Genomic DNA, 51,624 nt, shown 5'->3' with positions numbered 1-51,624 from the left:
TCCTCGTCCTCGTCCAAGGAAGGCTCGAGCTGCGCCACCGGCACCTGCGCCGCTGCCGCCGACTGAACAACCCCAGACCTTAGCGCCGCAAGCGCTGGCTTGCGGCTATTTGCTGCTTTTGCAGGAGGCGCCCCGTCCACCATACTGGTAACGTAAGGTGAAAGGGGTGAGGTGAGTATGTTTTTACTTTTGGGCATCGTGGTGGCCATCCTGGGAATCTTCTTGCTGACGCAAGTTGGCGGGCGACGGGCCTTGGGGGTGCCGCTTTTGCTGCTGGGCCTGGCCATGGCGGCCATCTCGCAAAGCTTTGTGGTGGTGCCGGCAGGTCATGTGGGGGTGGTGTTCAACGTGTTTGGGGGGGTTCAGCCCACGCCGCTTGGCGAAGGCTTTCGCATCGTCATTCCGGGCATTCAGAGCGTGATTCTCTACGACGCCCGCCTGAAAGAGGTCACCCTGGCCAAGGGGCCCGCCCCTTCCGGGGCAACCACCCCCGGCGAGGACGCCATCAACGCCCGCAGCAAGGAGGGGCTGGACATCGGGGTAGACGTGACGGTGCAGTACCGCATCAAACGCGAGGAGGCCGCCCAGCTTCACCGCAACCTGGGGCCGGGCTACCTCGAGACCCTCATCGTCCCGCAAATCCGCAGCAAGGTGCGCGATGCGGTGGGCCTGTTCAACGCCGCCGAGCTGATCAGCACCCAGCGAACCCAGCTCGAGGCCGCCGTGACCAAGGAACTGCGCGAAGACCTGGGCAGCCAGCACGTCGAGCTGGTCTCGGTGCTCCTGCGCCGGATTGACATCCCAGCCTCGGTGGCCAAGGTCATCGAGGAAAAGCAAACCGCCGAGCAACAGGTGCAGGTCGAGGTCAACCGCCGCCAGCAGGCCGAGATTGCCGCTCAGCGGGCGGTGGTCCAGGCCAAAGGCGAGCGCGATGCTGCCATTTTGCGGGCCGAGGGCGAGGCCCAGGCCATCCGACTGCGCGGCGAGGCCCTGCGGCAAAGCCCCCAGGTGGTTCAGCTCACGGTGGCCGAAAAGCTGGCCCCCAACATCAACACCATCCTGGTACCCACCACCGGCAACTTCCTGCTCGATTTGCGAAGCCTGCAAAGCCCTGCCCAGCCCGCACGCTAGCACACTGTGCAAGGCGTGCTTCGTCTAACCTCGAGCAGGCATTATTCCGGACACCACTCTGGCCGCCTGGGCGTGGGCGGCCAGGTCTGTTGAGCGCGCGATAGGGCCCGGCCATCTGGTAGCCTGTGCGCTATGGAATGGGTGTACGCGGCCCTGGCGGGCTATCTGTTCGGCTCGCTGCCCTTTGCTTACTGGTTTGGCGTGCTGCAAAACAAAAACCTGCTGGCCGAGGGCTCGGGCAACGTGGGCGGCACCAACGCCTGGCGGGTGCTGGGCGCGGTTCCAGGGCTGATGGTCATGGCCCTGGACGTGGCCAAGGGCCTGATGGCGGTCGCACTGGGCGAATTTCTGGCGCGTGACCCCGGAGGCGGGTTGCTGGCCGGCGCTCTGGCCGTGCTGGGCCATTGCTACTCGATATGGCTGCTGGGGCGCGGCGGCAAAGGAATTGCCCCTGCCCTGGGGGCCCTGTTCGCCATCAACCCCTGGCTCCTGGCCATGGCCGGTGGCGCTTTTGGACTGGCCTACCTGCTAACCCGCAACCCCTACCGGAGCGTGGTGCTGGCGGCGCTGACCTTCCCGCTGGCCTCGAGCGCCGTGGGCGGCAGCCTCGGTTATCTGTGGTTTGGCTTTGGCCTGGCGCTGCCCATCCTGCTCAAGCACCTGGCCGAGTGGAACCGCACCCCCGGAGAGCTGCCCAAACCGCCAGGGGGTGGCTAGAGCGCTCTTCACATGTTAGGAGCCACTCGAGTTCGAGAAAGCCTGGTTCTGAACCGAACAGTGGCCGACGAAAACATGCGTCTCGGCCCAGTCGAATTCTCGTTTTCCTGGGCGGCCACGTCTGTGAAGAGCGCGATAAGTCATGCCTGGCGAAAGGAGGCCCGCCCCCTATTCGCCCCGTCCCAAGCCCACAGCATCGTACAGCGCACCAATTTCCTCGCTCAGCAGTTTGCGGGCGGCTCCTGGGGGCAAATCGCCGGGCAGGGCCAGCGGCCCAAAAGCGATGCGCTTGAGGTAGGTCACCTGGTTGCCCCGGGCGGCAAACATCCGCTTGACCTGGTGAAAGCGGCCTTCTCGAATCACCAGCTCGACCTGGCGGGGGTTGGAGCCCAGGTGCAGCTCGGCAGGCTGGAGCCGCTCGCCCTCGAGCTCGAGCGTACCCGCAGCAAACACCGCCACATCTTCGGGGGTGGCCGGGGCTGCCAGTTCAACGTAGTAGCGCTTGGCCACCTTCCAGCGCGGGTGGGTCAGGCGGTGCAGCAGTTCGCCGTCGGTGGTCAGGAGCAAAAGCCCCTCGGTGTCTTTGTCCAGGCGGCCCACCGGCATCCAGTCGCTGCGCTGCCATTCCTCGGGCAACAGGGCCGTGACGGGGATGCCGTGGGGGTCTTTGGTAGAGGTGACATAGCCTGCCGGTTTGTTGAGCATCAAATAAAAGAAAGGTTGATAGACCAGGGATTCCCCGGCCACTTCGATGCGCGACAGGCTGGGGTCGAACTTGAACGCCGCATCGGTCACGACCACGCCATCAACGGCAATCAGGCCGGCTCGAGCCAGCTTGTGAATCTCCTTGCGGGTGCCCACCCCCAGGTGTCCCAGCACTCGGTCCAGGCGTTCTTTGGCCATGCTAAATAAAAAAACCCCCGCGTTCGGGGTTGATAGAAGTAATATACAGCCTTATACGCTATGCGTCAAGGTTATGCGGCCCAGCCCGCAGCTTCCGCGATTGGGCTGCTGCTTCGGCTGCAACCTGGCTTCGGCCAGCCAAAATACGGGCCTGCCCTTTGCACCCGGCAGTTTGTGATATAAGAAGGCTCGAATGATACGCGGACGCTTTGCCTTGGTGGTGGCCCTGCCCAAAGGGCGCAACTTTGCCGATGGTTACAATGCCCTGGCCGGGGCAGGCCTGGCCCTGCCGGCCCTCGAAAACGAGCGGGCCTTGTTGCACGGCCAGGAGGGGGGGGTGGCTATTCTGGAGCTCCGCAACCACGATGTGCCCACCTACGTAGACCTGGGCATCGCCGATGTGGGCGTCGTGGGCAACGACGTGCTCCTGGAGTCGGGGCGCGACGTCTACGAGCCGGTGGATCTGGGCACCGGGGCCTGCCGCCTCTCGCTGATTCGCCACCCGGCTGCCACCGGCCCCATCCGTCGGGTGGCCACCAAGTACCCGCGCTTCACCGCCCAGGCGCTGCGCGAGCGCGGAATGGTCGCCGACATCATCGAGCTGGCCGGCAACGTCGAGCTAGCCGCCCTGACCGGGCTGGCCGATGCGGTGGTGGATGTGGTGCAGACCGGGGCCACCCTGCGGGCGGCGGGTCTGGTGGAGCTCGAGGTGCTGGCCCACTCCACCGCCCGGTTCATCGTCAACCGCCAGTCGCTCAAGCTCAAGCGCGACCTGCTGCGCCCGCTCATCGAACGCCTGCGGGCCAATGCCCATACCCTGCCCGCCTCCACCTGACAAGCATTCCTGGGCGCCTGGGGCCCGCACGCATAACAGACTTGCGCGTATCAGATTCGAGAAGCCATATGGCCAGGCCCGCTTTTCAGAAGCTTACCGAAAGCAGCTCTGCATTGGGCACGTTTTGATGGCAGCCTGACCTTGAACAGCGCAGGGGGAGGGCTGCGTTGGGCAGACCCAGCGCGTCGGTTCTCGGCCTTGCTCGATACCCCCTCCGACCTTCCCTGCACCGTAGGAAGGAGGTTTGTGGACCCTCGAGGCCTGCACGAACCAGGGTAGCCCGATGCCATGTGCCCTTCGGCTCGCCGTTGCGAGTCTATGAGCCAACACGCTTTACAAGGAACATGGCCAGCGTAGAATCAGGCCCTATGAGCTACCGCCGACTTGGAAAATCCGGCCTGTTTGTTCACCCCATCGCCCTCGGCACCATGCAGTTTGGCTGGACCGCCGACGAGCCCACGGCTTTTGCCATCATGGATGCCTTTGTGGAAGCTGGGGGCAACCTGATTGATACCGCCGATATCTACACCACCTGGGCCGCCGGCAACCCCGGTGGGGTTTCGGAGGAAATTATTGGCCGCTGGCTCAAGAGCCGGGGGCTGCGCGACCGGGTGATTGTGGCCACCAAGGTGCGCGGCGCTATGGGGCCTGGCGGCTCGGAAGGGCGCAACCATCCCCTGCAACGCGAGGGGCTGTCGCGGGCCTGGATTATGCGGGCCGTGGAGGATAGCCTGCGCCGCTTGCAGGTTGACTACATAGACCTCTACCAGGTGCACTGGGTAGACAACCAGGTGCCCATCGAAGAAACCCTCTCGGCCCTGACCGACCTGGTGCGCAAAGGCTACGTGCGCTACATCGGCTGCTCCAACTTTTCGGCCTGGCGGCTGATGCAGGCCTTGTGGGCCTCGGACAAGCACGGCCTGGAAAGCTTTGTTTCCATCCAGCCCGAGTACAGCCTGGCCATGCCCACCCGCATGAACTTCGAGCGGGAACTCGCCAGGGTATGCGAAACCTATGGCCTGGGGGTGATTCCCTACAGCCCCCTGGCCGGTGGCTTCCTGACCGGGAAGTACCGCCGCGACCAGCCCCTGCCCGAGAGCGTGCGGGCCCAGGGCATCGCCAGTGGGCGCTTTAGCGAGCAGAACTGGAACATCCTGGACAAAATTCTGGAAATCGCCCGTCAGCACGGGGTGCATCCCGCACAGGTCGCGCTGGCCTGGCTCCTCTCGCGCCCTTTCTTGACCGCGCCCATCATCGGGGCCAACAGCGTGCAACAACTGCAAGACCTGATGCCGGCGGTTCGCCTGCAACTGAGCCCGGAGGAGATCGCGGCACTGGCCGAGGTGTCGAGCTGGCCCCTCTCTCGCACCGAGCGAGAGGTTTAGGGATACAAGAGAATTTTCCCCACGCTCTGGCGGCTTTCCATCAGGACGTGGGCCCTGGGGGCCTCTTCCAGCTTGAACCGGGCCCCAATCTCCAGCCTGATTTTTCCGGTTCGTAGCAGTGCAAACACCGCTTCCACCGTGGGCCGCAGCAACTCGGGCCGGCTGCGCCGGTAGTGCCCGCTGCTGTAGCCAACGACTGCCTTGGTCTGGCGGTGCAGGGGCCGGGTGTCAAAGGTTCCAGTCTGTCCGCTGGCGTGCCCATACACCACCATCCGGCCAAAGGGGGCCAGGCACTGCATCCCCTGGTTGAAGACCTCGCCCGCTACCGAGTCCAGGATCAGGTCGGCGCCCTGTTGCTGGGTGAGGCCCATCACCTGCTCGGCAAAGCCCGTGTAGCCCCACACTTCGTCGGCCCCCAGGTTGCGTACAAAATCGGCCTTGGCAAGGCTGCCCACGGTGCCGATGACCCGCCCGGCGCCCAGGGCTTTTGCCATCTGCACGGCCAGACTGCCCACCCCCCCGGCAGCGGCATGAACCAGCACGGTCTCGCCTTGTTGCAGCCGTCCGGCCCAGGTCAGGATGTTGTAGGCCGTGACCAGCGCAGTGAGGCCCGACACGGCCTCGTCCGGAAGCTCGGGGGGCACCGGGTAGGTGAGCACCGCTTTAGCCACCACCTTTTCGGCGTAGGAGCCCCCGGCGGCAAACACCGCGACCCGCTGCCCCACCTGCAGGCCCTCCACCCCTTCCCCCAGGGCTTCCACCACGCCCACTGCATCCAGCCCAGGGATGAAGGGCGGGGGCGAGCCCGCCTCGTAGCCGCCCCGGCGGGCCTGCACATCGGCGTAGTTGAGGCTTGTGAGGGTGGTGCGCACCCGCACCTCGCCGGCTTTGGGGCTGGGGTCGGGCACCTCCTGGTAGCGCAGGTGCTCGGGGGGGCCGTTTTGTTCAACCACGATGGCTTTCATACCGCTATTTTGGCACGATACAATAGGCCCTTGTGACGCCGGAACGCCTCGCCAGAATGCGTGCAGTGCTGGACAAACGCCAGCCCGACCTGACGGTGCTGATGGAACGGGTGCACAAGCCCCACAACTTCTCGGCCATCCTGCGCTCCTGCGATGCGGTGGGGGTGCTGGAAGCCCATGCAATTCCGGCCAAGCACGGCCTTCCCGACCTCGAGGCCGCCGAGGGCCTGAGCCTGCAAGGCAAAACCTACAACGAGACCTCCGGCTCGGCGGCCAAGTGGGTGGGGCTACAGCTTCACGAAGACACCGCCTCAGCCCTGGCCCACTTGAAGGCCCAGGGGTTTCAGGTCTTGGCCGCGCATTTTTCCGAGCGGGCGCTGGACTACCGCGAGGCCGACTACACCCGTCCGACCTGCATCCTGCTGGGCACCGAGAAGTGGGGGGTCTCGCCGGAGGCCGCCGAGCTTTCGGACGGGCATATCCAGATTCCCATGATGGGCATGGTGCAGAGCCTGAACGTGTCGGTGGCGGCGGCGGTGATCCTGTTCGAGGCCCAGCGGCAGCGCTTGCAGGCGGGATTTTACAACCAGCCCCGTCTGTCCCCTGAGCGCTATGCCGAGGTGCTGGAGCACTGGACGATGCGGCAGGCTCGAGGCCTGTAATAATGTGAGGCTGGGTGCGAGCACCAATCTACCTCCATAGCTCTGCTTTCCGCCTCGCCAGGGCTTGCAAAGGTTTCAAGCAAAGATAATCCGAGGTGCGGGCTTTTGTTCACGACATGGGACTTGCGACCTGCAACCCCCAGACGCGACCTTCAATGGTTCACGGTGGCTGACTTCTAAGATGAAAAGGGCATTAAGCATTGCGCCGGCCAAATGACACGCCTTTTACACAGAATTGGTTTAGATTAAGTACATGAGGACAGCCGCCCTCGTTGTTTTTTTATGGATTTCTGCTGCCCTGGCCGGGGCAGATGGCATTTACTACGCCCTCGAGAACCGCATTGAGAAGGGCCAGATTGTCACGGTGGGCACCCCCCAGCGCATCAAGATTGCCGGGGTGGGCCAGCTCGAGGCCCTGCTGGCCAGGGCCAGCCGGCCCGCGCGGGAAGCCCGCTGGATTTTCGACGAAACCCTCAAAGACTGGGTGCTGGTGGACCAGATGGGCCATAGCTTTGCCTTAGCCGAGGCCAAGAAGCGCTACCTCGAGGCCGTCAAAAACAAGCAGGACGAGTTCTTGTTGCCGGTCGCGCACACCCTCTCGAGCCGGGGTGCACCCTACTACTACAACCTGGGCATCCGCCAGCTCTTGGCCGAGGCCACCACCTCCTTCGGGGGTTCTTCTTACGAGCGGCGCTTCAACATCGCCCTGGGGGCCAGCCGCCTGAACGGGGTGCAGATTGCTCCTGGCGAGACCTTCTCCTTTGCCCGGGCCATGGGCGAGGTCTCCGAGCGCACCGGCTTCAAAAAAGCCTTCGTGATCTCCGGCGAACAGACCGTGGAGGGCGTGGGCGGGGGCATGTGCCAGGTCTCCACCACCCTTTTCCGCTCGGCCTACTTCGCGGGGCTGCCCATCGTGCAGCGCCGCCCGCACAGCTACCAGGTGCGCTACTACCAGCCGACCGGCCTGGACGCGGCGGTGTTTCTGCCCTACCTCGACCTCAAGTTCAAAAACGACACCCCCGGCCACCTGCTCATCCAGAGCAGCGTGAGCGGCAGCCGCCTCACCTTCCGCGTGTTCGGCACCAAGGACCGTACGGTCAGCTGGAGCAACCCGGTGACCCTGAGCCGCACCCCGGCCCCGCCCACCCGCTTTATCGTGAGCCCGGAGCTGCCCGCCCAGCGCTTTGTGCAGGTGGACTGGGCCGCCGAGGGGGCCACGGTGAACGTCTACCGCACCATCCGCTTTACGAACGGCAAGGTGACCAAGGACACCCTCTCCAGCACCTACCGCCCCTGGGGCGCGGTCTGGCTGGTGGGCGAGGGCACCCGCCTGCGCTCGGGCCGGGTGATTACCGCCGCCACCGACGACGCGCCCGGCCACCACGGCTACCGCCTGCCCACCCAGAACGCCCTGCGCCCGGCCCGCAACCGCTAGAGCGTGTCTGAATAGGTTATCAAGGGAAAAAGGGGTAGTTTAGTGTTTGCAATGACCAACTACCCCAGCGATCTTAGCACAAAGGAATACGAGGTGTTGAAGCCCCTGCTGCCCGAACTGAAGCCTCATCCCAGACGCAAGTGGGATTGGCACCTGGTCTTGAACGCTATTTTCTACGTGCTCAGAGGAGGCTGTGCCTGGCGGTTGATGCCCGCCGACCACATGCCCTGGCAGACCGCCTACCACTACTTCAGGGTGTGGAGTCTGGATGGAACTTGGGAACGGATCAACGGGAGCCTCCGGGTGCAGGTAAGGGTGGCCTCCAGGAAACACCCCGAGCCCACCGCTGGGATCGTAGATAGCCAGAGTGCCAAGACCGGTCGTCAGGGTGGGCAATGCGGGTTTGATGGACACAAGAGGGTCAAGGGACGCAAACGTTTCATCCTCACCGACACCCTGGGGCTGGTGCTCAAAGCTAAAGTACTCAAAGCCGATACGCACGAGGGGGCTGGGGGAATCCAGCTGCTCCAAGAGGCCTTTTTGGACTTCCCCACCCTGCTCAAACTCTGGGTAGATCAGGGCTTCAGGGGTAGCTTCATTGACTGGGTAGCTGCAAACCTCCCCCTCGAGGTCGAGGTCTCCCAAGGTCTGGGCAAACCTGGGGAACCCGGCTTTGTGCCCGCTCCACGGCGCTGGGTGATTGAGCGCACCTTTGCATGGCTGACTGGCTTCCGCCGGCTCACCCGTGATTTCGAACGCTTTGCCCGCACCACTGAGGCCATCATCTACGCCTGCATGACCCGCATCATGCTCGCTCGCCTGGCTAAATTCGTGTGAGGCGGCTATTCAGACACACTCTAGCGCCGCTTGCGGCGTTTTTTCCTGGTTTTGGGCTTGTCCGGGCTTTCGTCTTTGGCGGGCTCGGCCCCCCAGGCGCCAAAGTAGATTTTCTGCACCTTCACCTTGACCGGCTTGCTGAAGCCCTTGCGTTCGTTGGGCGGGCCGACCACCCGCCTCGAGCGAGCTTTGGTGTGCGGGGCCGGGCTTTTGGGCTCGGTCGCCACCACCTTGCGCGAGCCGCTCTTGGAGGCCCCTGTGGCTGGCTTTTTGCTTGAAGCCCCTGGCCTTTTGGAACGCTTTGGGCTGGGTGGGCTCGAGGCAGGCTTGGATTCATCGTAAAACTTCTCGGTTGGCACAAGGTCAATCTGTCGGGCCGAAGGGTTGGCCCCCGCGATTTTCACTTCCATCTCGTCTCCAATGCGTATGCGGCGCTTGCTGCGAAGCCCTTCTAAGGCCAGCAGGTCTTCGTGGTAGTGGTAGTGGTCGTCCTCCAAAGCGCCCAGCCGAATCATACCCTCTACCCCGTTGCTCAGGCTCACAAACACCCCAAAGCCGGTCACGCCGGAAACCGTGCCCTGGTAAACCTCGCCCCGGTGTCGCTCAGCCCACAGGCACTGGTAGTACTTGGTCAGCTCTCGCTCGGCATTTTCGGCGGCCCGCTCTCGTTCGGAGGTGTGCTCGGCAATTTTGGGAAACCGCCTGGCCCAGTCTTCCCGCTGGGCGGGCCCCGCCTTTCGGTGCAACAGCGCCCGCAAGACCCGGTGCACCACCAGGTCGGGGTAGCGGCGGATGGGGCTGGTAAAGTGCAGGTAGTGCTCCGCCGCCAGGCCGAAATGGCCCAGGTTCTCGGCTGCGTAGCGGGCCAGGCGCAACGAGCGCAGCAAGAGGGTCGAAACCACCGGGGCCTCGGGCCGGCCCTCGGCTTTCCTGAGGATGCTTTGCAGGGCTTTGGGACTCAGCTCGCCCCCCGGCAGGCTGTAGCCCAGCTTGCCCAGCGCCGCTACCAGCTTGTTGTAGGCCTCTTCGCTGGGGTCTTCGTGGACGCGAAACAGCGCGGGAATCTGCCGTTCGGCGAGGTGCCGGGCTACCGTGCGGTTGGCCAGGAGCATCAGCTCTTCAATCAAGCTGCGGGCCCTGGGCTCTTGCTGGGGGATCAGATGCAGGCTGCCGTCCTCGCCCACCTCGACCTTGACCTCGGTGAAGTGAAAATCAAGTGCACCCTGTTCCAGGCGGCGTTCTTTGAGGGTGTGGGTCAGCTTGAGCAGGTGGGCCAGGTCAGCTTTGAGGGCCTCGCTCCAGTCGGGTGGAGTGGGGCTTGGGGTGCTTTTGGGGTCTTCCAGCGAGGCCGCGAAAGCCTCCACCTCGGGGTAGGTCAGGCGGGCCACGCTCCGGATGACGCCCTCGGCAAAGCGGTAGTCTTTGACCTTGCCTTTGGGGGTCAGTTCCAAAAGTACCGAGAGCACCAGCCGGTCTTCGTAGGGTTTGAGTGAACAGATGCCGTTGGAAAGTGGCTCAGGCAGCATGGGCAACACCCGGCCCGGCAGGTAGACGCTGGTCGCCCGGGCGTAGGCCTCGTGGTCGAGGGGGGAAAACTCCCGCACATAGTGGGAGACATCGGCAATGTGGATGCCGACCCGGTAGTGGCCGTTGGGCAGAAGTTCTAGGTGAATGGCGTCGTCGAAATCCTTGGCGTCGGGGCCGTCTATGGTAAAAACCCTGAGCGAGCGAAAGTCCTCGCGCCGGGCCAGCTCCCGCTCGTCCAGATGCGCCACCCGCTCGGCTTCGGCCAGGGCTTCGGGCGAGAATACGCTGGGTAGCTCGTATTTGGCGATGATGGCCTCGGTCTCGACCTCGGGGCTATCGCCCTGGCCCAGATAAGCCGAGACCTCGCCAAAAGGCTCCGCGCCCTTGCCCTCGGGAAAAACCACCTTTGCGGCCAGCCTGGCCCCCCCCTCGAGGCCCTCTAGCCCCTCGGGGCGCAGCTTGAGGGCGGGCAGCCGGGCATCGTCGGGCTTGAGCCAGGCAAAGCCCTGTTTGAAATAAAGCCGGCCTACCACCTGGCGGTTGGCCCGCTCGAGCACCTCCACCACCACCCCCCAGGGCTTGCCATCCCGGCCCGGCGGACGCGGCTCGGCCCGCACCCGGTCGCCATGCCAGGCTCCCTGCAGGTGGCCCTTGGGAATGTACAGGTCGGGCAGGTCCGGACTGCTAGGAACGACAAACGCGAAGCCCGCCGGGTGGGCTTGCAGCCGACCTTCCAGACCCTTGCGGGCCTGGGCCTCGGGCAGCGCATAGAGCTTGCGGCGGGGCTCGAGCACCTTGCCCTCGGCCACCAGCAAGTCCAGGGCTGCTTTGGCCTGGTCCTTGTCGAGGCCTAGGCCCCGCACCACCTCACGCAGGCTGAAACGCTTTTTGGGGTGTTTTTTGAAGTAGGCGTAAATCTGCTCTTCAAGCATAGATGGGGAAACCCCAGGCTCTACAATACCCCCTCGAAGGCCAGCTGGGTGGCTTTCAACGCTCCATCCAGTGCCTCGATGCACTGGTCTATGTGGGCTTTCTCCACAATCAGCGGGGGTTCCAAGCGAACCACCTTGGGATTGTTCAGGCCAAAAGCGGTCAGCACCCCCCGCGAAGCCAGTTCGGCCACCACCACCGCGCCGATATCGGCATCGCTGAACTCGAGGCCCACCAGCAGGCCCCGCCCCCGCACCTCCTGGATGAACTCGGGGTAGGCCTTTTGCAGCCCGGCCAGCTGGCCCAGCAGATAATCGCCCATCTGGGCCGCCCTCGAGGGGATGTCCTCGGACAGCGTGACCTCGATGGCCGCCAGGGCCGCCGCCGCAGCCAGCGGGTTGCCCCCAAAGGTGGTGGAGTGAATCAGGGGCTCGGTCTTATAAATGCCGAGAATCTCCGGGCGGCAGATGGTCGCCGAGATGGGCATCACCCCACCCCCCAGGGCCTTGGCGCTCACTAGAATGTCCGGCTCGACCTCTTCCCAGTCCACCGCCCAGAGCCGCCCGGTGCGTCCTAAGCCGGTCTGCACCTCGTCAGCAATCATCACCACGCCTTTTTCGCGGGTGATGCGCCGCACCTCGCGCAGGTACCCATCGGGTGGTACCCGGATGCCCCCTTCGCCCTGGATGGGCTCCACAATCACCGCCGCGGTGTCGGGGCCAATGGCCTCCTCGATGGCCTGGGCGTCGCCAAAGGGCACCACCGTCACCCCAGGCACCAGAGGCCTGGCCGGCAGCTGGTAGTGCTCGCGCGGCGTCACCGAAAGGGCCCCCAAGGTCTTGCCGTGGTAGCCCCCCTGGGTGGTGATGAAGCCCGGTTTGCGGGTGTAGAAGCGGGCAAATTTGAGCGCCGCCTCCACCCCTTCGGTGCCGGAGTTGCCGAAATAGACCATGGACAGCTCACCGGGGGTAATCTCGGCCAGGCGGGCCGCCAGCCGGGTGGTCGGCTCGGAAATTAGTACCCGCACCGACATGGGCATCCGCTCGAGCTGAGCCTTGACCGCTTCAATCACCCTGGGGTGCCGGTGCCCCAGCGAAAGGGTGCCATAAAGCCCCAGAAAGTCCAGGTAGCGCTTGCCTTCGGTATCCCAAACGTATACCCCCTCGGCGTGGGACTCCACTTTATCCAAACCGGTAAAGCGCAGAAGCCCTGCCAGACCGGGATTGATGTGCCGCTCGAACTGCTCAAAGATGGTCATGGTCGGCCTCGAGTTTATCATGCTGCAAGCGCCCGGGCCTTTTCTGCTTGCGCCTTGCGGGCTTCTATCGCGCTCTTCACCGACGTGGCCGCCCGCGAAAACGAGAAGGGACAAAGAGACGTGCCTCACCGAGGTGAGGCGCGCTTGTCGGCGTTCTGTCTGGGCCGAGACGCATGTGTTCGAGTTTCCAGGCGGCCACGGTTCTGTTCAGAACCGGGCTTTCTTGAACTCGAATGGCTCACAATATGTGAAGGGCGCTCTAACTGTGCGGCCAAGTTTTGCCCAGCGCGGGTAGCGCGGGGACTCCCCAAAAACCAGACCCGAGGCCAAACCCAAAACCGGGGTCAAGAGCGCCTATCCGAGCGCAACCCTCTACGCGTGTTTGAAACCATTCGACCTCGAGAGGGCTTTGTTCTGGAAAAAACCATCGCGGCCCCAAGCGCAACAAAGCCGCAAGGCCAGGTCTTGCGCCCAAGAGCGACATTCCTGGCCCGGTTTGTTCAGCTCGTCCCCACCCCGCACCGCCTGTCCCTGGGCCGGGTCATCGCCGCTGTTTTTTGGGGGCCCTAGCCGATTTCGTTTTCTTTTCGGGCTGGCTCTCTTTTTCCTCATCCAGCAAAACCACCGAACCCCCCGGCAGCCGGCCTTCGCGCAAAATGGCCTCATAGACCAGACGTTCGTCATCGGTGAGCACCGGATCGGTGCCCCGCTCCTGGATAACCAGCCGCATAGGGATGATATTCCAGGGGCCGCCGATGCGATCAGGCAAACGCCCATGCTCCTTCAAATAGGGCACCACCCCCAAGCGGGCATACACCGCCGCCGTCAGCCGCAGCTCCCGGTCGCTGATGAATCTGGACTGTTCCCTGGTCTTTCCCATACATCACCAGGGTACGGCCCGGACATTTTCAGTTCGACGGAAGCAGGTGCTGTAGCAGGTGGTCTGCAATGCCGGGGGGGATTCGCACCGCTCGACCTCGCGCATCCTGGCACAGATGCCGGGTGAAACCCTCGGCCAGCAAAGTTTCGCCGCGCCAGACCCGGTACTCGTAGCGCAAGGTGCGAGAAGAAGCCTGAGAAAGCCAGGTTTCGACCTCGACCCGCTCCCCGAAGCGGGCGGGGTTGCGATAGATTAGACCAAGCTCAATGACCGCAAAGGCCAGGCCCTGGGCTTCAATCTGGGGGTAGGGCAGGCCAATCCGCTCGAGCCATTCCACCCGCGCGGCCTCGAGCCAGACCACATAGCTGCTGTGGTGCACCACCCCCATCGCATCGGTCTCAGCGTAGCGAACGGTCAGGGGCAAGCGTATGTTCATAAGTGAGCCCCAGGTATCAACTCCCTATTTTGCAGCATCCAGGCGTTCGACCAGGGCGACCAGCTCCGAGGAGACCGGCTCAATCAGTTCTGCCGGCCCTTCGACCATCACCCGCACCAGCGGCTCGGTGCCCGAGGGCCGCACATTGACCCGGCCAAGCCCGGCCAGCTGGCTTTCCGCCCGCTGAATGGCCGCGTGCAGTTCGCCGTTTTTCATCAGGCCGTGCTTGTCGCGCACCCGCACGTTTTTGAGGAGCTGGGGGTACATCGGCAGGGCCTCGTACCATTCGGCCAGGTCGCGCCCGGACTCCCGCATGGCCTTCAGGGTCAGGATGGCCGTAAGCATACCGTCGCCGGTGGGGGCGTGGTCGAGGAACAGCACATGCCCGCTCTGTTCACCCCCCAGGGATAGGGCCGCGGCCTTGAGCTTTTCGTAGACGTAGCGGTCGCCCACGGCGGTGCGGTAGAAGTTGATGCCGGCCTCGCGCAGCTTGACCTCGAGGCCCATGTTGCTCATCAGGGTGCCCACCACCCCCGGCTCCCGTCGCATCATGGCGTTCAGGTAGAGCACGTGGTCGCCGTGGAACTCACGCCCCCGCCGGTCTACCAGGATGGCCCGGTCGCCGTCGCCGTCAAAGGCCACCCCCACATCAAAACCCATCTCCACCACCTGCTGCCGCAGAAACTCCGGGTGGGTCGAGCCACAACCCTTGTTGATGTTGCGCCCATCGGGGGTGTTGAACATCACAAACACCTCGGCCCCCAGCCGCTGAAACAGGCGGTGGGCCAGGCGGAAGGTCGCACCGTTGGCAGTGTCCAGGGCCACCTTAAGCCCTTCCAGGCTGCCCCCTTTGGAAGCCAGAAAGTCCAGGTACATCCGCTCGGCCTCGCGGAAGTCGGAGACCGTGCCGATGCCATCGGTTTTGAACTCCTGGTTCAGCAGCCCTTCAATCTGGGCTTCGGCCTCGTCGGGCAGCTTGTCTCCGGCGGCGCTGAAAAACTTGATGCCGTTGTCCTGGTAAGGGTTGTGGCTGGCCGAAATCATCACCCCGGCGGTAGCCCCCAGGGCCCGGGTCAGGTAGGCCACCCCTGGGGTCGGCAGCACCCCCAGGTGCTCGACCCGCACCCCCTGCGACATCAGGCCTGCGGCCAGGGCGGCCTCGAGCATGTCGCAGGATTGTCGGGTGTCCTTGCCCAGCAAGACAACCGGTCTCCTGACCGTGCTTTTGAAAAATGCACCCGCAGCCTGGCCCAGCCGGAGCACAAACTCTGGCGTCAGCGGCGGTTCGCCCGCAACGCCCCGCACCCCATCGGTTCCAAAATACCTCCGTTCCATCTCACACAGTTTATACCCATACCGAAAGGTGTTGGGTTCGCTTGTTGCTGGGGTATGGGTCTGTCAGGGTTGACACATGAAAAAAGTGCTTGCCCTTGTCTTTTTGGGGAACCTGGCCCTGGCCCAGGGACAACCCCAGGCGGGCACCTCGCCTTTTGTGGACGTGCCACCCTGTCACTGGGCTCGAGCTGCCGTAGAGGCCCTCTCACGCCCCGACCCCAACGCACGCCCCCTGCCCTCGGCCCTGTTGGCCGAGAACGCCTTGCGCCAGGTGTTCGAGGGGCTCAAGTGCCAGGATTCGGTCTGGAGCGAACGCTTTTTGCAAAACCCCGCACCAGGCTTTGGCCGCAGTGGGGTAACCCTTCAGAGCTTTGAGCTGGCGGGGTTGCAAACCCAGGTTGCGGGCAACCAGGCGTCCATCCGTTTCAGGCTGAGCGCCGCGCTGAACGGGGCCGCCGTGCAACGCAGCGGAACGGCCCGACTGGTCTTCGCTGAACAGGGCTGGAAGGTAGACTACAGCAGCCTGGCTACGCTGAACCTGCCGGTATTTCCGCGCTAGCAGGCAGCGGGTCGTCCTCAGGCCCCGGCTGGGCCGGCAACGCCCAAGCAACCCAGCGCTGAAACTGCTCCAAACCCCGGCGGAACATCCGGCTGCGCTTGTCGGCTTTTTTGCCCTTGCCGTCGGCGATGGGAACCAGCCCCCAGTTGGCGTTCATGGGCTGGAAGTTGTCGGGATTGGCGCTCGACAGGTAGCGCACCAGGCCGCCCAGCATGGATTCCTCGGGGGGCACCAGGGGTTCTTGGCCCTGAGCCAGGCGGGCCGCGTTGAGGCCGGCCAGAAAGCCCGTGGCAGCGGACTCGAGGTACCCCTCCACCCCGCAGAGCACCCCCGCCACCAAGAGGCGAGGGTGCCTCCGAAACTGCAGGGTGGGCTCAATCAGCCGGGGCGCACACAGGTAGGTGTTGCGGTGCATCACCCCGTAGCGCACGATCTCGGCGTTCTCCAGGCCGGGAATGCACTGCACCACGCTCTTCTGGTCGCCCCACTTGAGGCCCGTCTGGAAGCCCACCAGGCTCCACATCTGGCCCCGCCGGTCCTCGGCCCGTAGCTGTACCACCGCATAAGGTTCCCTGCCTGTGCGCGGATCGGGCAGCCCCACCGGCTTCAGGGGGCCAAAGCGCGGGGTATCGTAGCCCCGGCGGGCGATTTCCTCAATGGGCATACAGCCTTCGAAGAACTCGAGCTTCTCCCAATCGTGGGGGGTGTGCCGGCGGGCCTGGGTCAGCGTTTCATAAAAGCGCCGGTACTCGGCTTCGTTCATGGGGCAGTTGAGGTAGTCTGCCTGCTGGCCGTAGCGCCCTGCCCGGTAAGCGATGTCCAGGTTGATGCTCTCGCCCAACACCACCGGCGCCGCTGCGTCGTAGAAGCCCAGGAACTCCTCCCCCAGCAAGTCCTGCAGGTGCTCGGCCAGGGCATCGGAGGTGAGGGGGCCGGTCGCCAGCACCACCACACCGTCCTTTGGCAGCGTCGTTAGCTCAGCCCGCACCACCTCAATCCGAGGGTTGGCCTGAAGCACCGCAGTAATCTCCTGGGAGAACGCTTCCCGTTCGACGGCCAGCGCACCGCCCGCCGGAACCCGGTTGCGATCCGCCGACTGCAGGATGAGCGACCCCGCAGCTCGCATCTCAGCCTGCAGCAGCCCCTTGGCGTTGGTCTCGCCCTCACCGCCCAGGCTATTGGAGCAGACCAGCTCGGCAAAATGGGCGCTTCGGTGGGCCGGAGTCATCCGCACTGGCCGCATCTCGTAAAGCCGAACCTGCGCCCCCATGCGCGCAGCCGCGTAGGCCGCCTCTGCCCCCGACAAACCAGCCCCAATCACATGCACCCACATCATTCACGAAGTGTATACCAGCTTTCATCCGCTCTACAAACTTTAGGGCATCATGAGTCAAAACCAATCTTGCTTCCAATCTCTTTCCTACCTGTGCAGAAGCCCCAAGGGAGGTAGCCATGCGTTTCAGGGAGGAGTTGGTACTCAACATCCAGGCCCCACGAGAGGTGGTCTGGGCCGCCTTTCAGGATTTCTCGAGCTGGCCCACCTGGGCCAGGGCCATCAAAGAGGTCAGCCGGGTGGGCTCGGGCTGGCGCTTTAAGGCCCGTGGACAGCCCCCGGTCGACCTGGTCTGGGTCGCCGAGGCCACCGAACGCAGGCCTCCGGAATATCTGGCCTTCCGGAGCGTGCCGGGCGTACCTCATAACCTGGAAATTTCGGGCTGGGTACGCCTGGATGAGGCGCCGGATGGAAGCACCCACCTCGAGCTCTTGTTCGAGGGCCACCCGCATTACAGCTCGCCTCTTTTGGACAGGGCCGCCGACTGGTATGCCGCGGTGTTTGGCGAGCCCAACAAGCTCCTCAAGGTGACCTTTGAGCAGTTCAAGGCCCACCTGGAAAAATCCCACCATCAGCCTGAATTGTCCACAGCCATGACCTGATCTGGGGGCGAAGCAGCCTCCAGGAAGCGGGGGTTTCTTCCCTAGCCGCCCCCGACCCCCATACCGTAAGATGGGGTCATGGACAGAAGAATACGGGTGCTCATTGCCAAGCCTGGCCTGGACGGTCACGACCGGGGGGCCAAGGTGGTCGCTCGAGCCTTGCGCGATGCCGGAATGGAGGTCATTTATACGGGCTTGCGACAAACCCCGGAGATGATCGTCTCGGCTGCCCTGCAAGAAGACGTGGATGCCATCGGCCTATCGGTGCTGTCCGGCGCCCACATGCACTACTTCAGCGAGGTGCGGCGGCTCCTCGATGAGCAGGGCGCAGGCGACATCCTGCTCTTCGGGGGCGGTATTATTCCCGATGAGGACGTGCCCCACCTCAAGCAACTGGGCGTTGCCAGCGTTTTCGGCCCCGGCACCAGCACCCAGGACATTGTGGACTTCCTGAAGAAAGCCACCCCCGAACGATGGGCGGCCCAGGGCTGAGCTCCTCTGGAGCTTGACCCGACACCGGAGCAACCCCTATGGCGAAGCCCAGAGCCAAGCCCACCAAGGTCAAAAAAACCCCCCAAAAGGCCAGACCTGAGCCCCAGCCCACAGCCTGGGTCAGGGTTCCACCCGAAGACCAGGTTCCCGAGGACGTCCGGGTCTTGTTCGGGAAGTTTCAGGAAAAGACAGGTTTCGTGCCCAACGTGGCCCGCAACTTTGCCCTCACCCCGGAGCACTTCCTGCGCTGGTTCCGCTACTACGATTTTCTGATGCGCAACGAAGACCAGAGCCATCTGAGCCGCAAGGAGCGCGAGATGATTGCGGTGGTGGTCTCCTCGGCCAACCAGTGCGAATACTGTCTGGCCTCGCACAAGGCTTATTTACGCGAAATTACCGGCGACCCCGTGCTGCCGGATGTGCTTGCGGCCAACTTCCGCCGGGCCCATCTAACCCCCAGAGAACACGCACTCCTGGAGTTTGCCTACCAGATGACGGTAGATTCGGCGGTTATGAGCTCTGCCGACGTCCAGATGCTGCGGGCCCTGGGGCTGTCCGATGAGGCCATTTTTGAGGCGGCGCAGGTCGCAGCCATGTTCAACTTCACCAACCGCCTGGCCAACGCCCTGGGCTGGGTGCCCAACGAGGTGTACTACTTTCTGCACCGGGACAAACGGTAAACTGGTCTCATGGAAGGCATAAAGCCGTTTTCTTTATGGGCTCTGATTGCCCTTCTGGTGGGTGCTTTGGTCTACCTTGCCCAGTGGCAGGGCTGGCTTCCAGGCGCATTTCCCTTTTGGGCGCTGGGCGTGGTCTTGATTCTCGCCCTGGGGTTCGCCAACCTCCTGGCCAGGGGGCCTCGGTAGCCGGGCACGCCCCAGAACACCGCATTTCAAGTTCACTCCCGGTTGCAAACCCCGGCGATACAGCACTTTCTCCTTCTAGTCCCAACCGCTGAGGCACAAGGCGCTCCTTACCGACGTGGCCGCCCGGTCATACCAACTTTGCTAGAACCCTTTGCATACCATTGCAGCGGTGTGTCGGCGCAGGGGTTCGGGCGCAGGGGGCAGGTGTGAAAAACCCACCCTCCACCCCCGAATAGCCGAGCGAAGCGCTCGCAGAGACGAGGTTGTGAATAGACCCACACACACTGAGGCGCTAGATGTGAATGGGTTTGTCCCAGGTTGCCAGCGCCGCTTCCTTCAGAACCTCGGCCAGGGTCGGGTGTGCATGAGATGCCCTGGCCAGGTCCTCGGACGAGGCATGGAAGGCCATGGCAACGGCGGCTTCGGCGATTAGATCGCCGGCCCTGGGACCGATAATGTGGACGCCGAGTATGCGGTCGGTCTCAGCATGGGCCAGGATTTTGGCAAAGCCCTCGGTGTCGTTCATGGCCCGGGCCCGCCCGTTGGCCGAGAAGGGGAACGTGCCTTTCTTGTAGGGGACTCCGGCAGCCTTCAGTTCTTCCTCGCTCCTGCCCACCGAGGCAATTTCAGGGTGGGTATAGACCACGTTGGGAATCGAGTTGTAGTCCACGTGGCCGTATCCCGTGACCATATACTCGACCGCAGCGTAGCCTTCCTCTTCGGCCTTGTGGGCCAGCATGGGGCCCGCAATCACGTCGCCGATGGCGAAGATGTTGGGCACAGCGGTCTGGTAATGGGCATTGACCGGGATGCGGCCCCGCTCGTCGGTGGAAAGCCCCACGTTTTCCAGGCCCAGCCCCTCGGTGTTGGGCACCCGCCCGGTCGCCAGCAGCACCCGGTCGGCCACCAGCGGTTCACCGCCCTCGTATTCCACCCAGCCCTTGCCGTCTTTGCTGTAGGCGGCGGTTACCCGCACCCCGGTGCGGATGTCCAGGCCCTGTTTTTTGAAGATTTTTTCCGCCGCGCGCGCGATTTCGCCATCCATCCCGCCCAGAATGGTGGGCAGGTATTCCAGCACCGTCACTTTGGAACCGAGGCGGTTCCAGACCGAGCCCAGCTCGAGGCCAATCACCCCGCCTCCAATCACCACCAGCGTCTCGGGCACCTTGGGGTAGGCAATGGCCTGGTCGGATGTGCCTACGATGTCGTAATCGAGCTCCACGCCCTTCAGTGAGGCCGGTTTGGAGCCGGTTGCAATCAGGATGCGCTCGGCCTCGAGTTCCTGCACCCCTTCCGGCCCCTCGACCACCACCTTGTTGGGAGCCACTATCCGGCCATGCCCCAGGTAGCGGGTCACCTTGTTCTTCTTGAATAGGTAGTCAATGCCTCCGGTGTTGGCCCGGACCACTTTGTCCTTGTGGGCCATTAGGGCCGGCAGGTCGAGCTCGGCCTGGCCGATTCGAACCCCGATGATCTGGTTCATCTCAGCCGCGTGAATTTTCTCGCTGGCCTCGAGCAGCGCCTTGGAGGGAATGCAGCCCACCCTTAGGCAGGTGCCACCCAGGGCCGCTTCTTTCTCGATGCAAGCCACATCCAGCCCGAGCTGGGCGGCCTTGATGGCGGCCACATAGCCCCCAGGCCCCGCTCCGATAACCACCAGTTGATGCTTTGGCATAAAACCTCATCCGTTGCAGATAGCAAACACAGCTCGAGCTAGACTTCCAGCGCCAGCCGCACCGGGTTCTCGATAAGCTCCTTGACCCGCTTGAGGAAGGTCACGGCCTCACGCCCGTCTACGATGCGGTGGTCGTAGGAGAGGGCCAGGTTCATCATGGGACGGATCACCACCGCGCCGTTTTTGGCCACGGGGCGCTCGACGATGGCATGCATGCCCAGAATGCCCACCTGCGGCGGGTTGATGATGGGGGTGGAGTTGAGCGAGCCGTAGATGCCGCCGTTGGTGATGGTAAAGGTGCCCCCCATCAGCTCCTCGGGCTTGATTTTCTTGGAGCGCACCCGTTCACCGTAATCGGCGATGATGGCCTCAATCTGGGCCATGCTGAGCTGTTCGGTGTTGCGAATCACCGGCACCACCAAACCCTCGCCCCCGCCCACCGCAATCCCGATATCGTAGTAGCGGTGGTAAACGATGTCGGTGCCGCGAATCTCGGCATTGAGCTGGGGAATTTCCTGCAGGGCCTGGGTGACCGCCTTCACAAAGAAGCTCATAAAGCCCAGCTTGACCCCGTATTTCTTCTGAAAAGCCTCGCCAAACTCCTTGCGAAGCTCCATCACCGCGCCCATGTCGGCCTCGTTGAAGGTGGTGAGCATGGCGGTGTTCTGCTTGGCCGAGAGCAACCGCTCGGCAATACGCCGTCGCAATGGGGTCATGGGTACCACATCGTCGCGGCGCTCACCTCTGGCCGTCATCGGCGCCGGGGGGCTGGGCTGGGGTGCAGGGGGTGGGGCTGCCCGTTGCACGTCCTCTTTGAGCACCCGTCCGCCGGGGCCGGTTCCCTGTAGGCTGGCCGCCTGGATGCCCGTCTGGGCGGCCAGCCGCTCTGCAGAGGGCATGACTTTTGCTTCCGCTACGGCCACACCTGGGCTGGGCGCCGGCGGCTGGACGGGCGGGGCCGCCGGGGCGGCAACCGAAGCCACAGCCCCCTCCTCCAGCAGGGCGACCACATCCCCCACTTTGGCCTGTCCGCTGGGGATGAGGATTTTTGCCAATCGCCCCTGCGCGGGTGAGGGTAGTTCCAGGGTGGCCTTGTCGGTCACAAGCTCCACCAGGGGCTCGTCCGCCCCCACCAGGTCGCCCTCTTTCTTGAGCCACTGTCCAATTTCCACTTCGGTGATGGATTCTCCCACTGCGGGAATCTTGAGTTCCAAGGCCATGCTGCCTCCCATTCCGGGGTGCCGAAGCACCTCAACCGGTTCAACTTTACTGCAAGTGAGGGCCAGGGGTTTCCCAAACCATGAACGGGCCTGTTTTGAGTGGAAAGCCCCTCACCCTCTGCCACCCTGAGTCAAGAGGTTCGGCCTCCAAGACCCGTACCCCACGCCCCTTACAAACCCAGGGCCGCCGATACAATCGCCTTTTGCTCCTTGTCGTGCACCTTCTTGGAGCCCACCGCCGGACTGCTGGACTCGGGGCGGGCCACCACGCTCAAGGGGTGACCAAAGATGCGGTCGCCAAAGCGAGCCCGGATGAACCACCAGGCCCCCATGTTGGCCGGTTCTTCCTGGGTCCAGACCACTTCGGTCTGGGCGGGGTACTGCGCCAGGGCAGCCTCGAGTTCCCGCATCGGAAAGGGGTAGAGCTGCTCCAGGCGGATGATGGCAACGTCCTCCCTGGCCGCCGCCCTCCGGGCCGCCTCGAGGTCGTAGTACACCTTGCCCGAGCAGAGCACCACCCGCTTGATTTCGGCGCCGGGGCTGCCCGCAAGCACCCGCTGGAAGCGGCCCTGGGCCAGTTCCTCCAGCCTCGAGACGGCATCGGGGTTGCGCAGCAGGCTCTTGGGGGTCATGACGATTAAAGGCTTGCGCCAGGGGCGCACCACCTGACGGCGCAGCAGGTGAAAGTACTGCGCGGGGGTGGTGGGGTAGGCCACCTGCATGTTGTCGTTGGAGCAAAGCTGCAAGAAGCGCTCGAGGCGGGCGCTGCTGTGCTCAGGGCCGCCGCCCTCCATGCCGTGCGGCAGCAGCAAAACAATCCCGGAAAGCCGGCTCCACTTGGCCTCAGCCGAGGCGATGAACTGGTCAATGATGACCTGAGCGGTATTTACAAAATCGCCGTACTGGGCCTCCCAGCCCACCAGCGCCTCGGGCATGTCCAGGCTGTAGCCGTACTCGAAGCCCAGCACCGCCGCTTCAGACAGCGCCGAATTGTAAAGCTCCACCGGCGCCTGGCCTTCGGCCAGATGATGGGCGGGAATGTAGCGTTCGCCGGTCAGGTGGTCGGTGTAGCCGCCGTGCCGCTGGGTAAACGTGCCACGAACCACATCCTGGCCCGAAAGCCGCACCGGATGACCCTCCACTGCCAGCGAGGCAAAGGCCAGCATCTCGGCGGAGGCCCAGTCCAGCGGGCGCTTGTTCTGGCCCATCTCGCGGCGGCCTTCCACAAACTTGGTGAGCTTGGGGTGCAGGTTGAACCCCTCCGGCAGGCGGGTCAGGCTCTCCATCAGGGCCGAGAGCTTTTCCTGGGGCACCCCTGTCTCCGGGTCGGGCACGCCCTCCTCGGGGCCGCCCAGAAAGCCCTTCCACACCCCACCGCCGGCAGGGGGACGGGTGGGGGTCGGCTCACGCCGGGCCCCCGAGAAGGCCGCCTCGAGGGTGTCCTGGTACTGCTTGGCCAGCTGGTTGCAGCCCTCCTGGGTGCAGAGGCCCTCCTCCACCAGCCTGGCCTGGTAACTCAGGTACAGGGGCTTTTTGGCCGCTATGCGGCGGTACATATCGGGCTGGGTAAAGCTGGGCTCGTCCGTCTCGTTGTGGCCGCGCTTGCGGTAGCCGATCAGGTCAATGAACACGTCGCGCTTGAAGGTCTTGCGAAACTCCATCGCCAGCTCCACCACCCCCACCAGCGCCTCGGGGTCCTCGGCGTTGACGTGGAAAATGGGGGACTCGAGCATCTTGGCAATCTCGGTCGAGTAGCGTCCGGCCGTGTATTCGTGCGGCTCGGTGGTAAAGCCGACCTGGTTGTTGAGGATGATGTGCACCGCTCCCCCCACGGTGTAGGCCGGAATCCCCGAGATGTTCAGGGTTTCCTGCACAATTCCCTCACCAATGAAGGCCGCATCCCCATGCACCAGCAACAGCATGCCTTTCTCGCGCTTGCGATCCCCAAAGCGGTCTTGCTTGGCGCGGGTGCGGCCCATCGCCACCGGCGCCACGAACTCGAGGTGCGAGGGGTTGAAGTTGAGCGACAGGTGCACATTGCCATAGGGCGTGGTTAGGTCGTTGGAGTAGCCCAGGTGGTATTTCACGTCGCCGTGGTAGCCCTCGGGGAAGTGCTCCTCAAACTCCAGAAAAATGTCCCGCAAGGGCTTTCTAACCACATTGGCCAGCACGTTCAGGCGGCCCCGGTGGGCCATCCCCATGACCACCTCCACCACCCCTTGCCGGGCGGCGCTCTCGAGGGTCAGGTCGAGCAGTGGAATCAGGGATTCGGTGCCTTCCAGGCTGAAGGTCTTGGCCCCCAAATACTTCTTTTGCAGGAACTCTTCAAACAGGGTGGCCTGCATCAGGCGCTCGTGCATCTTCTTCTTCTGCTCAGCCGTGGGCCGGGCAAACCCGGCGGCCAGACGGGCCTCAATCCAGTTGCGCACCGCCGGATCATCGAGGTGGCCGTACTCGATGCCCACCGTTCCGCCAAACCGGGCCTTGTACTGCTCCAAAACCGCCCGCAAGGTTGGCGCACCCAGTTCCACTGGAACCGGGCGATCCAGATCGGCCTCGCTCAGACCGAAAAAGCTGGGGTCAAGCTCGGGTGGGGTGCGGCGCTCGCGCTCCAGCGGGTCTATGCGTGCGACCAGATGACCGCGCTCCCGGTAGGTACGCAAAAATCGCACCGCGCGCAAAAAAAACGAGGCCAGTTCCGACACCGAGGCCCCGTCCAACGGTTCTCGCTGGGCCACCTGGCCATTTCCGCCGCCGGTCTCGGCCTGAACAGCGTGGAAATAACTGGACCATTCGGGCGGAATGGATGCTGGGTTTTGCTCGTATTCCTGGTAGAGGGCCTCCAAAAAGGCCAGGTTCGAACTGTCCACTGCACGTTCCATACTCACGGTTCCTTAGTCTACTAGGTTCACTGCCGACCAAACGTGCCAGGTTACAATAAAAAGGCGCCCGGATGCCTTTTACATCCAGTTTGATGTGGCCCCTGGCCTGCCGGTTGGGCGAGATAATCGAGGAGCATGCGCCTGGCCCCTAGACCCCCCGCCGCGCAGCCCTGCCCTCCGAGCTTTTCACTGAGCCAGGGTGTCAGTCTTTGCAGCAGCCTCGAGGTCCAGCCGTGTAATCCCCCCCGCCGAGTGGGTCACATAAGCGACCCTGACCATACCCCACATAATCTCCAGGCTGTCCGGATGGTGGTCGGCCTTTTCGGCCTGGAGGGCCACCTTGACCGCAAAGGCCACCCCTTCAGCATAGGTATCAAACACAAAGGTTTTCTCAATGCGGCCTTCCTTCAGGGCCCAGCCCGGAAGGTCTTGCAGGGCAGTCCGAACTTCCTCGTTGTTTAGTCTGATGGCCATGGTGCGCCTCCCTGGGCTGCTGTGCCCGATGCCCCTGAGCATGCCCGAGTTTTATTCTGGTTTGCAAGACCCCAAAAGAGTGTGCTATACTCCGCGATGGCGCTTTTTTTGGGAGGTGTCCCCGAGCCGCCCAACAAAAGGCAAATCAAATCCTGCAACGGCGTTGGTAGGCGCCGATGCAAAATGGAGAAAGCTGTGTTCAAGACGTTTGTTCCTGAACCAAGAGAACCCGCTTGGGTGCTGATTGATGCCAAGGGCCAGCCCATCGGACGGGTGGCCTCCAAGATCGCCGCCGTGCTGCGCGGCAAGCACAAGCCCGACTTCACCCCCAACATGGCCACCGGCGATTGCGTGGTGGTCATCAATGCCGACAAGGTGATCCTGAAGGGCTCCAAGCCCCGCACCAAGGTCTATACCCGCTACTCGGGCTACCCCGGCGGTCTCAAGCGCACGGTGGGCGCGGTGATGCTGGCCGAAAAGCCGGTCAAGGCCGTTGAGCACGCGGTTAAGGGTATGCTGCCCAAAGGCCCCCTGGGCAACATTATGTTCCGCCGCCTCAAGGTTTATGCCGGCGCCAACCATCCCCATGCAGCCCAGAAGCCCGTCAAGATGGAGGTCGAATAATGGAACAGTACTACGGCACGGGCCGTCGCAAAACCAGCGTGGCGCGGGTTTTTTTGCGTCCGGGCAGCGGCAAAATTGAGGTCAATGGCATGGCCTTTACCGACTACTTTGGCGGCCTGGTCAAGGCCGTTTCGGCCCTGGAACCCCTGCGGCGGGTGGATGCCGTCAACCGCTTTGATGCCTACATCACTGTGGAAGGCGGTGGCAAGGCCGGGCAGGTAGATGCCATCCAGCTCGGCATTGCCCGCGCCCTGGTGAACTACAACAGCGACCTGCGGGCCAAGCTCAAGCCAGCGGGGCTGCTCTCACGCGACCCCCGCGAAGTCGAACGCAAGAAGTACGGCAAGCACAAAGCCCGCCGTGCTCCGCAGTACAGCAAACGCTAGAAACCGAACCCCCAAGCCCCCGCCTTCCTGGTGGGGGCTTTTTTTTAGCTGAGGGCGTATCCTGGGGCATTATCCAGGCTGAGGTCAGGCAAATCGTGGATGCCAAAGACTGGCTCTGGGCAAGGTGGTGGTCCGGGGCGGAACCGAAGCGTTCGGGCTCGAGCGCCTCCTGGGCAACCTTGCGGCCAGCTTTCCAGCAAGCCCAACCGACCTGGGCGGCCTGTACAAAATCTGGCAACAGGTGGCCTCCAGGAGACAGGACTGGCTGGTCTCTGCCAACCCGGAGGCCGGGGTTGCCTATCATTTCACCGACGGTAAGGCCCACAACAGCGCCCGCGAAATTGTCCTGCACTATACGAGCCACACACACTTCCATAGAGGGCAGTTGGCCAGCCAGTTTATCGCGCCCTTCACAGACCTGGCCACCTATCCAGGCGGCCAGTGTTCTGTCCAGGACAAAGCCTTCTTGTAGTCGAATGGCTTAAATATGTGAAAAGCGCTCTAGGCTTCGGTTTCTTCCAGGTCGCTTTCCAGCTCACCCGCCTCGGGGTTCTTTTTCATGACCTCGCGCAGCACGGCGGTGGCATAGGCCCCTTTGGGCAGAAAAAAACCGACCCATAGCCCCTCCGGGGCCTCCTCTACAAAGGCTTCCGTAAGGGGAAAGCGAATCAGGCGACGGTCGCCCCGGCGGGAGGCAAAATGGTGGCGCTCGAGCTCGTATTTCTGCAAAATCCGATCCTCGAGGGCCCGGGCGGCTCCCTCAGCTTCGCGGTATTTCTTGCCGTACAAAGCGCCCGTTGCGCTGATTTCAAAGCGCAGCGCGCGGGGGTTTTCCTGGGCTGCATCTTTCACCACAAACTCCCCGCCGGTATCGTGTTTTTTGGCTATATCTCCCTCGATGACCTTATCGAATAGCCCCTCCTCCAGGCGCAGGGCCAGCCAGTCGTTAAACAGGAGGCTTTGCAGGCTGGCTAGCAAAAATTTTTTGAGCCAGGAGGGGCTGTGCACCTTGCCTTTTTTGACCAGTTCGTAGCCCTTGACCGGGTTCATCCCTCCAAGGCCGAAGCGCTGGGGGCCGTAGTAGTTGGGTACCCCTTGGCGCTCGAGCACCCGCAGGATGGCTTCAACCTGCTCTTTAGGCCCGACCCCGGCGGGCCCTGGCTCGCTCTGGCCTCGAGCCTGCCGAATCAAAATGCGAAAGCGGTTGCCCCGCAAATGCCCTACCCGAAGCTTGTGGGGGTGCAGCCCCCAGTCCAGCACCCGCAGGTTTTGCAGTTCCTGCAAGCGCTCCAGGCGCTGTTGGTAGCGGGCCGGGATGCTGAACCACTGTCGGGTCAGGGCGTGCTTGTCCTTGAGGCCCGCCACCCCGATGTGGGCTTCGTTGATGTGTAGCCGGTCTCGGATGAACTCGAATACGGCCCTTGTGGTCAGGCCCTCTTTCTCAATAAGCACCAGGAGGTGTTCGCCCTGGCCCAGGGGGGCATAGGCCGGCACTTCATAGACCTGAAAATCGCTGGGTTGATGGCGGATGACCCCATCCACCCCAGGCAGTTCGGGGGTGAGGTAAGGGTAGATATCAAAGTCAAAGCGAAGATTGGGAAATGAGGCCATAACCAATAGCATATAGGGGTGGATTCTGTAGATGTAAGTTGGCTGGAAGCCCAGTTTGCCAACCACCTGACCCGCCTGGTGCCGGAGGGCAGTCTAGTTGCGGCGGTGTCGGGCGGCGGTGATTCGGTGGCCCTGCTGCTCCTTCTGACGTCCACCCCCCGCAAAGTGGTGGTGGCCCACCTCGATCACTCCCTGCGCGAGGGCTCGGCTGCCGACGCCCTGTGGGTCAGGTCGCTGGCCGAACGCCTGGGGTATCCCTTTGAATCGGAGAAACTCAATGTCGCCCAGATTGCCGGCGAGCGCGGGGAGAACCTCGAGGCCACCGCTCGAGACCTGCGCTATGGTTTTCTGGCCAAGGTAGCCAAGAAGCACGGCGCTCAGGCCATCCTGACCGCCCACACCGAGGACGACCAGGCCGAGACGGTGCTGTTGCAACTATTGCAGGGCACCGGGCGGGGCTTGGGGATGCGCCCCAGGCGGGGTAAGGTGGTGCGCCCTTTGCTCGAGGTCAGCCGCAGCACCCTGCGGGCCTACCTGCGCAGCAAGAACCAGGACTGGCTTGAGGACATCAGCAACGCCGACACCTCGATGGATCGCAATTTCCTGCGCCATGAAATTGTTCCCCGGCTGAAAGACCGCTTCCCCCAGACCAACGCCTCCCTCTCCCGCTTTGCCGCCATCTCCCAGCTCGACGATGAGGCCCTGGACCCCCTGGCCGCCCAGCTGCTGCTGCGGGATCGGCGCTGGCCCTGTCCGGCTTTTCGCGTGGCCCCGCTGCTTCAGGCCCCAGCCGGACTGCGACGCCGGGCTTTACGGCAGATGCTCGAGCAGGTTCAGCTGCGGCCCGAGGCGGGCTGGATTACCCAGCTCGAGCGGGCCTTGCAGGGCGAGGCTTTTACCCTGCCCGAAGGCTGGCAGGTCCGCCGCCGCGACGGCACCCTGTTTCTGATTCCGCCCGTTGTGGATGCCTTTCCGCCCTGGCGGGGCTCGAGGCTCCCCAAGCCGGGTGACCAGATTGACCTGCCGGAGGGCCGGGTCAGGCTGGTGGATTTCTTCACAGAACACAGCGTTCCCACCGAGCTCAAGCAGGTCTGGCCGGTGCGTGCAGTGGAGGAGGTGGTGCAGGAAGTCTGGAACCTCTGGCCCGAGTCGGATGACCTCGAGCACATGCGGACGGCCCTCGAGCAGGCCAGGCGGGCCCTGGAACAGGGCGAAGTGCCCATCGGGGCGGTGGTGGTCTGGGATGGCCTTGAACTGGCCACAGCCCACAACCTGGTGGAGCAAAGCCAGGACGCCACCGCCCATGCCGAGCTGCTGGCCCTGCAGAAAGCCCTGCTCAAGAGGCAGGCCAAGGTACTCCCGGGAGCCACCGTCTACGTTACGTTGGAGCCCTGTCCGATGTGCTTTGGCGCCCTCGTGGAAGCCCAGGTGCGGCGGGTGGTCTACGCCGTGGAGAACCTCAAGGCCGGGGCCGTCACCGTCCACCGCCTGAGACCGCCCTTCGAGTGGGAAGGCGGCTGGCTCGAGCGCGATTCAGCCAGGCTGCTCAGGGGCTTTTTTGCACAAAAACGCGCCTCGAAATGAGCCTGGAGCGCTCTTCACATAAGCCATTCGAGTTTTAGAAAGCCTGGTTCTGAACAGAACAGGGGCCGCCTGGAAACTCGAAAACATGCGTCTCGGCCCAGACGCAACGCAGACAACCGTGCCTCACCGAGGTAAGGCACGTCTCTTTGTCCCTTCTCGTTTTCGTGGGCGGCCACGTCTGTGAGGAGCGCGATAAGGCTGAACGCTCAATGCCGAGAGGCCATCAATATGCCCCCAGTTCGTACGCCGGATTCCGTTGCCCGCATCAACAACCGCGCACAGCGATCTTGCGGACGCGCCGACCCCTGGCCTTCGGCCCGCAACGTTTGCCTGGGCACTGGCCTCTCTGCAACCCTGCAACAGTCAGAAATTTCAGGCGCACAAGCAACTTTCAACAATCCTCCAGGTGAGAGAAGGTTCAAGGGGGAAGTGGGTCTCCCCCAGCAACCCCCCACCCCCATCCCCTGCCTCTTTGCTCCTACAGTTTGCATAGCGTTCAAGCAAGGTTGGTCCAGAACCTCCACTCCGCGCCCCAAGGGCTTGAAGATCCGTTACTTCAAGACCACATGAACCCGACAGCCCGCCCCCAAAACGTATACTGGGAAGGGTTACATGGTGCGTGTGTGGATGCTTATATTCGTGTTGCTGGGGGCCGCCCACGCCCAGCAGGATTTGCTGCTGCGGGTCTTGCTGGCCGAAGCCCCGGCAGGCAGCCTTCAACTGGGGCCGCACCAGCGCAACAGCGCCCTTGGTAGCCAGGATTTCGGCGCAGGCACCCTGCGGGTCACGGCTGGTTCGGGCGAGGTGCTGGTAGACGGCAAAAGTGCCGGGCCGTGGGTGGAGTTTGCGCCGGCGGATGGTTTCACTTTTGCAGGACGCAACTACCGGGGCAACCTGCTGGCAGTGTGGCAGGCCGGGCGGCTGCTTTTCATCAACCGGGTCTGGCTCGAGGACTACCTGCTGGGGGTGGTACCCGGAGAGGTTCCTGCCTCGTTTCCGGGGGCGGTGCTGCAAGCCCAGGCCATACTGGCCCGCACCTTCGCGCTCTATCGCCTGAACCCCCAGGGCCTTTACGACCTCTGCTCGAGTGAGCGCTGCCAGGTGTACCTCGGTCGCTCGGTGGAGACCCCCCGCCACACCAGCGCCGTCTACGCCACCCGCAGCCTGATCGTAAGCTACAACCAAAGGCCCATCACCGCGGTCTATCACGCCGACTCCGGAGGCTACACCGCCGCCGCCGCCGAGGTCTGGGGCAGTGCAGTTCCTTATCTGATTGCCCGCCCCGACCCCTTTGCCATAAGCCCGGATGGCCTCTGGAGCCGAACCCTCTCACCAGAGGCAGTAGCCCGCAGCCTGGCCAGCCAGGGCATTCAGGTAGGCACCGTGCAGGGCCTTGCACCCATGTACCTGAGCGAGAGCGGTCGTCCCCTGCGTCTTCGTATTGTGGGTAGTAGCCGGAGCGTGGAGCTCGACGCCCCCCAGTCCACCCGGCTGTTGCGCGGCCTGGGGCTCCCCTCCACCCGTGTGCGCTTCGATGGCTGGCAGGTCATTGGACAAGGAAGGGGCCACGGGGTGGGCATGAGCCAGTGGGGCGCCCGCGGACTGGCCCTCCAGGGCTGGGATTTCCGGCAAATTTTGGGCTACTACTACCCCGGCACTTTCCTCAGCAGCTTCGAGGTGGTGGCAGGCCTGCAAGAACAACTCCATCGAGCCGGATACCCTACATTCCCCACCCGCGCCGGTTTTGGGTTACAGACCCTTGCAACCCAAGTACAAGCACCAACCACCCGGCGCTTCCCTTTTGGGCCTGTTCAGTTTTAGGGATTCGTGTCCAGGGCCAGCTTTGAGCGCTCTTCACATTTTTTGAGCCACTCGAGTTCGAGAACGCCTGGTTCTGAACAGAACAGCGGCCGCCCATCCAGGCGGCCACGTCTGTGAAGAGCGCGATTGGCACACAGTCGTAATACCCACACCCGCCTACAGATTTTCAAAGAGTGATAGCCCTCGAGCCCCTGGTTGGGGAGGGTATCGGACAGGCCCCCCATTTGCTGGTTGCGTGAAGGGCCAGGTCAGCAAGCCCGTGCGGGTGCGGTTGTCCGGGCTTTGATGCAAAACAGTACGCATCGTTTTTTGTTGAAGATATCGAAATTTATGGCCCCAGACCATAAACCATCGCCTCCCTGCTGCGGGCCTTCACTTGCAATCTGGGTCAATCTACCATTCTCATAACATTTTCTTGCTTATATTGAAGCATGACCCTGCGAAGCTTGTGGCTCAGCGGTGTGGTGGTGCTTGGAATGGTCAGCCCGGCCCTGGCCTCGCCCGCCCAGGATTTATTTGACCAGGCCACTTTCCTGATTGGTTTTTATTACAATGGCCCGTCCAAAGTTGCCCACTTTCGGGAACTGCGGCGGCAGTACCAGCCCCAGCTAGACCAGCTCTGCGCCCTCGAGCGCGAACGGTGTGGCTTCGACAAGGCCAAACAGGTCATCGCCCGGATTATTCAGGACATCGCCGACCCCTTTACGGTGCTGATGACCCGTGAACAACTCATAGACGACCAGCGCTACGGGGCCGGACTGGGGCCCGCCGCCCCCAGGATTGGCGTCTGGGTGCGCGAAAGCCCAAGGGGGCTGGTGGTCAGCGAAGCCTTCCCCGGCGAGCCCGCTTTCGAGGCGGGGTTGCGGCGCGGCGACCTGATAACCCAGATTGGCGCTCAAGCCGCCACCCTGGCCCGGCTCGCCGCAGCCGAGGCTTCCCGCACGGCCTTTAGCCTCAGCTACAGCCGCCAGGGCACGGCCCGCACGGTCAACCTTACCCCCCGAGTGGCCGAAGCCACCATGCGACCCCGCCTCGAGATCAACAACAACATCGCCTACCTGCGCATCTATCACCTCTACAGCTCCGACAACTACTCCACCGCCGAGCGCGTCCACGACGCCGCCCGCCGGGCCGAGCAGGCCGGGGCCCGGGGCATGGTGATTGACCTGCGCGACGCCCTGACCGGCTACGACTCCGAGGCCCTGCTGGCCGCCGCCGCCTTTACCGGCAAGGGCGGCTTTATCTACGACCGGCGCTTCCAGGGGCAGGACGAAACCCACACGGTCGAAAATGGCAAGCTGTTTGTGCAAACCGAGGGTGGTGATAAGGAGGAGCAAAGCGCGGTAGAGCGGCCTTATCTGGCACGCCTGCCGGTGGTGGTGCTGGTCAACCGCCTCACCATCAACTCCGCCGAGATGCTGGCTTATTTCCTGCAATCTGCGGGCCGGGCCAAGGTGGTGGGCGAAGCAACCGCGGGGGCCCTGGGGATGTCCGGCAGCGCCGAGGGCCCCCTGATTAATGGCGAGTTTATTGCGGTCTCTTCGCTGCGCATGCGCAACCTCGATGGCTCGCCTTTCCCCCTCAGGGTAACCCCGGATGTGGCGGTAGCAGACGACCTCGAGGCCCTGATCGCGGGGCGCGATGTGGTGCTGGAACGCGCCCTGGAAATGCTGCGGTAGGTGGATGTTATGCGCAAACTGTTGGCAACCCTGGCCCTGGTGCTTGGCTCGCTCTCGCTGGCCTCGCCCGCCCAAGACCTTTTCGACCAGGCCAGCTTCTACGTGGAGTTTTATTACAACGGCCCGGCCACCCTCAACCTCAAAGAGCTGACCAGCCGCTACCAAAGCGAGCTGGATCGCGCCTGCGCTCCCCAAAAAGACACCTGCCCCTACGACCAGGCGGTGCCCATCATCCAGCGCATGGTTGCCGAGTTGAACGACAACCACACCTATTACCTGAGCCCCGAAGCCCTGCGCGGAACCCGCGAAAGCCGCCAGGGCAACGCGCCCTCGCGCACCCTGCGCATCGGCGTGACCCACCTGCCCATTCCGGGCTCGCGCGACCGTCTGGTGGTGGATGTGGTGGAGGGGGGCCCCGCCGACGAGGCCGGACTGGCCTACGGCGACCGCATCATCGCCGTCAATGGGCGCCCCCTGAGCGAGCTGCCCGACGACAATCAGGCTGCGCAGTTCCTGGTGCAGTCGGTGCAGTCGGGCCGCCCGGTGGTGCTGACCATCCTGCGGGGGCCGGAGCGCCAGCGCCTCGAGATCACCCTGACCGGTCGTGAAATCAACCTGGCCCGCTTCCCCTCCCTCAAAATGAGGCCCGACGGGGTGGCGGTGCTCAAAATCCCCGACTTCGACGCCCAGGGCCAGGTGGGCCGCCGGGTGCACGAGCTGGTGCGCGAGGCCCAGCAGAAAAACGCCCGGGCGATGGTTCTGGAGCTGCGCGGCAACAGCGGCGGTCTGCTCAACGAGATGATCTACTCGGCGGCGGCCTTCCTGGACGAGCCTTATGTAGCCCTGCTCGACCGCTACCAGACCGAGCGCACCGAATTTCGCATCCGCGATGGGCGCTTTTTCGTGACCCGCAATGGCCAGAGCGAAAACGCCAGCCTGCCTATCCTGGCCCGCTGGCGCGGCCCCCTGGTGGTGCTGATAGACGAAAACACCGCCTCGGGCGGGGAGTACCTGGCTTCCGCCATCCAGAAAGCCAAACTGGCGCCTTTGGTGGGGGTCGCCACCCTGGGCATTGGCAACACCACCACCCGCCCCCTCAACCTGATCAACGGCGGGGCCCTGAGCATCTCCTATAACCGCGCCTTTTTTGCCGATGGAACCCCCTACCCGGCTCGAGCCACCCCGGACTTTGTGGTGGAAAACTCCCTCGAGCAACTGGCCAATACCGGGCGCGACCTGCCGTTTGAAAAAGCCCTGGAAGCCCTCGGCATCAAGGCGGGCAGGTAGGGCGAGAAAGCATGGTCCTGGATAGAACCGTGGCGGCCTGGATGGTCAGCTAAGCCTGTGCTACCAACCTTACACAGCAAAGATACCCATACACGCCCACAAAAGAGTGATAGCCCTCAACCCCCTCCCTACCGCGTAGGGGAAGGTTGGGGAGGGTTTATGTCAGGGCCCTCATTTCACATGATGGCTTGTGGGGCCATGTCAGCAACCCCACCTGGCTTTCCCGAAGAGGTAGGGGAGGAACCGAGCGAGGCCAGGCCAGGATTAATCACCGCGCGGGGTTGGTTGTACGGGCTTTTATGCAACGCAGGTTTAGGCGCGCAAGCTTTCAAGGAAGCACAGGATGGGAGTGGGTGGCCGGAGGTGGGGGGTACCTGTCCCCAACGCCCTGACCCCTGCTTCAACTCTCCGCTTCGATTGTATGCAAGAGGCACGCAATAAAGGCCACAGAGCCGGGTGGAAGGCTCCCCCGGCCCCGCACAAAAAGCGGCTACTTTACGAGTTCGACCAGAGCCAGTTGGGTGCCATCGCCCCGGCGACGCTCGGCCAGCTTCAGCACGCGGGTGTAGCCGCCGGGACGGTCGGCATACCGCGGAGCGATTTCCTCAAACAGCTTCTTGACCAGCTTGGGGTCGTGCAGGTCGCGCAACACCTGGCGGCGCAGGTGGTTGCGCCGGGCGTAGGCCGCCAGCTCTTCGGGCGTGGCCATGCGCTCGCCTTCCTGTAGGGGCAGCTCCTTGCCGTTCTTGTCCCGGCGCTTGGTGAAGCGCACATTGTCGGGCACGCTGAGGGTGGGGGCTTTCTTGGCAGCAGAAATCAGGCTGTCCACATAGCCTGCCAGCTCCTTGGCCTTGGGGATGGTGGTGGTGATTTTCCCCTCCTCCGAGAGCAGCAGGCTCTTGGCCAGGTTGCGGAACAGGGCCACGCGATGCGAAGAGTTCCGATTGAGTTTTCTTCCAGCTTTCCGGTGACGCATTTTTGCTCCTTGGGAGCGTCGAGGGCTAAGCGACGCTAGTCTTTCATTACCAGCCCGTGCTGGGCCAGGCAGTCCTTAATCTCTTGCAGGCTGCGGTCGCCAATGCCCGGCACTTTCTTGAGTTCGCGCTCGGAGAGGGCCAGCAGGCTTTCCACGCTCTCGATGCCCTCCTCCTTGAGGTTGTGCAAAACGCGGGTGGTCAGGCCCAGGTCGTCCAGGGTAAGACCCACTCCCTTGGCCACCGGGGCTGCCGGAGCCGGGGCAGCAGAAGCCGCAGGGGCGGCTGTGGCCGTGGCCGGGGCGGGCTTGTGTTCGAAGCGCACTACTGGCGACTGATCGAAGAAGCCGAGTTGTTCGCGCAGGATGGCCACCGATTGTTGCAGCGCATCCATGGGCGAAACCGAGCCGTTGGTCCAGACCCGCAGGGTCAGCTTGTCCAGGTCGGTGCGCTGGCCCAGACGGGTATCCTCCACCTGGTAGGCCACCCGGCGCACGGGCGAGTAGAGGGCATCCACCGGAATCGAGGAGATCCGGTCTTTGATGCCGTGTTTTTCTGCCGGCACATAGCCGGTGCCTTCATCTACCCGCACCTCCATGACCAGCTTGCCCTTCTCTTCCAGCGTTGCAATGTACTGGTCGGGGTTGACCACCTCGGCATCGGGGGGGCACTCGAGGTCCCGGGCATACACCACCTTGGGGCCGGTGGCCCGAAGGGTGAGGGTCTTGGGGCCGCTGCCCGGATTGGCAAAGCGCACGACCAGCTCCTTGAGGTTCAGGATGAGCTGAATGGCATCTTCCTTGACCCCTGGAATGGTGGAAAACTCGTGCAGCACGTCTTCGATGTAAACGCTGGTGACGGCGGTACCGGGAATCGAGGACAGCAAAATTCGACGCAGCGGGTTACCCAGGGTCACGCCGAATCCCCGCTCGAGGGGCTCGAGCACAAACTCGCCGTAGTTCCCGTCAATGCGGGCGTTGAAAACAGGGGCTTTGGTCTTGGTGGTTTCCAAAATTTCCTCCTCTGGAGGTGTCGAGGGGGGTCTGAGGGGCTTGACCCGGCCTCGACGCTAGGCTCACAACGCTTACCTCGAGTAGAACTCGATCACCAACTGTTCGTTCACCGGCAGCGAGAGCATTTCCCGCTCGGGTACGCGCAGGAAGCGCCCGGTCATGGTGTCGGCGTTAAATTCCAGCCAGGGGAAGGCCTTGCGGTTCTTGAAGCGTTCGACGTTCTGGACGATAAAGTCCATTTTCTTGGCCTTCTCCGATACCTTGATTTCGTCCCCTTGACGCAGGCGATAGCCGGGAACCGTCACCCGCCGACCGTTGACCAGAATGTGACCGTGGCGCACAAACTGCCGGGCCTGGCGGCGGGTCGAGGCAATGCCCAGGCGGAACACCACGTTGTCCAGACGGCTCTCGAGCAGTTGCAGGAAGACCGTACCGGTCACGCCTTTCTTGCGGCTGGCCTCTTCGAAGAGGTTGCGGAACTGCGTTTCCGAGACATCGTAGATGAAGCGCAGTTTTTGCTTCTCGCGCAGGCGCACCGCGAAGTCGGAGGGACGGCCCTTGCGCTTCTGGCCGTGCTGGCCCGGCGCATACGGGCGGCGATCCAGGTATTTTTGAACTTTTTCGGTCTCGGCCACGTTCACCCCAAGGTGACGCGCCACTTTTACGATTGGCCCTCTATAACGACCCATTCTCTCTCCTCCATCGGTCGGGTAGCCAGACTGCTCTCAGCGCTCTCCCAACCGGGTTCCCCAGACCAGCAGGGTGAAGCAGGGAACCAAAGTTTCACCCCAGCAGCGATACTTAGACGGTTTTGCGGAACTTCTTGCGGGGACGGCAGCCGTTGTGCGGCAGGGGGGTGTCGTCCACAATGGAGCGCACCTGGAGCCCACTGGCCTGCAAAGCCCGAATGGCCTGCTCACGGCCTGCGCCGGTGCCGCGCACCACCACTTCCACACTGCTCATCCCAAAACCCTGGGCCTTCTTGGCGGCATCCATCGCCGCCAGCTGGGCCGCATAGGGCGTCCCCTTGCGGCTGCCCTTGTAGCCAATCACCCCCCCCGACGACCAGGTAATCGGGTGGCCGTTGGTATCGGTGATGGTCACAATGGTGTTGTTGTAGGAGGCGTGAATAAACGCCCGGCCCGTCGTTACTTGACGTTTGACCTTCTTCTTGCGACTGCTTGAAGCTTTTTTCTCAGCCATACTCTCCTCGCGTTTGCTCCACGGAAAAAGGGAAGTGGAGCGGTATCAGGAGTCTCAACTGGCGTGTACACGATGCACCATTGGCGCATCTACGTTCCAGCTTTATCGGGGGGTTGCGAAAAAACTCGAGCCACTACCCCATGTTCACTACTTGCGGGGGGCCTTTTTCTTGCCGGCCACGGTCTTGCGGGGCCCCTTGCGGCTGCGGGCGTTGGTCCGGGTCCGCTGGCCGCGCACGGGCAGTCCCCGACGGTGACGCAAGCCCCGGTAGCAGCCGATGTCCATCAGGCGCTTGATATTGCTGGCCACCTCGGCGCGCAGTTCGCCCTCGAGCTTGTAGGTGTTTTCCACAAACTCACGCAGCCGGGCCACCTCGGCCTCGCTGAGGTCTTTGACCCGGGTCGCCGGATTGACGTTGGTGGCTGCCAGGGCTTCTTTCGCACGGGCCGGGCCCACCCCGTACACATAGGTCAGGGCAATGTCCACGCGCTTGTTGCGGGGGATTTCCACACCAGAAATACGAGCCATTCCTTCACCTCCTTCCGTTTAGCCTTGACGCTGCTTGTGGGTAGGGTCTTCGCAGATCACATACACGCGCCCATGGCGCTTGATGACCTTGCACTTGTCGCACATTTTCTTGACTGAGGTACGCACTTTCATGGTTACTCCTTCGGTTGCCCTGGCTCTATGCCCTACCTTCTGTAAACGATCCTGCCCCGGGTTGGGTCGTAGGGGGTAATCTCGACCACCACCCGGTCTCCCGGCAAAATGCGGATGTAGTTCATGCGCATCTTGCCTGAGATGTAGCAGAGAATCTCGGGGCCGTTGTCGAGCTGCACCCGAAATGTGGTGTTGGGCAGCGCTTCGCTGATGACCCCTTCGGCTCGAATTGTGTCCTTCTCCTTGGCCAAGCATCTCCTCCTAGCGCAAATCCCGCCTAGCGCCCCACCGGCACAGATTTCTGGCTCCCCGTCAAGAGGCGAGGGCCAGACTCGGTAATAAGCACTGTGTTTTCGTAGTGGGCCGCCAGGTTGCCTTTGCCAACCGTGGCCGTCCAACCATCCGCCAATATTACCATCTTGGCAGGGTACAAAGCAACCATCGGCTCGAAGGCCAGGGTCATGCCGGGGCGCAGCTTGGGGCCTTTGCCGGGGTCGCCATAGTTGGGCACCTGGGGGTCTTCGTGCAGCTCCCGCCCCACCCCGTGCCCCACCATCTCGCGGATACACCACAGGCCGTGCTTCTTCTCTACAAAATCCTGCACTGCCGCAGCCACATCACCGATGCGCTTGCCCGGCTGCATGAGTTCCAGGCCCAGCCAGAAGGCTTCCTCGGTCACCTGCATCAGCTTCTGGGCTTCGGGTGAGACCTGGCCCACCGCATAGGTGCGGGCCATGTCGGTGGTGTAGCCATCGTGGGTAAAGAGAAAATCAATCTTGAGGAGCTCCCCCTCCTGCAAAGGGCGTTTGGAGGGCAAGCCGTGCACCACCACATCGTCTATGGACATGCAGGTTGCGCTGGGGTAAGGTATCTGCCCACCCGCCCGGTAGCCAATCTGGGGCGCTTTGCCCCCCACCCGCTGAATCGCCCGCAGGATGATCTGGTCAAGCTCGAGGGTGCTTACCCCAGGCCGGATGTGGGGCTCCACCTCGGCAAAGATAGCGGTATGAAGCTGACCGGTGCGGGTCATCTTCTCGATTTCCCAGGGCGATTTGATGTGGATGGCCATATTCGCTAAAAGGGACTGGGCTCTAGGCGGCGGGGATGCCCAGGGCTTCCTGAATGGCCCGGTAGACCTCGTCCACCTTGCCCAGGCCGTTGATTTCCTTCAGGCTGCCGGTTTTTTGGTAGTAGTCCACCAAAGGCTGGGTTTTCTGGCGGTACTCCACCATCCGGGCCCGGATGGTCTCCTCGTTGTCATCCGAACGGCCTTCTTCCAGCGCCCGGCCCAGCAAGCGCCGCACCAGTTCGTCCTCGGGGGCCGTGACCAGCAAAACCCCCAGCAAGCGAATGTGCTGCTCCTGCAAAAGTCGATCCAGGGCTTCGGCCTGGGCCAGGGTGCGGGGAAAGCCATCAAAGATGACCTTGGGGTCGGGCATGGCGGCCAGCTCGGCCCCGATCAAGCCCAAAATAATCTCGTCGGGAACCAGCTTGCCGGCATCCATGAGGGGCTTGGCCAGCTGGCCCAGCTCGGTGCCACGGGCCACGTGGCTGCGCAATATGTCACCCGTTGAAAGCTGCTTGAAGCCCATCTCGGAAGCCAGGCGCTTGGCCTGGGTACCCTTGCCTGCGCCAGGGGGGCCTAGGAAGATGACCGCCTCTGCCATATCTCTACCGTCTCCTTATCGCGCTCCCGCTCTTCGTAGTGCCTGCGTGAATCCAACACGCTGTCCGGTAAGGCCGATAATCCATCAATAGCCTGCAAAACCTTCAGCAAAATTAGCCCTAGACCCATGTCCCCCGACGATTGATAACCCGTGCTGCCTGAAACCACCCATCACTGTTCGGGCTACGGCGAAATCCTAGCGGGTACGGCCCCGCAGCCGACCCTTGGACAAGAATCCCTCGTAGTTGCGCATCTGCAACTGGGCTTCAATCTGGCGCAGGGTGTCGAGCGCAACCCCGACCACAATCAACAGGCTGATGCCCGAGAAGTGGAAGGCCAAGGTGGTCACGCCCGTCACGTTTTGCATGATGGTGGGCAGGGCCGCCACAATGCCCAGGAAGATGGCCCCCCACAGGGTCAGGCGGGAGACAATGTGCTCCAGGAACTTCACCGTGGGGTCGCCGGGGCGAATACCGGGAATGAAACCCCCATACTCGCGCAGGTTCTCCGAAATTCGGCGGGGGTCAAACTGCACGGCGGTATAGACGTAGGTAAACCCCACAATCAGCAGAACCTCAATCAGCAGACCGGGAAAGCGGTTGGGGGTAAAAAAGTTGGCAACCCCCTGGGCCAACGACGACTCAGGGAAGACCCCGGTAATAAAGAGCGGGAGTTGGAGCAACGCCGCCGCAAAAATAATGGGGATGACCCCCGCTGCATTGAGTTTGATGGGGATGTAGGTGGCCTGACCGCCAAACATCTTGCGGCCTACCTGCTTGCGGGCGTACTGTACCGGAATGCGCCGCTCGGCCTGCTGCACGGCGGCCATGGCCCCAAAAGCCAGCACGATAAAGGCCAGGAAGATCAGGAGGGCAATCAGGTTGACCTCGCCGGTGCGCACCAGGCCGAAGGTGCGGCCCAGCTGGGGCAGCCAGGAGGCCACGATGCCCGCAAAGATCACCATGCTGGTACCGTTGCCGATACCGTATTCGGTGATCCGCTCGGCCATCCAGAGCAACAGGGCAATGCCGGCCACCTGGGTCACCACCACCACAAAGTAAAAGAAGAAGCCGGGTTCCCAGCCGGGGAGCAGGAAAGCCCCGTTGTTCGAACCCAAAAAGGCCGTGGCCAGAAACAAGCCCTGTACCGCCCCCAGGGCAATACCGGCATAGCGGGTGTACTGGGTGATGATGCGGCGGCCTTCCTCGCCTTCCTTTTGCAGCTTTTCCAGCGCCGGAATCACCGTGACCAGCAGCTGCATGATGATGGCGGCGGTGATGTAGGGCATGATGCCCAGGGCAAAGATCGAGAACTGTTCAAAGTTGCCGCCGGAGAACAGGTTGACCAGACCCAAGGCACTCCCCGCCTGGGTACCCAGAAACTCGCGGATCTTGCTGATGTCCACCCCAGGGGTGGGGATGAAGGTTCCCAACCGATACAGCGCCAGCACCAAGAGCGTAAACAGGATGCGCTTACGCAGCTCAGGGATGACGATGGCGGAGCGGAAGGCCGCGAGCATTCTAGGCCCCCTCGAGCACAACCGCCTCGCCGCCCGCAGCCTTTAGTTTTTCGACGGCTGCTTGCGAGAACTTGTGGGCATGCACCCTAACGCCCCTGGCATCCCCCTGGGCCAGCACCTTGACGGGATACCCTGGACGCACCAGACCCGCCTTGGCCAGGGCTTCGGGGCCTACTTCGCCGGAGGTGAAGTGTTTGGCAATGGCGCCCAGGTTGACCACCTGGTATTCCACCCGCTTGAGTTCGCCGTGGGAGTCGCCCTTCATGCCGCGCTTGGGCAGGCGCATCAGAAGGGTGGAGCGGCCCCCCTCAAAGCGGGCCGGGTTCTTGAGGCCGCCCGAGCGGGATTTCTGGCCCTTGTGACCGCGCCCGGCGGTCTTGCCCTTGCCCGAGCCGGGACCCCGACCCACGCGCTTGTGGCGTTTGTTGGCCCCCTGGTTGGGACGAATATCGGTGAGTTTCATTCCAGCACCTCCACCAGGTGGGACACCTTGCGGATTTGACCGCGCATGGCCGGGTTGTCCTGCACCTCACGCACACGGTTCATCTTAGTCAGGCCCAGCACCTTGAGGGCGGCTTTCTGGTCTTTGGGATAGCCGATGGGGCTCTTGACCAGCCGAACCTTGACGGTTGCCATCAGGCCACCTCCTCGGGTTTGGCAGGGGCTTTGCGCAGGCGCTTCACATCGTCCCAGGTCTGGAGCTGGCGCAGGGCTTCCATGGTGGCATAGGCGATGTTCACCGCGTTGCGGGAGCCCAGCTCCTTGGTCAGGATATCGGTGATGCCAGCCAGCTCGAGGATGGCGCGGGGCACCTGGCCCGCAATCACCCCGGTTCCCGGCGCCGCCGGACGCAGCAGGATGGTGGAAGAACCCCAGGTCACGCTGATCTCGTGCGGAATAGTGCCGTTGTGCAGGGGCACCTCGATCATCTCACGCTTGGCGTAGTTGTTGGCTTTTTGCACCGCCATGGGGACTTCCTTGGCCTTGCCCAGACCCAGGCCCACCCGGCCCTGCCGGTCTCCCACGGCCACCAGGGCACCGAAGCGGAAGCGACGCCCCCCCTGGTAGGTCTTGGAAGTGCGGCGCACAAAGATCATCTTTTCTTCAAAATCGGTTTCAGGCATATGTAACCTCGCTGAAGGCGGAAGGCAGAAAGCTGAAAGCCAGGATCAGCGCCTTGGGCTTCAGGCTTTTGGCCTTCGGCTCAGAACTCCAGTCCCCCTTCACGTGCACCATCGGCCAGGGCCTTGACGCGCCCGTGGTATTTGAAGGCACCCCGGTCAAAGACCACCTGGACAATTCCCTTGGCCTTGGCTGCCTCTGCAATGGCTACGCCCACTTTCCGGGCCACTTCGGTTTTGTTGCCCGAAAGCTTGAGGGACTTGCTCGAGACAGCAGCCAGGGTCTCCCCTTTGCTGTCGTCAATGATTTGTGCGTAGATGTGCTGCAAGCTGCGGTGAACGCTGAGGCGCAGCCGGCCTGAGGCTTTGACGGCATTGCGCACCCGAAACTTGCGGCGGTCTTCAGTGGACAAACGGGCCACAGACTCTCCTTTCTGCTAAACTGCCCCCATCCTCTTATGCATGGGTGGGGCTACTTGCCCGCAGTCTTGCCGGGCTTGGTCTTGATCACCTCGTCGGCATAGCGAATGCCCTTGGCGTGGTAGGCATCGGGTGGACGCACCGCCCGTACGTTGGCTGCTACCTGACCTACCAGTTGCTTGTCAATCCCCACGATGCGGATTTTGGTGGGTTCGGGCACCTCGAAGGTGATGCCGGCGGGGGGGGTAACAATGTCTTTGTGGCTATGCCCCACGGTGAGCTCGAGGTTCTTGCCCTGCATGGCCGCACGGTAACCGGTACCGCTGATGATCATTTCCTTTACATAACCCGTCGAAACGCCCTGAACCGCGTTGGCAATCAGGGTGCGGGTCAGGCCATGCAGGCTTTTGTGGGTGCGGCTATCGGAGGGACGGCTCACTGTGATGGTGCCGTTTTCGTTCTTGATGGTCAGGTCGGCATGCACCGGCACAGACAGTTCACCCTTGGCCCCCTTAACCTTGACCAGCCCGCTGGTCACCTCGACGGTCACACCCTTGGGCAAGGTGATGGGTTGTTTTCCAATTCGAGACATGTTCACTTTCTCCTTACTGGGGCCCCCGATTTGAGCGCGATGGCTGCCCGGGGCAGCCCAGGCCGCTCTTGGGGGCGGCTCAAATTGGGGTGGGGCTACCACACCTCGCAAATCACTTCGCCACCCACCCCCAGCTTGCGGGCTTCGCGGTCCGGCAACAGCCCCTTGGAGGTCGAGACGATGGCCAGCCCCAGGCCGCGGCGCACGCGGGGTAGGTTCTCGGCTGTCACGTACACTCGACGACCCGGACGGCTCACCCGCTGGATGTGCTGGATGACCCGTTCGCGGCGGGGGCCGTATTTGAGGGTCAGGCGAAGGTAGGGCTTGCCATCCACCTCAACCTGCTCCATTCCCTTGAGAAAACCTTCCTTGACAAGGATGCTGGCAATCTGCTGCTTGAACTTAGAAGCAGGCACATCCACGCTCTCCTTGTAGACCTGGACTCCGTTGCGAATCCGGGTCAGCATATCGGCAATCGGATCACTGAGCATTGCAAAATCTCCTTACTTCCTGGGCGGCTCTGTTGGGCCTGGAGGTTTGCGGAACCCGGTCTTGGCCAAAATAGCCAACCTGCCAGTTCAGAACCCCCACAGAGGGCACCCGCAGAATCGGCCTTGCGGTATCGGCGAAAACTCACCGACCTACAAAGCCATCTTTACCAACTGGCTTTCTTGACCCCCGGCAACTGACCCTTGTGAGCCATTTCGCGGAACTGAAGACGCGAGATGCCGAAGTAACGCAAGAAAGCCTTGGAACGGCCCGTTACCGCGCAACGGTTCTTGTGGCGGGTTGGGCTGGCGTCGCGGGGCAGCTCGGCCAGGGCCGCGTAATCGCCCGCCGCCTTGAGGGCCGCCCGCTTGGCCGCATACTTGGCGATGGTTTTGAGTTTGCGCTTCATCTTCTCGACCTGTGATTTCTTGGCCATCGTTTCACCTCCTTTCTGAATGAGTCAAACTTACTTCCTGAAGGGGAAGCCCAGGAGTTCCAGCAGGGCTCGAGCTTCTTCATCGGTCTTGGCCGTGGTGACCACCGCAATGTCCATCCCCCGCACCGCGTCCACCATATCGAAGGTAATCTCGGGGAAGATGGCTTGCTCACGCAGGCCCAGGTTGTAGTTACCGCGGCCATCAAAGGCCCCAGGATTGACCCCGCGAAAATCGCGGATGCGCGGCAGGGCAATATGAATCAGCTTCTCGGCAAAAATCCACATCCGATCCCCGCGCAGCGTAACCCGCAAACCGATGGGCATCCCCTGGCGGAGCTTGAAGTTGGAGATGGACTTCTTCGCACGGGTGATGGCCGGCTGCTGCCCGGTGATCACCGCCAGCTCCTTGCCGGCTTTTTCCAGAATGCGGCTATCCTCCTTGGCTTCGCCAAGGCCCTGGTTGACCACAATTTTCACCAGGCGGGGCACCGCCATGATGTTCTCGTAGCCAAACCGCTTCATCAACTCGGGTCGAATCTCCTCGAGGTAACGTTTCTTCAGGGCAACTTCCAGTGGCATTCACAACCCCCTTACTTGGTGTCCAGCACCCCACCACACTTGGCGCAGGCCCGCACCTTGGTTCCATCGGGCAGTAGCTTTTTGCGGATGCGGGTAGGCTTCTCGCAGCTCGGGCAGATGGGCATCACCTTGGAGGCGTGAATGGGTGCCTCGGTTTCGATGAACCCTCCCTGGGGGTTGCGGGGGTTGGGGCGCACGGCCTTCTTGATCAGGTTGAGCCCCTCCACCACCACCAGCCCCTCTTTGGGCATGACCGCTTTGATTTTACCGGTGGCGCCGCGCAGCCCTTCCTTGCCGGAAAGCACTTTCACGGTGTCGCCCTTTTTGACATGTACCTTCATTTTTCCTCCGATTTTGCTTCCAGCGCCAGTCCTGCCAGACCCAAGACACCAAAAGAAGAGTGTAGCAGAAACCGGCCCAAAAAGCATCTCTGGCTAGGGCTTGCTCGGAAGCCGACCTCTCCCCAACAAGCCGGGTGCGGGACAGAAGACCCTAAAGCCCCCTGTGCATCGGACCACTTGCCTACGGCAAGAACCCGCACACCCTCCTCAAAGCACTTCAGGCGCCAGCGAAACAATTTTCATGAAGCCTCGCTCGCGCAGTTCGCGGGCCACCGGGCCAAACACACGGGTGCCCCTCGGCTCGTTCTGCGGGTTGATGATGACCGCCGCATTGGTGTCGAAACGGATGGAAGAACCATCCTGACGGCGAATTTCCTTGGCGGTTCGCACCACCACCGCCTTGACCACATCGCCCTCTTTCACCATGCCCCGGGGAATGGCCTCCTTGACCGAGGCCACAATGATATCGCCCACGCTGGCGTACTTGCGGTAGTGGCCCCCCATCACCCGGATGCAGGCAATTTTACGGGCACCGGTGTTGTCGGCAACTTCCAGCACAGTTTCTTGCTGAATCACGCGTTACCACGCTCCTTGCGCAGTTGGTAGCGCTCGACCAGATCCATGCGGCCTTCCTCGAGGCGCCCCACCACCACGAACTTCTTGTTTTTGGATATCGGGGTAGCTTCTCTGATCTCGACGATGTCGCCGAGTTTGTACTGGTCGTTCTCGTCGTGGGCAAGGTACTTTTTGGATTGCTTGATGACCTTGCCATACAGCGGGTGTTGCATCTGGCGCTCTACCAGAACCGTGACGGTCTTCTGCGCCTTATCGCTCACCACCACGCCGGTCAGAACTTTCTTGGGCATTGCAAACTCCTTTCTCAGGCCTTCCTGGCGCGGGGCTTTTTAGAGGCAGGCTTGGATGAGGGCTGGCTTTCCCCATCGGCCCCCCGGGCCTTTTCCCCCAGCACGGTCAGCATGCGCGCAATCTCGCGCTTGGCTTGGGTGACTCGATGGTTCTTATCGAGCTGTCCGATGCTGGACTGGAAGCGCAGTTCCATCAGTTCTTTCTTGGTGTCCTGAATTCGCTTTTGCAGCTCCTGCACCGGCAGCTTGCGCAGCTCACTGGGCTTCGTCGTAGGCATCGCGTCTCACCACCTTGGTTTGAATGGGCAGCTTGTGCCCGGCCAGACGGAGGGCTTCCCGGGCCTGCTCTTCGGTTACGCCGGAAACCTCAAACATCACACGGCCCGGCTTGACCACCGCCACATACCCCTCCACATTGCCCTTGCCCTTACCCATGCGCACTTCCAGGGGCTTCTTGGTAAAGGGCTTGTCGGGGAAGATTCGAATGAAAATTTTGCCGCCGCGGCGGAAGTGGCGCACCATGGCCACACGGGCCGCCTCGATCTGCTGGCTGGTCACCCAGGAAGGCTCCATGGCGACCAGGCCCCACTCGCCGAAAGCCACGTAGTCGCCTCCCTTGGCCGTACCCCGCATCCGGCCCCGGTGGGCTTTGCGGTACTTCATGCGTTTGGGCATCAACATGCTCTATTCACCTTCCTTAGCCCCGGCGGTGGCCTTGCGTACCGCCGAGCGGCGCCGGGGCTTGCTGTCTTCGCGTTCGCGCTTTGGCGCTGCGGGGCGGGCCGTAGGCGCTGCGCCCGGCACAATCTTCTTGCCGCCAATCACTTCACCCATAAAGACATAGGCCTTGACCCCCAGCGAACCGTAGGTGGTCTCGGCCCGGGCGGTGCCGTAGTCGATGTTGGCCCGCAGGGTGTGCAGGGGCACGCGGCCCTCAGCTGCCCACTCCACACGGGCCTGTTCAGCCCCGCCAATGCGCCCCGAGACCACAATTTTGGCGCCCTGCGCCCCGGATTCACGAACCCGCTGCACCGCCTGCTTGATGCTCCGGCGCACCGCGAAGCGGCGTTCGATCTGTTCGGCCACGCGCTGGGCGACCAGGGGCGCGGACAGGTTGGGGTTGCCCACTTCCTGTACGTTCAGGGCAACCGCCTTGCCGGGGAACTTGCTCTGCAAGGTCTCGCGCAGGCGCTTGATGGTTTCGCCCCCCCGGCCAATCACCACGCCGGGCTTGGCCGCATAAACGGTAACGGCAATGTTGTCGGCGGCGCGTTCGATGTCAATGCGGGCCAGGCCCGCCGGACGGAGCTCTTTCTCGATGGTCTGGCGAATCAGGCGGTCGTCTTGCAGGATTTTGGCATAAGACTTTTTACCCGCATACCAGCGCGACTCAAACTCGCGGGTAATGCCCAGGCGCAGGCCGACGGGATTGATCTTGTTACCCATTTTTCTCCCCCACGATGATGGTGATGTGGCTGGTACGCTTTTTGATCATGTTGGCGCTCCCTCGAGCCCGGGGCAGCATCCGCTTGATGGCCGGCCCCTCGTCCACGTAGGCCGCCTTGACGAAGATCTGGTCTTCGATCATGTTCTTGCGGTCGTCGTTCATGCCGTTGGCGGCAGCCGACTCGAGCACCTTGGCCACAATCTCCGACGCGCGGTGCGGGGTGTACTTGAGGATGGCGCGGGCCTCTTCCAGCTTTTTGCCGCGGATCAGGTCCACCACCAGGCGCACCTTCTGGGGCGACATACGAACGTAGCGGGCGGTGGCCTGCGCATAAGTGTGGGGTTTTTCGCCCTGCAAAGCCTCGCTCCGCTGGCGCAGGGACATCCGGGCATAGCGCTGCAAGCCCGCCGAACCGGGGTAGTGTACATCGCGCAGGTCTTTGCGGATATCGCTGCGCTCGCCTTTTTTAAGACGCTTTCTGGCTTCCATGATTGGCCCCCTTACTTCTTGGCGGTCTTGGCCTCTTTGCTGTGGCCCCGGTAGGTGCGGGTGGGCGAGAACTCGCCGAGCTTATGCCCGACCATCTGTTCGGTGATGTAGACCGGTACGTGCTGCTTGCCGTTGTAAACCGCCAGGGTGTGGCCGATCATTTCCGGCACGATGGTGCTCCGGCGGCTCCAGGTTTTGATCACCCGCTTTTCGCCTTTGGCGTTCATCGCCTCGACTTTTTCCAGCAGGTGGCCTTCCACGAAAATTCCTTTTTTCAAGCTGCGTGGCATAGTGCACCTCTATTTGCGACGAGACACGATAAGCGCGCTCGAGGGCTTCTTCTTCTTGCGGGTTTTGAGACCTTTGGCCTGCTGGCCCCAGGGCGAAACCGGAGGACGACCGCGGGGCGCACGCCCTTCACCACCCCCGTGCGGGTGGTCTACCGGGTTCATCACCGTACCGCGCACGTGGCCTTTGCGCCCCAGGTGCCGCTTGCGACCGGCTTTGCCCAGCACGATGTTCTTGTGATCGGCGTTGGAAACCACCCCCACCGTGGCGTAGCACTCGCCATGCACCTTGCGCAGCTCCCCCGAGGGCAGCCGCAGGATCACATAGTCGCCTTCGCGGCCCTGTACCTGCACGCTGGTACCGGCGCTGCGGGCCATCTTGGCGCCTTTGCCGGGCTCGAGCTCCACTGCATGAATCACCGTACCCACCGGGATAAAGCGCAGCGGAAGGGCGTTGCCCACCGCAATGGCCGCTTCGGGGCCGCTAACTACGGTGCTGCCCACCTGGAGGCTATCGGGGGCCAGAATGTAGCGCTTCTCGCCATCCCGGTAAAACAGCAGAGCAATCCGGGCGGTGCGGTTGGGGTCGTACTCGAGGGCCGCCACCCGCGCCGGAATACCGGCCTTGTCGCGGCGGCGGAAGTCAATGATGCGGTAGAGCTGCTTGTGGCCCCCGGAGATGAAGCGGCTGGTGGTGCGGCCTTGGTTGTTGCGCCCCCCGGTTTTTTTCAAGGGGGCGGTCAGGCTCTTCTCCGGACGCTTCTTGGTCAGGTCGGAGAAGTCGGCCACCGTCATGAAGCGGCGCGATGGGGTGTAGGGTCTGAACTTCTTTACTGCCATTTTCTTTTCCTCTCACCTGATACGGACTAACCGAGTCGTCCTGATGCCAAGTGGATTTTGTGCCCCTTCATTGGTGCGTTCTGGCGCACCACTCGGTCTCGAGGCGGTCTGGAGGTGGGCAATTGGCTGCGAAAAAGCCGTTGGTTTGCTTTATTGAAGACCATCTCCCCCACCTCCCGCTAAAAACTCCCCACAGTTTGGGGTGCATCGCCTAGATCAGTCCCTCCAGGGCTTCGATCTTCTGGCCAGGGGCCACCGTGACAATGGCCTTTTTGCGATCGGGGCGCTTGCCCATGAAGCGGCCAAGGCGCTTGTCTTTACCCAGCACATTCTGGGTGTTGACCCGCACCACCTTAACCTTGAAAGCCGCTTCCACAGCATTGGCAATCTCGGTCTTGTTGGCCTTGGGATGAACCCAGAAGGTATACACCCCTTCGGCGAAACGGCCATAGGCTTTTTCCGACAGCACGGGTTGAATGAGCACGTCGTGGGGCGTTTTCATCAGGCCTCACCCCCCTCGCCCTGGTTGACCCGGGCCTGCACACCCTCCCAAGCGGCGGCCTCCATCACCAGGGCCTCCTGGCGCATGATGTCGTAGACGTTGAGCCCTTCGGGGGCCAGCACCCGCACCTTGGGCAGGTTGCGGGCCGCGCGGGCGACCTTCTCGTCGCTGGTGACCAGCAGGATGGAGAGGCCCTCGAGGTTGTGGGCTTTGAGCCAGGCCACAAACTCCTTGGTTTTGCCGTTCACGCCCTGGAAGTTCTCGACCAGGAAGAGCTTGCCTTCCCGGGCCCGATCGGCCAGGGCCATGCCCAGGCCCAGTTTGCGTACCTTTTTGGGCAGGGTGTAGCTGTAGTCGCGGGGCTGCGGGCCAAAAACCGTGCCGCCCCCAACGAAAATGGGCGCTCCGTAGTCGCCGTGGCGGGCCCGCCCGGTGTGCTTCTGGCCGTACATCTTCTTGGTGGTGAAGTTCACCATGCCACGGGTCTTGGTTGCGGCCGTGCCCCGTCGGCGCGAGGCCAGCTGCCAGCGCACGACCTCGTAGAGCACGTGGCCGTTCACTTTGTCAGGAAGCACCGCTTCCACGGTCTTGTTGCTTCCGAGCACCGGAAGGCTGTACATCACTTACCTCCCTTTTGGGCCTTGAGGGCGGGCACTTTGCTGGTCTGCCGCACCACCACCAGGCTGCCGTTGGCCCCCGGCACCGAGCCTTTGACCAGAATCAGGTTCTCGCCCTCCAGCACATCCACGACCTCGAGGCCCTGGATGGTCACTTTTTCGTTGCCCCAGCGCCCGGCCATCTTCTTGCCCTTGAAGACCCGGCCCGGGGTCTTGCGGTTACCGATGGACCCCCCGTGCCGGTGCACTTTGTGGGCCCCGTGGGAGTCGTAACCACCGGCAAAGTTCCACTTCTTCATCACTCCGGTGAACCCGTGGCCTTTGGAGGTGCCGGTCACATCCACCACCTCGCCGGGGTTGAAAATGCTCACCGTCACGGTGTTGCCCTCGGGGTTGAAGCCCCTTAGCTCCCGCAGGTAGCGAACAGGCTCGATACCCGCCTTGGCAAAATGCCCCTTGAGGGGCTTGTTGACCCGCTGGGACTTCTGGCTCTGAAAGCCCAGCTGCACCGCCTCGTAGCCATCCTTTTCGGTGGTTTTACGCTGCACCACGGGGCAGGGGCCGGCCAGAATCACCGTCACGGGAATGGCCTTGTCCCCCTTCCAGACCTGGGTCATTCCGACTTTGGTACCAAGGATGCCCTTCATCAGCGGCCTCCTACCATCTTGAGTTCAATCTCAACGCCGGTGGGCAGGTCGAGGTTGCGAAGCCCCTCGATGGTCTTGGGGGTGGGGTCGGTGATGTCCACCAGGCGGTTGTGGGTGCGCAGTTCAAAGTGCTCCCGGCTGTCTTTGTGTTTGAAGGGGCCCCGCAACACCGTGAAGCGTCGGATGCGGGTAGGCAGGGGCACCGGGCCCGCCACCTGTGCCCCGCTGCGGCGGGCCGTCTCCACAATCTTGGCCGCCGAGGCGTCCAAGCTCTTGTGGTCAAAGCCCCGAAGTTTGATACGAATCTTTGGCATTCAGGGCCTCCCTTACTCGATAATTTTGGCGACCACACCTGCACCCACGGTACGACCGCCCTCGCGGATGGCGAAGCGCAGGCCTTCTTCCATGGCGATGGGCTTGATCAGCTCCACCGTGAAGGTCACGTTGTCCCCCGGCATGACCATCTCCACCCCGGCGGGCAGCTCCACCACCCCGGTCACGTCGGTGGTGCGGAAGTAGAACACCTCTCTAGAGGTGGAGAAAAGCGCGGTGTCCGGACCCCCCTCCTGCTTGTTCAGGGTGTGC

At 62.9% G+C, this 51,624-nt stretch carries 64 protein-coding genes and 1 pseudogene (1 of these 65 only partly in view); 20 read left to right on the top strand and 45 right to left on the bottom strand.

The window, feature by feature from the left end:
- The 3 genes from NZN28_RS02440 to NZN28_RS02430 all read left to right on the top strand — a co-directional run.
- On the top strand, positions 1-66 hold the 3' end of the coding sequence (locus NZN28_RS02440; protein ID WP_295395181.1) for an FmdB family transcriptional regulator. It extends 186 nt beyond the left edge of the window; only the last 66 of its 252 coding nucleotides appear in the window; the start codon falls outside the window, past its left edge; it ends in the stop codon at positions 64-66.
- A 111-nt stretch (positions 67-177) separates the two neighbouring features.
- Positions 178-1,131 (top strand): prohibitin family protein, encoded by a 954-nt coding sequence (locus NZN28_RS02435; protein ID WP_295395180.1) that lies wholly within the window; start codon positions 178-180, stop codon positions 1,129-1,131.
- Positions 1,132-1,263: 132 nt separating this feature from the next.
- Complete coding sequence (locus tag NZN28_RS02430; RefSeq protein WP_295395179.1) at positions 1,264-1,848, top strand: glycerol-3-phosphate acyltransferase; 585 nt, start codon at positions 1,264-1,266, stop codon at positions 1,846-1,848.
- A 168-nt stretch (positions 1,849-2,016) separates the two neighbouring features.
- Here the strand turns inward: NZN28_RS02430 and NZN28_RS02425 are convergent, their stop codons facing one another.
- A complete protein-coding gene (locus tag NZN28_RS02425) occupies positions 2,017-2,751 on the bottom strand; it encodes a pseudouridine synthase (RefSeq protein WP_295395178.1) in 735 nt (244 codons plus the stop codon).
- 193 nt (positions 2,752-2,944) lie between these two features.
- On the opposite strand from NZN28_RS02425, the gene hisG reads away from it, so the two are divergent.
- Together hisG and NZN28_RS02415 are read left to right on the top strand one after the other, a co-directional pair.
- Positions 2,945-3,586, top strand: coding sequence for an ATP phosphoribosyltransferase (gene hisG / locus NZN28_RS02420; protein WP_295395177.1), 642 nt, complete (start codon positions 2,945-2,947; stop codon positions 3,584-3,586).
- Positions 3,587-3,954: 368 nt separating this feature from the next.
- Entirely contained in the window at positions 3,955-4,971 is a 1,017-nt protein-coding gene (locus tag NZN28_RS02415) for an aldo/keto reductase (RefSeq protein ID WP_295395176.1), read from the top strand.
- Here the strand turns inward: NZN28_RS02415 and NZN28_RS02410 are convergent.
- The gene (locus NZN28_RS02410) at positions 4,968-5,936 is read right to left on the bottom strand and encodes a quinone oxidoreductase (RefSeq protein ID WP_295395175.1); all 969 of its coding nucleotides are present in this window, start codon (positions 5,934-5,936) and stop codon (positions 4,968-4,970) included. The genes NZN28_RS02415 and NZN28_RS02410 overlap by 4 nt on opposite strands.
- A gap of 32 nt (positions 5,937-5,968) precedes the next feature.
- Here NZN28_RS02410 and trmH point away from each other — a divergent pair, with 32 nt between their 5' ends.
- The 3 genes from trmH to NZN28_RS02395 all read left to right on the top strand — a co-directional run bounded on the left by trmH (position 5,969) and on the right by NZN28_RS02395 (position 8,870).
- On the top strand, positions 5,969-6,598 hold the full coding sequence (gene trmH, locus NZN28_RS02405) for a tRNA (guanosine(18)-2'-O)-methyltransferase TrmH (protein WP_295395174.1): 630 nt from the start codon (positions 5,969-5,971) through the stop codon (positions 6,596-6,598).
- Positions 6,599-6,851: 253 nt separating this feature from the next.
- On the top strand, positions 6,852-8,033 hold the full coding sequence (locus NZN28_RS02400; protein WP_295395173.1) for a VanW family protein: 1,182 nt from the start codon (positions 6,852-6,854) through the stop codon (positions 8,031-8,033).
- A gap of 51 nt (positions 8,034-8,084) precedes the next feature.
- A complete protein-coding gene (locus NZN28_RS02395; RefSeq protein WP_295395172.1) occupies positions 8,085-8,870 on the top strand; it encodes an IS5 family transposase in 786 nt (261 codons plus the stop codon).
- 20 nt (positions 8,871-8,890) lie between these two features.
- Here NZN28_RS02395 and rnr read toward each other — a convergent pair whose 3' ends face one another.
- From rnr to glmM, 5 genes are all read right to left on the bottom strand, one after another.
- Complete coding sequence (gene rnr, locus NZN28_RS02390) at positions 8,891-11,329, bottom strand: ribonuclease R (protein ID WP_295395171.1); 2,439 nt, start codon at positions 11,327-11,329, stop codon at positions 8,891-8,893.
- A 20-nt stretch (positions 11,330-11,349) separates the two neighbouring features.
- Positions 11,350-12,585, bottom strand: a complete 1,236-nt coding sequence (locus NZN28_RS02385; protein ID WP_295395170.1) for an aspartate aminotransferase family protein — start codon at positions 12,583-12,585, stop codon at positions 11,350-11,352.
- Between the two features lie 541 nt (positions 12,586-13,126).
- A complete protein-coding gene (locus tag NZN28_RS02380) occupies positions 13,127-13,465 on the bottom strand; it encodes a hypothetical protein (RefSeq protein ID WP_295395169.1) in 339 nt (112 codons plus the stop codon).
- Between the two features lie 28 nt (positions 13,466-13,493).
- Positions 13,494-13,901 carry a thioesterase family protein gene (locus NZN28_RS02375; protein ID WP_295395168.1) on the bottom strand — a complete coding sequence of 136 codons (408 nt, stop codon included), beginning with the start codon at positions 13,899-13,901 and terminating at the stop codon, positions 13,494-13,496.
- A gap of 24 nt (positions 13,902-13,925) precedes the next feature.
- Positions 13,926-15,236 carry a phosphoglucosamine mutase gene (gene glmM / locus NZN28_RS02370; protein ID WP_295395167.1) on the bottom strand — a complete coding sequence of 437 codons (1,311 nt, stop codon included), beginning with the start codon at positions 15,234-15,236 and terminating at the stop codon, positions 13,926-13,928.
- Between the two features lie 76 nt (positions 15,237-15,312).
- Between glmM and NZN28_RS02365 the strand changes: the two genes are divergently transcribed.
- Positions 15,313-15,795 carry a hypothetical protein gene (locus tag NZN28_RS02365; protein ID WP_295395166.1) on the top strand — a complete coding sequence of 161 codons (483 nt, stop codon included), beginning with the start codon at positions 15,313-15,315 and terminating at the stop codon, positions 15,793-15,795.
- Here the strand turns inward: NZN28_RS02365 and trmFO are convergent.
- Entirely contained in the window at positions 15,764-17,131 is a 1,368-nt protein-coding gene (trmFO, locus tag NZN28_RS02360; RefSeq protein WP_295395165.1) for a methylenetetrahydrofolate--tRNA-(uracil(54)-C(5))-methyltransferase (FADH(2)-oxidizing) TrmFO, read from the bottom strand. The two genes, NZN28_RS02365 and trmFO, sit on opposite strands and share 32 nt — an antisense overlap.
- 116 nt (positions 17,132-17,247) lie before the next feature.
- On the opposite strand from trmFO, the gene NZN28_RS02355 reads away from it, so the two are divergent.
- From NZN28_RS02355 to NZN28_RS02340, 4 genes are all read left to right on the top strand, one after another.
- A complete protein-coding gene (locus tag NZN28_RS02355) occupies positions 17,248-17,730 on the top strand; it encodes an SRPBCC family protein (protein ID WP_295395164.1) in 483 nt (160 codons plus the stop codon).
- 78 nt (positions 17,731-17,808) lie between these two features.
- On the top strand, positions 17,809-18,222 hold the full coding sequence (locus tag NZN28_RS02350; protein WP_295395163.1) for a cobalamin B12-binding domain-containing protein: 414 nt from the start codon (positions 17,809-17,811) through the stop codon (positions 18,220-18,222).
- Between the two features lie 38 nt (positions 18,223-18,260).
- Entirely contained in the window at positions 18,261-18,902 is a 642-nt protein-coding gene (locus NZN28_RS02345) for a peroxidase-related enzyme (RefSeq protein ID WP_295395162.1), read from the top strand.
- Between the two features lie 9 nt (positions 18,903-18,911).
- Entirely contained in the window at positions 18,912-19,088 is a 177-nt protein-coding gene (locus tag NZN28_RS02340) for a hypothetical protein (RefSeq protein WP_295395161.1), read from the top strand.
- Positions 19,089-19,380: 292 nt separating this feature from the next.
- On the opposite strand, the gene lpdA is transcribed toward NZN28_RS02340, so the two are convergent.
- The 4 genes from lpdA to NZN28_RS02320 form a co-directional block, all read right to left on the bottom strand.
- Entirely contained in the window at positions 19,381-20,763 is a 1,383-nt protein-coding gene (lpdA, locus tag NZN28_RS02335; RefSeq protein ID WP_295395160.1) for a dihydrolipoyl dehydrogenase, read from the bottom strand.
- A 38-nt stretch (positions 20,764-20,801) separates the two neighbouring features.
- Entirely contained in the window at positions 20,802-21,983 is a 1,182-nt protein-coding gene (odhB, locus tag NZN28_RS02330) for a 2-oxoglutarate dehydrogenase complex dihydrolipoyllysine-residue succinyltransferase (protein ID WP_295395159.1), read from the bottom strand.
- Positions 21,984-22,153: 170 nt separating this feature from the next.
- Positions 22,154-24,865, bottom strand: a complete 2,712-nt coding sequence (locus tag NZN28_RS02325) for a 2-oxoglutarate dehydrogenase E1 component (protein WP_295395158.1) — start codon at positions 24,863-24,865, stop codon at positions 22,154-22,156.
- Positions 24,866-25,051: 186 nt separating this feature from the next.
- Positions 25,052-25,339: a 4a-hydroxytetrahydrobiopterin dehydratase gene (locus NZN28_RS02320; protein ID WP_295395157.1), complete on the bottom strand. Its 288-nt coding sequence runs from the start codon at positions 25,337-25,339 to the stop codon at positions 25,052-25,054.
- A gap of 183 nt (positions 25,340-25,522) precedes the next feature.
- Between NZN28_RS02320 and rplM the strand changes: the two genes are divergently transcribed.
- The 3 genes from rplM to NZN28_RS02305 all read left to right on the top strand — a co-directional run bounded on the left by rplM (position 25,523) and on the right by NZN28_RS02305 (position 26,821).
- Entirely contained in the window at positions 25,523-25,963 is a 441-nt protein-coding gene (rplM, locus tag NZN28_RS02315; RefSeq protein ID WP_295395156.1) for a 50S ribosomal protein L13, read from the top strand.
- Positions 25,963-26,349, top strand: coding sequence for a 30S ribosomal protein S9 (rpsI, locus tag NZN28_RS02310; RefSeq protein ID WP_295395155.1), 387 nt, complete (start codon positions 25,963-25,965; stop codon positions 26,347-26,349). The genes rplM and rpsI overlap by 1 nt, the downstream gene beginning before the upstream one ends.
- Positions 26,350-26,476: 127 nt before the next feature.
- Positions 26,477-26,821: a hypothetical protein gene (locus tag NZN28_RS02305; RefSeq protein WP_295395154.1), complete on the top strand. Its 345-nt coding sequence runs from the start codon at positions 26,477-26,479 to the stop codon at positions 26,819-26,821.
- A gap of 29 nt (positions 26,822-26,850) precedes the next feature.
- Here NZN28_RS02305 and truD read toward each other — a convergent pair whose 3' ends face one another.
- Complete coding sequence (truD, locus tag NZN28_RS02300) at positions 26,851-27,960, bottom strand: tRNA pseudouridine(13) synthase TruD (protein WP_295395153.1); 1,110 nt, start codon at positions 27,958-27,960, stop codon at positions 26,851-26,853.
- Between the two features lie 18 nt (positions 27,961-27,978).
- Here truD and tilS point away from each other — a divergent pair, with 18 nt between their 5' ends.
- The 4 genes from tilS to NZN28_RS02280 all read left to right on the top strand — a co-directional run bounded on the left by tilS (position 27,979) and on the right by NZN28_RS02280 (position 34,331).
- Positions 27,979-29,544 (top strand): tRNA lysidine(34) synthetase TilS, encoded by a 1,566-nt coding sequence (tilS, locus tag NZN28_RS02295; protein WP_295395152.1) that lies wholly within the window; start codon positions 27,979-27,981, stop codon positions 29,542-29,544.
- 612 nt (positions 29,545-30,156) lie between these two features.
- On the top strand, positions 30,157-31,365 hold the full coding sequence (locus NZN28_RS02290) for a SpoIID/LytB domain-containing protein (protein ID WP_295395151.1): 1,209 nt from the start codon (positions 30,157-30,159) through the stop codon (positions 31,363-31,365).
- A 431-nt stretch (positions 31,366-31,796) separates the two neighbouring features.
- A complete protein-coding gene (locus NZN28_RS02285) occupies positions 31,797-33,044 on the top strand; it encodes a S41 family peptidase (protein WP_295395150.1) in 1,248 nt (415 codons plus the stop codon).
- A 9-nt stretch (positions 33,045-33,053) separates the two neighbouring features.
- Complete coding sequence (locus tag NZN28_RS02280; RefSeq protein WP_295395149.1) at positions 33,054-34,331, top strand: S41 family peptidase; 1,278 nt, start codon at positions 33,054-33,056, stop codon at positions 34,329-34,331.
- 490 nt (positions 34,332-34,821) lie between these two features.
- Here the strand turns inward: NZN28_RS02280 and NZN28_RS02275 are convergent, their stop codons facing one another.
- The 32 genes and pseudogenes from NZN28_RS02275 to tuf form a co-directional block, all read right to left on the bottom strand.
- Positions 34,822-35,307, bottom strand: a complete 486-nt coding sequence (locus NZN28_RS02275; protein ID WP_295395148.1) for a bL17 family ribosomal protein — start codon at positions 35,305-35,307, stop codon at positions 34,822-34,824.
- Positions 35,308-35,342: 35 nt separating this feature from the next.
- Complete coding sequence (locus tag NZN28_RS02270) at positions 35,343-36,317, bottom strand: DNA-directed RNA polymerase subunit alpha (RefSeq protein ID WP_295395147.1); 975 nt, start codon at positions 36,315-36,317, stop codon at positions 35,343-35,345.
- A gap of 72 nt (positions 36,318-36,389) precedes the next feature.
- Positions 36,390-37,007 carry a 30S ribosomal protein S4 gene (gene rpsD / locus NZN28_RS02265; RefSeq protein WP_295395146.1) on the bottom strand — a complete coding sequence of 206 codons (618 nt, stop codon included), beginning with the start codon at positions 37,005-37,007 and terminating at the stop codon, positions 36,390-36,392.
- Between the two features lie 112 nt (positions 37,008-37,119).
- Positions 37,120-37,521 (bottom strand): 30S ribosomal protein S11, encoded by a 402-nt coding sequence (gene rpsK / locus NZN28_RS02260; protein ID WP_295395145.1) that lies wholly within the window; start codon positions 37,519-37,521, stop codon positions 37,120-37,122.
- A gap of 147 nt (positions 37,522-37,668) precedes the next feature.
- A complete protein-coding gene (gene rpsM, locus NZN28_RS02255) occupies positions 37,669-38,049 on the bottom strand; it encodes a 30S ribosomal protein S13 (protein ID WP_295395144.1) in 381 nt (126 codons plus the stop codon).
- Positions 38,050-38,067: 18 nt separating this feature from the next.
- Positions 38,068-38,181, bottom strand: a complete 114-nt coding sequence (rpmJ, locus tag NZN28_RS02250) for a 50S ribosomal protein L36 (RefSeq protein WP_013014843.1) — start codon at positions 38,179-38,181, stop codon at positions 38,068-38,070.
- Between the two features lie 32 nt (positions 38,182-38,213).
- The gene (gene infA / locus NZN28_RS02245; protein WP_208015947.1) at positions 38,214-38,432 is read right to left on the bottom strand and encodes a translation initiation factor IF-1; all 219 of its coding nucleotides are present in this window, start codon (positions 38,430-38,432) and stop codon (positions 38,214-38,216) included.
- 26 nt (positions 38,433-38,458) lie between these two features.
- Positions 38,459-39,250 (bottom strand): type I methionyl aminopeptidase, encoded by a 792-nt coding sequence (map, locus tag NZN28_RS02240; RefSeq protein WP_295395143.1) that lies wholly within the window; start codon positions 39,248-39,250, stop codon positions 38,459-38,461.
- 22 nt (positions 39,251-39,272) lie between these two features.
- Positions 39,273-39,848, bottom strand: a complete 576-nt coding sequence (locus NZN28_RS02235) for an adenylate kinase (protein WP_295395142.1) — start codon at positions 39,846-39,848, stop codon at positions 39,273-39,275.
- Between the two features lie 195 nt (positions 39,849-40,043).
- Positions 40,044-41,366 (bottom strand): preprotein translocase subunit SecY, encoded by a 1,323-nt coding sequence (gene secY, locus NZN28_RS02230; protein WP_295395141.1) that lies wholly within the window; start codon positions 41,364-41,366, stop codon positions 40,044-40,046.
- 1 nt (position 41,367) lies between these two features.
- Positions 41,368-41,829 carry a 50S ribosomal protein L15 gene (gene rplO / locus NZN28_RS02225; protein ID WP_295395140.1) on the bottom strand — a complete coding sequence of 154 codons (462 nt, stop codon included), beginning with the start codon at positions 41,827-41,829 and terminating at the stop codon, positions 41,368-41,370.
- Positions 41,826-42,002 carry a 50S ribosomal protein L30 gene (gene rpmD, locus NZN28_RS02220; protein WP_295395139.1) on the bottom strand — a complete coding sequence of 59 codons (177 nt, stop codon included), beginning with the start codon at positions 42,000-42,002 and terminating at the stop codon, positions 41,826-41,828. Before rpmD ends, rplO begins: the two co-directional genes overlap by 4 nt.
- Complete coding sequence (rpsE, locus tag NZN28_RS02215) at positions 42,002-42,490, bottom strand: 30S ribosomal protein S5 (RefSeq protein ID WP_295395138.1); 489 nt, start codon at positions 42,488-42,490, stop codon at positions 42,002-42,004. Before rpsE ends, rpmD begins: the two co-directional genes overlap by 1 nt.
- An 80-nt stretch (positions 42,491-42,570) precedes the next feature.
- Entirely contained in the window at positions 42,571-42,909 is a 339-nt protein-coding gene (gene rplR / locus NZN28_RS02210) for a 50S ribosomal protein L18 (RefSeq protein ID WP_295395137.1), read from the bottom strand.
- A 50-nt stretch (positions 42,910-42,959) separates the two neighbouring features.
- Positions 42,960-43,499 (bottom strand): 50S ribosomal protein L6, encoded by a 540-nt coding sequence (gene rplF / locus NZN28_RS02205; protein WP_295395136.1) that lies wholly within the window; start codon positions 43,497-43,499, stop codon positions 42,960-42,962.
- 95 nt (positions 43,500-43,594) lie between these two features.
- Positions 43,595-43,990 (bottom strand): 30S ribosomal protein S8, encoded by a 396-nt coding sequence (gene rpsH / locus NZN28_RS02200; protein WP_295395135.1) that lies wholly within the window; start codon positions 43,988-43,990, stop codon positions 43,595-43,597.
- 164 nt (positions 43,991-44,154) lie between these two features.
- On the bottom strand, positions 44,155-44,424 hold the full coding sequence (gene rpsN / locus NZN28_RS02195) for a 30S ribosomal protein S14 (protein ID WP_295395134.1): 270 nt from the start codon (positions 44,422-44,424) through the stop codon (positions 44,155-44,157).
- A 30-nt stretch (positions 44,425-44,454) separates the two neighbouring features.
- On the bottom strand, positions 44,455-45,003 hold the full coding sequence (gene rplE, locus NZN28_RS02190) for a 50S ribosomal protein L5 (RefSeq protein WP_295395133.1): 549 nt from the start codon (positions 45,001-45,003) through the stop codon (positions 44,455-44,457).
- Between the two features lie 11 nt (positions 45,004-45,014).
- Positions 45,015-45,344, bottom strand: a complete 330-nt coding sequence (gene rplX, locus NZN28_RS02185) for a 50S ribosomal protein L24 (protein ID WP_295395132.1) — start codon at positions 45,342-45,344, stop codon at positions 45,015-45,017.
- Between the two features lie 207 nt (positions 45,345-45,551).
- Positions 45,552-45,920 carry a 50S ribosomal protein L14 gene (gene rplN, locus NZN28_RS02180; protein WP_295395131.1) on the bottom strand — a complete coding sequence of 123 codons (369 nt, stop codon included), beginning with the start codon at positions 45,918-45,920 and terminating at the stop codon, positions 45,552-45,554.
- Positions 45,917-46,210: a 30S ribosomal protein S17 gene (rpsQ, locus tag NZN28_RS02175; RefSeq protein ID WP_295395130.1), complete on the bottom strand. Its 294-nt coding sequence runs from the start codon at positions 46,208-46,210 to the stop codon at positions 45,917-45,919. The genes rplN and rpsQ overlap by 4 nt, the downstream gene beginning before the upstream one ends.
- Positions 46,211-46,224: 14 nt before the next feature.
- Complete coding sequence (gene rpmC / locus NZN28_RS02170; RefSeq protein ID WP_295395129.1) at positions 46,225-46,488, bottom strand: 50S ribosomal protein L29; 264 nt, start codon at positions 46,486-46,488, stop codon at positions 46,225-46,227.
- The gene (gene rplP, locus NZN28_RS02165; RefSeq protein ID WP_295395128.1) at positions 46,466-46,891 is read right to left on the bottom strand and encodes a 50S ribosomal protein L16; all 426 of its coding nucleotides are present in this window, start codon (positions 46,889-46,891) and stop codon (positions 46,466-46,468) included. The genes rpmC and rplP overlap by 23 nt, the downstream gene beginning before the upstream one ends.
- A 3-nt stretch (positions 46,892-46,894) precedes the next feature.
- Positions 46,895-47,656, bottom strand: coding sequence for a 30S ribosomal protein S3 (gene rpsC / locus NZN28_RS02160; RefSeq protein ID WP_295395127.1), 762 nt, complete (start codon positions 47,654-47,656; stop codon positions 46,895-46,897).
- Positions 47,649-48,041 carry a 50S ribosomal protein L22 gene (gene rplV, locus NZN28_RS02155; RefSeq protein WP_295395192.1) on the bottom strand — a complete coding sequence of 131 codons (393 nt, stop codon included), beginning with the start codon at positions 48,039-48,041 and terminating at the stop codon, positions 47,649-47,651. Before rplV ends, rpsC begins: the two co-directional genes overlap by 8 nt.
- A gap of 116 nt (positions 48,042-48,157) precedes the next feature.
- Positions 48,158-48,436 carry a 30S ribosomal protein S19 gene (gene rpsS / locus NZN28_RS02150; protein ID WP_295395126.1) on the bottom strand — a complete coding sequence of 93 codons (279 nt, stop codon included), beginning with the start codon at positions 48,434-48,436 and terminating at the stop codon, positions 48,158-48,160.
- A gap of 9 nt (positions 48,437-48,445) precedes the next feature.
- Positions 48,446-49,273, bottom strand: coding sequence for a 50S ribosomal protein L2 (gene rplB, locus NZN28_RS02145; protein WP_295395125.1), 828 nt, complete (start codon positions 49,271-49,273; stop codon positions 48,446-48,448).
- A 211-nt stretch (positions 49,274-49,484) separates the two neighbouring features.
- The gene (locus NZN28_RS02140) at positions 49,485-49,775 is read right to left on the bottom strand and encodes a 50S ribosomal protein L23 (RefSeq protein ID WP_295395124.1); all 291 of its coding nucleotides are present in this window, start codon (positions 49,773-49,775) and stop codon (positions 49,485-49,487) included.
- Positions 49,775-50,395 carry a 50S ribosomal protein L4 gene (gene rplD / locus NZN28_RS02135; protein WP_295395123.1) on the bottom strand — a complete coding sequence of 207 codons (621 nt, stop codon included), beginning with the start codon at positions 50,393-50,395 and terminating at the stop codon, positions 49,775-49,777. The genes NZN28_RS02140 and rplD overlap by 1 nt, the downstream gene beginning before the upstream one ends.
- Positions 50,395-51,039: a 50S ribosomal protein L3 gene (rplC, locus tag NZN28_RS02130; RefSeq protein ID WP_295395122.1), complete on the bottom strand. Its 645-nt coding sequence runs from the start codon at positions 51,037-51,039 to the stop codon at positions 50,395-50,397. Before rplC ends, rplD begins: the two co-directional genes overlap by 1 nt.
- Complete coding sequence (gene rpsJ / locus NZN28_RS02125; protein ID WP_119340854.1) at positions 51,039-51,353, bottom strand: 30S ribosomal protein S10; 315 nt, start codon at positions 51,351-51,353, stop codon at positions 51,039-51,041. Before rpsJ ends, rplC begins: the two co-directional genes overlap by 1 nt.
- A 12-nt stretch (positions 51,354-51,365) precedes the next feature.
- Positions 51,366-51,624: pseudogene (gene tuf, locus NZN28_RS02120) on the bottom strand (elongation factor Tu); the annotation flags it as partial.

Source organism: Meiothermus sp. (assembly GCF_025056915.1).
Classification (GTDB): Bacteria; Deinococcota; Deinococci; order Deinococcales; family Thermaceae; genus Meiothermus.
The sequence above is the reverse complement of the archived record's forward strand: the minus strand, read 5'-3'. Positions and strand labels throughout refer to the sequence as shown.

What these genes read in the sequence shown, in the direction of transcription:
- NZN28_RS02435 (WP_295395180.1), top strand. Translation starts at nt 178, where the DNA reads ATGTTTTTACTTTTGGGCATCGTGGTGGCCATCCTGGGAATCTTCTTG.
- NZN28_RS02430 (WP_295395179.1), top strand. Translation starts at nt 1,264, where the DNA reads ATGGAATGGGTGTACGCGGCCCTGGCGGGCTATCTGTTCGGCTCGCTG.
- NZN28_RS02425 (WP_295395178.1), bottom strand. Translation starts at nt 2,751, where the DNA reads ATGGCCAAAGAACGCCTGGACCGAGTGCTGGGACACCTGGGGGTGGGC.
- hisG (WP_295395177.1), top strand. Translation starts at nt 2,945, where the DNA reads ATGATACGCGGACGCTTTGCCTTGGTGGTGGCCCTGCCCAAAGGGCGC.
- NZN28_RS02415 (WP_295395176.1), top strand. Translation starts at nt 3,955, where the DNA reads ATGAGCTACCGCCGACTTGGAAAATCCGGCCTGTTTGTTCACCCCATC.
- NZN28_RS02410 (WP_295395175.1), bottom strand. Translation starts at nt 5,936, where the DNA reads ATGAAAGCCATCGTGGTTGAACAAAACGGCCCCCCCGAGCACCTGCGC.
- NZN28_RS02400 (WP_295395173.1), top strand. Translation starts at nt 6,852, where the DNA reads ATGAGGACAGCCGCCCTCGTTGTTTTTTTATGGATTTCTGCTGCCCTG.
- NZN28_RS02395 (WP_295395172.1), top strand. Translation starts at nt 8,085, where the DNA reads ATGACCAACTACCCCAGCGATCTTAGCACAAAGGAATACGAGGTGTTG.
- rnr (WP_295395171.1), bottom strand. Translation starts at nt 11,329, where the DNA reads ATGCTTGAAGAGCAGATTTACGCCTACTTCAAAAAACACCCCAAAAAG.
- NZN28_RS02385 (WP_295395170.1), bottom strand. Translation starts at nt 12,585, where the DNA reads ATGACCATCTTTGAGCAGTTCGAGCGGCACATCAATCCCGGTCTGGCA.
- NZN28_RS02380 (WP_295395169.1), bottom strand. Translation starts at nt 13,465, where the DNA reads ATGGGAAAGACCAGGGAACAGTCCAGATTCATCAGCGACCGGGAGCTG.
- NZN28_RS02375 (WP_295395168.1), bottom strand. Translation starts at nt 13,901, where the DNA reads ATGAACATACGCTTGCCCCTGACCGTTCGCTACGCTGAGACCGATGCG.
- glmM (WP_295395167.1), bottom strand. Translation starts at nt 15,236, where the DNA reads ATGGAACGGAGGTATTTTGGAACCGATGGGGTGCGGGGCGTTGCGGGC.
- NZN28_RS02365 (WP_295395166.1), top strand. Translation starts at nt 15,313, where the DNA reads ATGAAAAAAGTGCTTGCCCTTGTCTTTTTGGGGAACCTGGCCCTGGCC.
- trmFO (WP_295395165.1), bottom strand. Translation starts at nt 17,131, where the DNA reads ATGATGTGGGTGCATGTGATTGGGGCTGGTTTGTCGGGGGCAGAGGCG.
- NZN28_RS02355 (WP_295395164.1), top strand. Translation starts at nt 17,248, where the DNA reads ATGCGTTTCAGGGAGGAGTTGGTACTCAACATCCAGGCCCCACGAGAG.
- NZN28_RS02350 (WP_295395163.1), top strand. Translation starts at nt 17,809, where the DNA reads ATGGACAGAAGAATACGGGTGCTCATTGCCAAGCCTGGCCTGGACGGT.
- NZN28_RS02345 (WP_295395162.1), top strand. Translation starts at nt 18,261, where the DNA reads ATGGCGAAGCCCAGAGCCAAGCCCACCAAGGTCAAAAAAACCCCCCAA.
- NZN28_RS02340 (WP_295395161.1), top strand. Translation starts at nt 18,912, where the DNA reads ATGGAAGGCATAAAGCCGTTTTCTTTATGGGCTCTGATTGCCCTTCTG.
- lpdA (WP_295395160.1), bottom strand. Translation starts at nt 20,763, where the DNA reads ATGCCAAAGCATCAACTGGTGGTTATCGGAGCGGGGCCTGGGGGCTAT.
- odhB (WP_295395159.1), bottom strand. Translation starts at nt 21,983, where the DNA reads ATGGCCTTGGAACTCAAGATTCCCGCAGTGGGAGAATCCATCACCGAA.
- NZN28_RS02325 (WP_295395158.1), bottom strand. Translation starts at nt 24,865, where the DNA reads ATGGAACGTGCAGTGGACAGTTCGAACCTGGCCTTTTTGGAGGCCCTC.
- NZN28_RS02320 (WP_295395157.1), bottom strand. Translation starts at nt 25,339, where the DNA reads ATGGCCATCAGACTAAACAACGAGGAAGTTCGGACTGCCCTGCAAGAC.
- rplM (WP_295395156.1), top strand. Translation starts at nt 25,523, where the DNA reads ATGGAGAAAGCTGTGTTCAAGACGTTTGTTCCTGAACCAAGAGAACCC.
- rpsI (WP_295395155.1), top strand. Translation starts at nt 25,963, where the DNA reads ATGGAACAGTACTACGGCACGGGCCGTCGCAAAACCAGCGTGGCGCGG.
- truD (WP_295395153.1), bottom strand. Translation starts at nt 27,960, where the DNA reads ATGGCCTCATTTCCCAATCTTCGCTTTGACTTTGATATCTACCCTTAC.
- NZN28_RS02290 (WP_295395151.1), top strand. Translation starts at nt 30,157, where the DNA reads ATGGTGCGTGTGTGGATGCTTATATTCGTGTTGCTGGGGGCCGCCCAC.
- NZN28_RS02285 (WP_295395150.1), top strand. Translation starts at nt 31,797, where the DNA reads ATGACCCTGCGAAGCTTGTGGCTCAGCGGTGTGGTGGTGCTTGGAATG.
- NZN28_RS02280 (WP_295395149.1), top strand. Translation starts at nt 33,054, where the DNA reads ATGCGCAAACTGTTGGCAACCCTGGCCCTGGTGCTTGGCTCGCTCTCG.
- NZN28_RS02275 (WP_295395148.1), bottom strand. Translation starts at nt 35,307, where the DNA reads ATGCGTCACCGGAAAGCTGGAAGAAAACTCAATCGGAACTCTTCGCAT.
- rpsD (WP_295395146.1), bottom strand. Translation starts at nt 37,007, where the DNA reads ATGGGTCGTTATAGAGGGCCAATCGTAAAAGTGGCGCGTCACCTTGGG.
- rpsK (WP_295395145.1), bottom strand. Translation starts at nt 37,521, where the DNA reads ATGGCTGAGAAAAAAGCTTCAAGCAGTCGCAAGAAGAAGGTCAAACGT.
- rpsM (WP_295395144.1), bottom strand. Translation starts at nt 38,049, where the DNA reads ATGGCTCGTATTTCTGGTGTGGAAATCCCCCGCAACAAGCGCGTGGAC.
- rpmJ (WP_013014843.1), bottom strand. Translation starts at nt 38,181, where the DNA reads ATGAAAGTGCGTACCTCAGTCAAGAAAATGTGCGACAAGTGCAAGGTC.
- map (WP_295395143.1), bottom strand. Translation starts at nt 39,250, where the DNA reads ATGGCCATCCACATCAAATCGCCCTGGGAAATCGAGAAGATGACCCGC.
- NZN28_RS02235 (WP_295395142.1), bottom strand. Translation starts at nt 39,848, where the DNA reads ATGGCAGAGGCGGTCATCTTCCTAGGCCCCCCTGGCGCAGGCAAGGGT.
- secY (WP_295395141.1), bottom strand. Translation starts at nt 41,366, where the DNA reads ATGCTCGCGGCCTTCCGCTCCGCCATCGTCATCCCTGAGCTGCGTAAG.
- rplO (WP_295395140.1), bottom strand. Translation starts at nt 41,829, where the DNA reads ATGAAACTCACCGATATTCGTCCCAACCAGGGGGCCAACAAACGCCAC.
- rpmD (WP_295395139.1), bottom strand. Translation starts at nt 42,002, where the DNA reads ATGGCAACCGTCAAGGTTCGGCTGGTCAAGAGCCCCATCGGCTATCCC.
- rpsE (WP_295395138.1), bottom strand. Translation starts at nt 42,490, where the DNA reads ATGCCTGAAACCGATTTTGAAGAAAAGATGATCTTTGTGCGCCGCACT.
- rplF (WP_295395136.1), bottom strand. Translation starts at nt 43,499, where the DNA reads ATGTCTCGAATTGGAAAACAACCCATCACCTTGCCCAAGGGTGTGACC.
- rpsH (WP_295395135.1), bottom strand. Translation starts at nt 43,990, where the DNA reads ATGCTCAGTGATCCGATTGCCGATATGCTGACCCGGATTCGCAACGGA.
- rpsN (WP_295395134.1), bottom strand. Translation starts at nt 44,424, where the DNA reads ATGGCCAAGAAATCACAGGTCGAGAAGATGAAGCGCAAACTCAAAACC.
- rplE (WP_295395133.1), bottom strand. Translation starts at nt 45,003, where the DNA reads ATGCCACTGGAAGTTGCCCTGAAGAAACGTTACCTCGAGGAGATTCGA.
- rplX (WP_295395132.1), bottom strand. Translation starts at nt 45,344, where the DNA reads ATGAAGGTACATGTCAAAAAGGGCGACACCGTGAAAGTGCTTTCCGGC.
- rpsQ (WP_295395130.1), bottom strand. Translation starts at nt 46,210, where the DNA reads ATGCCCAAGAAAGTTCTGACCGGCGTGGTGGTGAGCGATAAGGCGCAG.
- rpmC (WP_295395129.1), bottom strand. Translation starts at nt 46,488, where the DNA reads ATGCCTACGACGAAGCCCAGTGAGCTGCGCAAGCTGCCGGTGCAGGAG.
- rplP (WP_295395128.1), bottom strand. Translation starts at nt 46,891, where the DNA reads ATGTTGATGCCCAAACGCATGAAGTACCGCAAAGCCCACCGGGGCCGG.
- rpsC (WP_295395127.1), bottom strand. Translation starts at nt 47,656, where the DNA reads ATGGGTAACAAGATCAATCCCGTCGGCCTGCGCCTGGGCATTACCCGC.
- rplV (WP_295395192.1), bottom strand. Translation starts at nt 48,041, where the DNA reads ATGTCCCTGCGCCAGCGGAGCGAGGCTTTGCAGGGCGAAAAACCCCAC.
- rpsS (WP_295395126.1), bottom strand. Translation starts at nt 48,436, where the DNA reads ATGCCACGCAGCTTGAAAAAAGGAATTTTCGTGGAAGGCCACCTGCTG.
- rplB (WP_295395125.1), bottom strand. Translation starts at nt 49,273, where the DNA reads ATGGCAGTAAAGAAGTTCAGACCCTACACCCCATCGCGCCGCTTCATG.
- NZN28_RS02140 (WP_295395124.1), bottom strand. Translation starts at nt 49,775, where the DNA reads ATGAAAACGCCCCACGACGTGCTCATTCAACCCGTGCTGTCGGAAAAA.
- rplD (WP_295395123.1), bottom strand. Translation starts at nt 50,395, where the DNA reads ATGTACAGCCTTCCGGTGCTCGGAAGCAACAAGACCGTGGAAGCGGTG.
- rplC (WP_295395122.1), bottom strand. Translation starts at nt 51,039, where the DNA reads ATGAAGGGCATCCTTGGTACCAAAGTCGGAATGACCCAGGTCTGGAAG.
- rpsJ (WP_119340854.1), bottom strand. Translation starts at nt 51,353, where the DNA reads ATGCCAAAGATTCGTATCAAACTTCGGGGCTTTGACCACAAGAGCTTG.